Genomic DNA, 46,110 nt, shown 5'->3' on the forward strand with positions numbered 1-46,110 from the left:
ACGCAGCGCCAGGCCCATGGCCACGCGCATGAAGAAGGCCTGCGGCAGCTCGATGCGATGGCCGTGGATATGCAGGAAGTAGCGATCGAACAGGGTTTGCAGACCCAGGTAGTCGAACTGGTAGTCGCGATCGTGCTTCATGGCGGCGCCCAGGCGCGCTAGGTCGAACTGCGCCAGTTCCGGGTCGAGCAGCTCGGCTTCAATGCCCTGCTTGATGAACTTGGGAAAGTATTCGGCGTAACGGGTGGCCATTTCCTCGTGCATCACTTCCTCACCCAGCACTTCGCGGCGCAGGCTGTGCATCAGGAGGCGAGCGGTGACCTTGGAGTAGGACGGCTCTTTTTCGATCAGCTGGCGGGCGGACAGGATGGCGGACTTGCGCACTTCCTCGGCCGGCACGCCGTCGTACAGATTCTTCAGGGTTTCGCCGACGATGTGCTCGGCATCGGTCACCGCTTCAAAGCCCGAACAGGCCGATTGCACCAGGGCGCGCAGGCGGGCCACGTCCAGCGGCTTCACCACGCCTTCGTCGTTCACATTGATGGCGCTGGCCGGTGCGTGCTCGGCTTCGCCCTTGGCCAGACGTTCCTGATGGCGACGTTCGCGGTACAGCACATAGGAGCGCGCCACATCGTGCTCGCCCGAGCGCATCAGAGCCAGTTCAACCTGGTCCTGGATGTCTTCGATATGGATGGCGCCGCCTTCCGGCTTGCGACGCATCAGCGCATTGACCACCAGATCGGTGACGCGCTGCACGGTTTCACGTACCGAGGCCGACTGTGCCGCTGCACCACCATGCACGGCCAGGAAGGCCTTGGTGATGGCGACCGAGATCTTCATCGGCTCGAACGGGACAACGGCACCGTTACGGCGGATGGTCTTGTACTCGGCGCCCGACTGGGCAGCGGTGGAGCCCACGCTGTCGTTGGCTTGCGGGTAAGCCGCGCGCGTGGTACTGGCGGTATCGGTAGTGGCGTACATGTCAGGAATTCCCCTTTACGTTTATCTAATGGGCCGTGGCGCATCGTGCGCGCCAGGACCGGTTATGCAATGAACCGCCCGAAAGGGACCGGGGCGGCAGGTTCAGGTGGTGGGTGTGAACTGCCCGCGAGCGGCGGACCCCAAAACCCCTGAACGCACACACTCAAAAACACACTGCGGAATACCCACAGCGGGGTGTGCATAATCTGTGCAGAAAATGTGGAAAACACAATATGTAGTGTTTTATGACTGCTTCGACCACTAAGTCTAGTGACGAGACACGGGGCTGGCAATAGCTGATTTCGTCATCCCCGTGGTTGTTGGTTCTGACACAGCATGGCGCGCCAAAACTGCCCCGCGCACCGGTCGGCCACCCCCCTTTTGCCGCCAGCTGGCCCCACCCGCCCGGTGTGGATAAGTCGCGCCAGAACCAGCAGCAAACGCTGATATGACAGGGCTATAAGGGGAAAAGGCGCTGCGCGCGGTAGCGGATTGTCGCTGCGGCTTGCCCGTGGCCGGGCGCGGGTTGATCATGCGGGCAGAGCCGATCCACGCCTGCCCTGGAGTCATCACATGCTGTTTGCTGCCCGCCCCTTGTTTCTGCGCACCACCCTGCTGCTATGCAGCGCACTGGCCCTGCCCGCCTGCGCTGGCAAAACACCGCCTGCCGCGACCACCTATGCGCAGCTGGAAGCCGCAATTGGCGGCGCGCGCTGCCAGCAGGACAGCGACTGCCGCACGGTGGCGGTGGGCGCGCGGGCCTGCGGCGGGCCGGCCGCCTATCTGCCCTGGTCGCAGCGCGAAGGCGATGCGGCACGCATTACTGCACTATCCGAGCAGCACCAGCGCCAGGCGCGTGCCGCAGTCAGCGCCAGCGGCATGGCCTCCATCTGCAGCCTGGTCAGCGACCCGGGCGCGCGTTGCGAGGCGCAGCGCTGCGTATTGCGTAAGGCCGGTGGCGCACAGGAATCGGTGTACTGAACCCGGCGCAGCAGTCCGCCCAAGGCGGGTTACAGCCAGAAAAAAGCCATGCATCTTGCGATGCATGGCTTTTTATTTGCCAGGGGCAGGCCTTACGGCACCGCCCCGGTACGTACCGCTTAGATACCGCGGTCGTTCGGCTGGGTGCGTTCCACGCCAGCTGCGCTAGGCAGCGGGTCATTGGTCTGCACCATCAGCACGGTGCTGCCTTGGGTGGCGTTTTCAGCGCTGTAGCGCACAGCGGCCAGATAACGCTTGCCGGCAGCCAGGTTCTTCCAGCTCATACCCACCGAGGCGGTACCGCCGACATAGGCCTTGCTGGGCAGCAGGGCCTTGAACTCGCCACCGGTATCGCTGCTGCTCACCGCCCAAGCCGACAGCGTGTAGCTGGCGCTACCACCGACCGGGGCGTAGCCGACCACACAGGCCTTATAGGTACCGGCCGGCAGGTTCAGCGCCTGCACCGATTCGTCCGAGCTGGCCGAGCCGCTGTTACCGACCAGAGCACCGGCGGCATTGACCACGATCAGGTCAAGGTCATCGGCCGCACCGTGTTCGGTATCGGCGTTGTACAGATCGAAACGGGTGACCAGGTTGTTGGCGGCCACGACAAACGGATGCACCTTCACACCACCCGTTGGGTCGTTACCGGCAATGCACTCGGCCAAGCCATCGGTTTCTGCCTTCAGCACGGTGTCGCTCAGGCGGGTGGCTTCCTTCAGGCCGCCCTTCACGGCGGTCATGCTGCCGCTGAAGCCGGTGCCCACGCTGAAGATCTTGCTGCCGGTGGTGGCTTCGCTGCTGACGAAGGACGGTGCAGCCAGCATGCTGCTGCGGGCCGTGAGCGGGCTGCGCACGGTGTGTACGCCATCGTTCCAGACCAGCGAGCCGTACTGCCACACGCTCTGCGGTGCCGTGCTGCGCACCAGCTTCACGCTGAAGCTCTTGCTTTCGCCCGGGTTCAGGGTCAGCGAGGACGGGGTGACGGTGACGTCGAAGCCCGGCAGCGTGGCGGTGGCCGTGTAGGTCGACGGGGTGTCGGCCACATTGGTCACGGTACGGTTGAAGGTCAGCGAGCCCAGCACATTCGCGGCGGTCAGCGAAGGCAGGTTCAGGTTGTACGGCGCAATCGAACCAAAGGCGCTACAGGTGGAAGCCGGCAGACCAATATTGGCGCCGCACATATAACGGATGTAGTCGAGTGTGTTGGCGTCGTACACCAGACCCGGATTGGCCGCCGAGTTCGGGTTCACATGACCCGCACCCTGGGCCCAGGGCAGACGGCCATTGGCCATGCCGGGCTGACCATCGTTCAGCGTGCTGAAACCGGTGGTCATCAGCGCCGACTTGATCGCGGCCGGCGACCAGCTCGGGTACTTATTGCGCAGCAGCGCGGCCAGGCCAGCCACATGCGGGCTGGACATGGAGGTGCCTTGCAGGAATTCCCAAGCGGCGGGCGGCACCACGGTGCCGTCGTTGATCGCGTCGTGTTCGGCCTGGGTCTGGTCGGGCACATAGCCAGCCAGAATGTCCACGCCCGGTGCGGTCAGGTCCGGCTTCAGTGTGCTCAGGTCGCCCTTGTTCGGGCCACGCGAGGAGAAGTCGGCCATCAGCGGCGCAGCAATCACGCCCGGCTTCACTTCGCCCTTGGCAATCGCGGCCGTCGCGCCAGCACCAGCCGCATAGGCCTTGATAGCCGCGCCCTTCACATTGTCCACATGCAGGGTGGGCAGCGTGTGCAGGTCGGCGTTCAGGGACTGGTTGCCAGTATTGGCCAGGATCATGCCCACGCCACCGGCAGCCAGCACGGCAGCGCTCTTGTCCACGCGTGCCACGGTGCCGCGGTCACACACCACCACCTTGCCGGCCACCTTGGCCGGGTCCAGCACGCCGGTGTTCCAGCACTCGCGCACATGCTGGGCATTCGCACCAGCCATGCCTACTGCGGAGGCCAGGATCAGGTCTGCAGCCGGTACCGGGGTCTGGTTCAGCGAGGCACCGGTATAGCTGAGGCCATTGCCGAGCGTGGTCGAACCTTCGTAGAAGCGGTCGTGGGTGGAAGCGGCCACCGTGGTCAGCCATGGGCTGATATGGGCAACCTGGTTGGCCGGACCGCTATTGCCGGCCGAAGCCGCCACGAACACGCCAGCATCGGCTGCGCCGAGGAAGGCTTGTTCAACCGGGTCGAGCACGCTGGTCTGGCTGCCGCTGATCGAGTAGTTGAGCACGTGTACGCCATCGGCCACGGCCTTCTCGATCGCCTTCACGCTGTCGCCGGTGAAGCAGGAGTTCTTTGGCGCACCGGGGATGGCTGGGTCGTTATAGCTCCAGCACACCTTGTAGACGGCCACGCGCGCACGCGGTGCCATGCCCGAGGTCTTGCCCAGGTCCACACCACCCACCGAGGTCGGCACATTGTGGTTACCGGCGGCGGTGCTGGCGGTATGGGTACCGTGGCCACCATTGTCGCGCGGCGACACATAGTCGCTCCAGTGCGGGGTATAGAGGCCAGCAGCGATCAGCGAGTCGTACTGGTCGCGGAAGTACTGCGCGCCGATCAGCTTGTTATTACAGGCCGGGAAGCTGCTGCTGGTGATGCAGTCGCCAGTCCAGCCAGCCGGCGGCGGGCCATAGGCCAGCGTGGCGGCATTGTCGAAGGTCGGTACACCCTGGGCATCGACGCGGTCGGCAAAGGCGGGGTTTTCCGGCCAGACGCCGCTGTCGATCACGCCGACGATCACATCCTCGCCCGAGGCGGTCGGGCCGCCCAACAGGTTCCACAGGCCGGTGCCCGGCTTGTCGAGGCCGAGGAAGCTGGCGGTGTAATTGGTCAGCAGTTCGCGCGGCAGATCGGGGGTGATCGCCATGATGCCGGCGGTCTTCTTCAGCTTGCGCACCTGCTCATCGGTCAAGAGGGCCGAGAAGCCGTTGAACACCAGCTTGTAGTCATACACCTTCTGCGCACCGGCCACGGCGGCCAGCACGTCGTTCTGCTTGGTGTCGAGGTAGTTGATATAGGCCTGCACATCGGCAGCCTGCAGATTCAGGCGTTGGCCGGGTGCCGGTTGGGTGGCGGCCAGGCCGGCGATACCACCGGCGTAGGAGGCAACCGGCTTGTCCATCAGCTGGACAAGATAGGGGCGGCGTGCATCCTCGGCCGCTGCGGTGGCAGCAAGGCTGGATACGAGCGCGAGCACAGCCCATTTTGCGGGACGTTGTGTCATGGATAGGGTTCCAGTCAGAGTTGGCGACGACGATCAGGCAGCTTGCTTGCGGCGGTAGGCGATGCCCATGCCGGCAAGACCGAGGGCGATCAGCAAGGCGCTGGCCGGCTCGGGCACGGTGCTCACATTCAGATTGTCCAGACCGAACTGGGCCTGATTCTCACCGAGCGGCACGCAGGCGCCGTTCACATCGGTCAGGCAGGCGGTGAAGGCAATCTGCTTGAGGATCAGGCCAGGTGCATCGAAGGCGAAGCCGCTGAATTCCCAGAAGCCGTTGGCGTTCTGGCCGGGCAGTTCGACGCTGGTGTTGTAGGTATTACCCAGATAGTCCTGGGCCGAGATCAGCAGACGTGCCACCGAGAACGGAATATTGGCCACCACCGGCGCCACGAAGCTGGCTTCGAACTTGCCGAGCGTGAAACCCATGCCCACATCGCTGGCGATATTCAGGCTGCCATCGTTCAAGCCCAGGTAGTACTGGCTGTCATTCCCCACCGGGCAATCGATCAGAAAACAGGCATCGGCCACATTCGAACCAATGGCGCCGGCAAAGCCGGTGTCATTCGGGCCGGCGCCGACGGTGAATTTGTAATTGCCATCCGAGAAGAAATCACCGGCCGCATAAATATCGGGGCTCAGCGAGTCAAAATCGATGACCGCGGCGGAAGCCGCAGGAATGGCAAGGGTCGCGCCAATTGCTATTAGCGCATTCTTAAATAATTTATTCATAACGCTCCTTGGTTTCTGAGCATGCTCAGCGGTGGATTGCACTCCGAGGCCATGACATGGACAAAGGGATACCTTGTCTTTAATGGGCCTCCACAAGAAACACTCTGCTCCCTGTACGACATCTAACAGCCGCGAGAGCGTAACGTAATCGCCCTATTGGCCAGCAAGCGCAATCGACAAGCACAGCTTTATTGCGCCAATAAAACAACATTCGCCAATTGCGCGCCGCTGCCGATTTAGAAGTTAAATCCCGTCAATGCAAGACTTTGGATTTAAAGAATTGAATTAGATTATTCGTCTTCTCTTAAATTAAAAAAACAAGCTGCTAATCTTCCCGCTATGTGCTTACATTGCCGCCTGCCTGACCGGCATACCGGCGGGCTGGTTTGCGCTTTCATCACATGGATTGATCAGATTCTTATGAAACTTGCACGGCATACCGGCTTCACCCTGCTCGAACTTTTGGTGGTGGTCGCCATCATTGGCCTCTTGGCCGCCTATGTCGGTCCGCGTTACTTCTCGCAGATCGGCAAATCCGAACAGACCGTGGCGCGCGCCCAGGTCGAAGCCTTTGCCAAGGCGCTGGATGCCTACCGCGTGGATGTGGGCAGCTACCCGAGTTCGGAACAGGGTCTGGCCGCGCTGGTCACCCGCCCAGCCGAGCTCGCCAAGTGGAATGGCCCCTATATGCCGAAGAATCTGCCCGCCGACCCCTGGGGCCGCCCCTATCTCTACCGCGCGCTCAGCCCCACCGAGTACGACCTGCTGTCCTACGGCAAGGACGGCGCACCGGGTGGCGAAGGCGACGACGCCGATATCGCCAATCGCTGAGCCCGCGCCATGCAGTTCCATCTGCAAGCCCTGTCGGCCGACAATCTCTTGCACAGCCTGACGCTGGAAGCCAGCGACGAGGCCGACGCACGTCGCCAGGCCGAGGCGCGCAGCCTGACCATCCTGACCCTGGCTCCGGCGCGCGCACCGTTGCGCCTCGGTCAGCGCGGCGGCTTTTCCCTGCTGCTGTTCAGCCAGGAATTGCTGGCCCTCTTGGAAGCCGGGCTGAGCTTGGTGGAAAGCATCGAAGCGCTGCTGGACAAGGAGGCGCAGCCGCAGGCCGCCGCCGTGCTGAATGGGCTATGGCAGCGCCTGCGCGAGGGCGAGCGTTTTTCCCAGGCGCTGGCCCAACAGGCCGCCGTCTTCCCACCGCTGTATATCGGCATCGTGCAGGCAGCCGAGGGCACTAGCGAGCTGCCGCAGGCGCTCAAGCGCTATCTCGATTACCAGATCCGCCTTGATGAGGTGCGCAGCCGCCTGATCAGCGCCACCATCTATCCGGGCATCCTGGTCACCGTGGGGGGCGCGGTGGCGCTCTTTCTGCTCGGCTTCGTGGTGCCGCGTTTTGCCGCCGTCTACCAGGGCAGCGGCCGACCCATGCCCATGCTCTCGCAGCTGCTGCTCGACTGGGGCCAGCTGGTGGCCAATCACAGCGCGCTGTTTGGCCTGGGCCTCGTGGCCGTGCTGGGCCTGGGCGGCTGGCAGCTGCGCCGCCTGTGGCAGAGCGGTGCCTGGCGCAGCCTGCTGCTGCGCGTGCCCAGCGTGGGCGAGCGCCTGCATATTCTCGAGCTGTCGCGCCTCTACCTGACCCTGGGCATGTTGCTGGAAGGCGGCATCACCATCAGCAGCGCGCTGCAGATGGTGCACGGTATTGCCGCGCCGGCCACCCGCCTGCAGCTGCAGGCCGCGGCTGCCAGCATCCGCGCCGGCGATATGGTGTCGGATGCCTTCGAGCGCCATGGCCTGACCACGCCGATCTCGCTGCGCATGCTGCGGGTGGGCGAGCGCTCGGGCCAGCTGGGCGCCATGCTGACCCGCTCGGCCAATTTCTACGAAAGCGACAGCGCACGCTGGCTGGAACGGTTCAGCAAGACCTTCGAGCCGCTGCTGATGACGGCGATTGGCCTATTGATCGGCGTCATCGTGCTGCTGCTGTACATGCCCATCTTCGACCTGGCAGGCAGCCTGTGAACGCGCCCCTTTCCCCGCCCCCCAGCCTTAATGAGGCGCAGCTGCAGCAGGCGCGCGCGCAAGCCGCGCGGCTCGGTACGCCGCTCTTGGATGCGCTGAGCCAGCTGCTCGGCAGCGATGCGCGCGCCACCTTGGCCGCGCTGGCCGACTGGCTCAAGCTGGCCCAGATCGAAACCGCCGCCATGCTGGCCCTGCAGCCGGCCTTCGAGCTGCTGCCGCTGGCGCGCGCCCAGCAGCGTGGCTGCGCCTTGCTGCGCGATGCCGATGGCCTGCTGGCCGTGATCGGCGATCCCTTCGATGCCGATCTGCCCATCTGGCTGGAAAGCCAGGCCGGCCAGCCGCTGCGCTACCGCCTGGCCCTGCCGGCCGATATCCATGCCTGGCTAAGCCGCCAGGAGGAATCGCTACGCGCGCTCGACCAGCTTGGCCTCGCCGCAGGCAATGGCCAGGGGCCGGACAAGCAGACCGAGAAGCTGAGTTTCCAGTCCACCCACGATGGCAGCAGCCCGGCGGTCAAGCTGGTCAATTCCACGCTGTACGACGCGCTCAAGCTCGCGGCCAGCGATATCCACCTCGAATCGACCCCGGCCGGCCTCGCAGTCAAATACCGTATCGACGGCGTGCTGGACGCGATGACCCAGGTCAATGGCCGCCAGCTGGCCGAGCAGGTGGTGTCGCGCCTGAAGGTGCTGGCCGAGCTCGATATCGCCGAGCGGCGCGTGCCACAGGACGGCAGCTTCCGCGTGGAAGCGGCCGGGCGCGAGATCGATCTGCGCGTGTCCATCATGCCCAGCATCCATGGCGAGGACGCGGTGATCCGTATCCTCGACAAGCAGGCCATGCTGGCCGAACACGGCGCGCTGACCCTGGATGCGCTCGGCTTCGAGCCCGAGTCGCTCGGCATCCTGCGCCAGCTGGTGGGCGAGCCGTATGGCATGGTGCTGGTGACCGGCCCGACCGGCTCGGGCAAGACCACCACGCTGTACGGCGCGATTGCCGAGATCAACCATGGCCGCGACAAGATCATCACTATCGAAGACCCGGTCGAATATCAGCTGCCCGGTATCCTGCAGATTCCGGTCAATGAGAAGAAGGGCCTGAGCTTCGCCCGCGGCCTGCGTTCCATCCTGCGCCATGACCCGGACAAGATCATGGTCGGCGAGATCCGCGACACCGATACCGCCGAGATTGCCGTGCAGTCGGCACTGACCGGCCACCTGGTGCTGACCACCGTGCATGCGAACAATGTGTTCGATGTGTTCGGCCGCTTCAGCCATATGGGCATCGACCCCTATGCCTTTGTCTCGGCCCTGAACGGCATCTGGGCGCAGCGCCTGATACGCCTGAACTGCCCGCATTGCAGCGTGGATGTCGCGGCCACACCCGAACAATTGAAGCCGCTCGGCCTGACGGCAGCACAGATCAGCGGCTACCGGCTGCGCGCGGGCCAAGGCTGTGGCGACTGCCGCGGCACCGGCTACAAGGGCCGCCGCGCGATTGCCGAGTTCCTGACCCTGACCGACGAGCTGCGCGAGCTAATCGTGGACAAGGCGCCGATCCGCCAGATCAAGGAAGTGGCGCGCCGCAATGGCACCGAAACCCTGTTTGAAGCCGCACTGCGCCAGGCCGCGCGCGGTCAGACCACGCTGGAGGAGATACGCCGTGTCACGCTTAAAGGCTGAGCGCCTGACGCTGGGCTTGGGCGCGCAGCGCATCGCCCTCTTGGGCGAGTCGACGCGCATCGTGCTCGAGCAGCCCCCCGATGCGGCCGGCTTTGCCGCGCTGCAGGCGGCGCTCGCGCAACCCGCGCGCAAAACCTGGTTAGCGCCGCGCCTGCAGGTCTGCGTGGCCGATAGCCTGCTGCGCTACTGGCTGGTACAGCCACCAGCCAATGTGGCCAGCTTGGCCGTGCTGCAAGCGGTGGCCGAGGCACGCTTCAGCCAGCTGTTCGGCAGCGCGCCGGCAGGCTGGCGCCTGCGCGCCGACTGGCAGCTAGCCCAGCCCTTCATCGCCTGCGCGCTGCCCGAGGTGCTATGCCACAGCGTGCAAGCGCTGGCCCAGCAGCAGGGCTGGCGGCTTGATGGCATCGCGCCCGCCGCGCTCAGCGCGCTGAACCGGGTGGCGGGACAGATTCCGGACGATGGCTGGCTGGGTGTCGCACATGGCCTAGATCTGCTCTACGGCCTGCGCCTGGCCGGCCAATGGCACAGCCTGCGCCTGATCAGCTTTGACGCCGTGCCGAGCCCCGCTGCGCTGCTCGAACGCCTGCAAGGCGAAGCGCGCCGTCTGGCCGTGGCAGGCGACAGCCTGCCGTCCAGCTGGTTATGGCTGGGCGAAGCGGGCTGGCTGCCGCGTGGCGAACGCTTTGGCGACTGGCGCAGCCAGCGCCTGGGCCAGGGAGCCGCACCGGCCCAGGCGCTGCAACTGGCCTTGGGAGCCAGCGCATGAAGGCGATCCGCATCGACTTCGCCCCGCAGCCCACGCCCTGGCAGGCGCTGTACACCGTGCGCTTCTGGCTGCCGGCCGTGCTGGCCTTGCTGGCTATCGGTGTAGCCGGCCAGCGGCTGTGGGAAAGCCAGCAGCGCAGCGCCGTGCTCGAACACAGCCTGCAGGCCCAGGTTCAGCAGGCCTTCCTGGCTGGCGGCCAGCGCGTGCAAGCCGTGCAGCGCCTGCCAGCCAAGCAGGTACAGGCCGCCAACCAGGCGATACGCCAGCTCAACCTGCCCTGGGCCGCCTGGTTCGCTGCCTTCGAGCAGGCCGCACGGCCTGAGGTGGCACTGCTGACCATCCTGCCCAATGCGCAGACGCGCATGCTGGCGGTCAGCGCCGAGGCCAGCGACTTGCGCAGCATGCTCGCCTATCTGGATGCGCTGCGCGCCAGCGGCTTCTTCCGCGATGTGCAGCTGCGCCAGCATCGCAGCGATGAGCAGGCGCCGGGCGGGCGCGTGCAGTTCGAATTCCTGGCCATCCCGCGCGAGGTGCAGCCATGAGCGGCCAGCATCTGTCCTGGCGCATGCTGCTGCAACGCGCGCAGCTACGCACCCAGCTGGCCCTGCGCGGCGCGGCCTGGCCCTGGCTGGCGGCCCTGGCGCTGTGGCTGTTGGCCGCACTGGCCTGGCTGGCCCTGCCCTTGGCCCAGCAGCAGGAAGCGCGGCTCGCCGCCAGCTTGCAGCGCAGCACCCAGGCGCTGCAGGCCGCGCCTGTCGCTGCGCCGCCCAGCGATGATGCGAGCCGGCTGGCCGCGCTGCATGCGGTGCTCGACCAGGGCGGCGGGCGCGCGCAAAGCCTGGCGCGCCTGTTTGCGCTGGCGGCCGAGGAAGGCTGGGATATCGCCGAGGCCGATTACCGACTGAGCCCACAGCAGGACGGTGGACTCGAGCGCCTGCAGATCACCCTGCCGCTGACCGGCAGCTACCCAGACATTCGCGCGCTGGCCGAAGCGCTGCTGCGCGGCATGCCCAATCTCTCGCTCGACGATCTGAGCTTCGAGCGCGACAACGCCGAGGCCGCCCAGCTGGCGGCCACGCTCAAGCTCAGCCTGTGGTCGCGCCCTGGCCAGGAGGCACAGCCATGAGCCCACGCCATCTCGCCCTGGGCCTGGGTCTGCTGGCCGCCCTCTGGCTGGTGTTCGCGGGCGACGCCCCGGCCCAGCCCAGCCCAGCCGGCAGAGTCGCTGCTGATAAGCGCCTGCCGGCGCCCGCCACCATCAACGCGAGTCCACGCAGCCCAGCCGCGCCGGCCCAGGAGGCCGTACTGGCCCTGCAGCCGCGCGCCGCCCTGATGCAGGCCAGCGCCAAGCCGCGCAACCCATTTGCCGTGCCGACCCCGCCCACGCCGCCGGCTGCAGCAGTCAGCGCGCCGCTGCCACCGCCACCGCCCCAGGCGCCGCAGCTGCCCTTCCAGTTCGTCGGCAAGCAGTACGACGGCCAGGCCTGGAGCGTGTTTCTGGAAGCGAATGGCCAGACCGTGATCGCCCAGCTGGGCGACACCCTGCTCAATCAGTACCGCGTGGACGCCATCGGCGCCAGCGAGCTGCAATTCACCTATCTGCCGCTACAACAGCGGCAGCTTCTCGCCATCGGACAAGGCCAAGAATGAGCCGCTACACCCTGCCCCTCCCGCCGCGCCGCGGCCTGCTTGTGCTGTTGATTACCCTGGGTCTGGCCGGCTGTGCCGCGCAGAACGCGTTTCGCAGCGGCAATCAGCTCTTGGAGCAAGGCCAGCTGGCGGCGGGGCTAGACAAGCTCAAGGAAGCCAGCAATCTGGAACCCGGCTCGGCCGAGTACCGCATGGCCTATCTGAATGCGCGCGAGCGCAGCGTGGGCAATCAGCTGATCGCCGCCGAACAGGCTTTCACACGCGGCGACCTGGCGCTGGCCGAGCGTGGCTATCTGGAAGTCCTGAGTCTCGATAACCAGCATCCGCGCGCGCGCGCCGGTCTGCAGAACATCCAGAGCGAGCGGCGCCGCGCCAGCCTATTAGCGGAAGCCGAGGCGGCCTGGCAAAAGCAGGATGCAGACAGCGCGCAAAGCCGCCTGCGCAGCATCCTGGCCGAGCAGCCGGGTAATGCGCGTGCGGCTGAGCTGCTGGCGCAAATCGAAGCGAGCCAGGCCAAGCGCAGCCACGATAGTGGCCTGGCCAGCGTGTACCGCAAGCCGATCACCCTGCAGTACAAGGACGCCACGCTGAAGACGGTGTTCGACCTCATCGCGCGCACTTCGGGGCTGAATATCCTGTTCGATAAGGAGGTACGCACCGATCAGCGCACCTCGATCTTCCTAAAGAACGCCAGCATCGAATCGGCCATCAGCCTGCTCCTGCTGACCAATCAGCTCGAGCAGCGCGTGCTGGACGACAACACCGTGCTGATCTACCCGGACACGGTGGCCAAGCGGCGCGATTACCAGCCGGTGCTGGTGCGCACCTTCTACCTCGCCCATGCCGAAGCCAAGGCGGTGGCCAGCACCATGAAGACCATCATCCGCGCCAAGGACATCGTGGTGGATGAGAAGCTCAATATGATCATGCTGCGCGACAGCCCCGAGGTAATACGCCAGGCCGAAAAGCTAGTGGCACTGCATGACTTGCCCGAACCCGAGGTGATGCTGGAAGTGGAAGTGCTGGAAGTGAAACGCACCCGCTTGATGGAGCTGGGTGTGCAATGGCCGGATCAGCTAAGCCTCTCGCCCTTGCAGGCAGCCAATGGCGGCAAGCTGACCCTGAACCAGCTGCGCAATCTGAACAGCAATAGCATCAGCGCCGATATCGGCAGCGTGGTGATCAATGCCAAGAACCAGGACAGTGACGCCAATCTGCTCGCCAACCCGCGCATCCGCACCCATAACCGCGAAAAGGCCAAGATCCTGATCGGCAGCAAGGTGCCGGTGGTCAGCTCCACCATTACCACCGGCATCTCGGCCGCCTCGGTGTCCTATATCGATGTCGGCCTCAAGCTCGAGGTGGAGCCGACCATCTACCCGGACGATGAGGTGTCGATCAAGACCTCGCTCGAAGTGAGCAATATCCTCAAGACGGTGGAATCGGCCGGTACGCGCGCCTATGAGATCGGCACGCGCAATGCGTCCTCAGTGCTGCGCCTGCGCGATGGGGAAAACCAGGTGCTGGCCGGGCTGATCAATAGCGAAGACCGGCGCACCGCCAACCAGGTGCCGCTGCTCGGCGATATCCCGCTGCTGGGCCGCCTGTTCGGCAGCCAGGGCAATGACAATGCCAAGACCGAGATCGTGCTGTCCATCACCCCGCGGCTGATCCGCAATATCCGCCGCCCCACGGCCGAGATGCTGGAATTCGAGTCGGGCACTGATGCGAGCTTCCGCCGCACGCGGGTGGAGATCAGCGCACCGCGCACAGCGCTGCCTGCGCCCGCTGCCAGCGCCACTGCACCCAAGCCTGTCGAAGCCAAACCGGCCGACAGCGCGCCCGCCATCAGCGAAGGCCTGCTGCGCTGGCATGGTCCGGACAGTGCGCGTCAGGGACGCACCATCGAGCTGCAGCTCAGCTATCAGGCCGAGCAGGCGATCAACGGCCTGCCCGTGGTAGTCGGCTACGATCCGCGCGTGCTGGAGATTGTGCGCGTCGAGGAAGGTGACTTCCTGAAAGCGCAGGGCCAGACGGTGTTCAATGCCCAGGTCGAAAACGGCCAGATCGCCATCCACAACCTGCTGTCCAGCAGCACTGGCGCCAAGGGCCAGGGCATGCTAGCCACGATTACCGCCCGTGTACTCGATGTGCGCGCAGGCCAGACCCAGCTCAGCCTGCTCAGCGCCAGCCCGCAGGCGCTCGACGGGCGCAGCCTGGCCCCGGCCCTGCCCGGCTTCAGCTTCAAGCTGGAACCCTGAGATGCGGGCGGCAGCACGCGGCTTCACCCTGATCGAGCTGATGGTCACCCTGGCCATCCTGGCCGTGCTGGCCAGCGTGGTGGTGCCCTCGGCCCAGCTTGGTGTGCAGCGCATGCGCGAGACCGAACTCAAGCGCGCGCTGCGTGAAATCCGCGACGGCATCGATGCCTACAAGGCCGCTTACGAGGCAGGGCATATCGAGCGCCGCCAGGATGGCAACGGCTATCCGCCCGACCTCGCCACCCTGGTGGACGGCGTGAACGACCAGCTCGACCCGGAAGGCCGCCGGCGTTACTTCCTGCGCCGCATCCCCAGCGACCCCTTCTGCCAGCAAGCCGAGCCCGAACGCTGCTGGGGCCTGCGCAGCTATGCAAGCCCCGCCGATGCGCCGCGCAGCGGTGAGGATGTCTACGATGTGTATTCGCTGGCGACGGGGGTGGGCCTCAATGGCATCGCATACCGCAACTGGTAGGTCGGCGACGCGCGGCTTCACCCTGATCGAGCTGCTGGTCGTACTGGCCATCGTGTCACTGCTGCTGACGCTGGCTGTGCCGCGCTACTTCCACAGCCTGGAGCGCGCCAAGGAAAGCGTGCTGCGCGAAAACCTGCAGATCACCCGCAGCGCGATCGACAAGTTCTATGCCGATACCGGCCGCTACCCGGCCAGCCTGGATGAGCTGGTGGAAAAACGTTATCTGCGCAGCCTGCCGCTCGACCCGATACTGGAAAGCGCCAGCAGCTGGACCTTCAGCCAGGCCGACACCGAGCAGGGCAGCGGCATCTACGATCTGCACAGCACAGCGCCGGGCAGTACGAGCGAGGGACAGGCCTACACGGCCTTCTAGGGATGCGCCGGTTTATTCGATTTCTCGATGATCAGCTCACCACCCGGCGATCCCCGCAAGGGGGAGGCCGTGGCTGTAGGCCCTTGCGGGCGACAGCCACGCTCAGCCGGGTGCTAATCGACAGTGATCACTCAATGATTCCTCGCTGTTTCATTCCACACCCCCCGCCCTTACCCGGCCAAATCTCCCGGGTACAAGCGCCGCCGCGACGGAAGTCCAAGTTGCACGAGCTTGGGGGGAGCCTCGCTATCGCGAGATCATTGGCTGACTTAAGGCACCCCTCGATACGCAAGCACGCCGGTTTCAGCTATCTGGCCCTGCTGATCTTTATCGGCATACTCGGTCTGAGTGCCACCGCCACGCTGACCCTGGGCAGCATTGCCCAGCGACGCACGGCGGAAGAGGAGCTGCTCTGGGTGGGGAATGCCTATCGGCGCGCCATCCTCAGCTATTACGAGGCCATGCCCGAGGGCATGCGTCGCTACCCGCCCAGCCTGGATGAGCTGCTGCTGGATGCGCGCCAGCTCAAGCCGCGCCGCCATCTGCGCCAGCGCTATCTCGACCCGATCAACGCCAGCCCAGATTGGCTGCTGATCCGTCATAGCGATGGCGGCATCATGGCCATTGCCAGCCGCTCAAGCGCTACGCCGATCAAGCTTGATCTGTTCGCACCGGAAAACACCGACTTCAAAGGCCGGCAGCACTACCATGACTGGGTCTTCGTGGCCCGACCGGCGCGCAATACGGGGCCGGGCACCACGCCAGCACCCGCCGGCTAGGTTAATAGACCTAGGCGAGCTATTTGCGGAGATCGCAACGGGGCTCCAACGAGGACGTCCAGCTTTCATTGCGGCCGCGCCCCTTGATCACCAGCGCGTATGTCCCGCCCTGATCGAGGAATTTATACTTGCACTCCACCTCATACATCGCGCCAGACACGCTTAAGAGCGGGAGCGTTGCGCGGAATTTCTTGATGTTTGGCCTATCCAGACCAATCAGATCGTCGAATATCACTACCTGCCTATCGCGAAACCGATAAGTGCTTTTCTGTCCTAGCACTAGCTCCACCTGCAGCTCAACGTCTCGACGACCGTAGCGCTGCAGATCCTTCAGCATAAAAGCATCCAGCTGCTTGACCGGGAAGGCAGTACGCTCCTCCACCAAATACTCCTGATCACCGACGGCTTTCCAGGCGTAGCCTTCCAGATCTTTCCCCAGCCTCGACCACGGGATCTCTGACTCCTTGCTGTAATGAAATCCGTGTCGCTCGATGATGGACACCGTATCTTCCGCCATTGCACTTTGATACGCAGCCAGAGCGGCGATCAGCAGCGCAAATTTAAGGCTCTCGCGCACAAACGCTCCTATATGTAACTAAGAAAACTATCGTTAAAGGGTCGAGTATTCGCAGCAAACCTTGCTGCATTGCATGGCTGCGCCACACGCCCTTCCATGAAATTTCGCTAACAAAACGCTAGGCCGCGCCAAACACCCGTTCGCGTAGCTTGTGCAGCTGGTCACGCAGCTCGGCGGCCTTTTCGAACTCGAGGTTCTTGGCCGCTTCCATCATTGCCTTCTCGATGGTCTTCAGCTGCTTGGACAGCGCCTTCTCGTCCATTTCCTCCAGCAGCATCGCATCGCGACGCGCCTGGCGTTCCGCATTGGCGGTTTCGCTGTCGTACACGCCGTCGATGATGTCCTTGATGCGCTTGACCACCCCGCGCGGGGTGATGCCGTTCGCCTCGTTGAAGGCGATCTGCTTGGCGCGGCGGCGTTCGGTTTCGCCGATCGCCTTCTTCATCGATTCGGTGATCCGATCGCCATACAGGATGGCCTTGCCGTTCAGATTACGGGCGGCGCGGCCTATGGTCTGGATCAGGCTGCGCTCGCTGCGCAGGAAACCTTCCTTGTCCGCATCCAGAATCGCCACCAGCGATACCTCGGGAATATCCAGACCCTCGCGCAAGAGGTTGATGCCGACCAGTACATCGAATTCACCCAGGCGCAGATCGCGCAAAATCTCGACCCGCTCGACCGTGTCGATATCCGAATGCAGATAGCGCACCTTGATGCCGTGTTCGAGCAGGTAGTCGGTCAGCTGCTCGGCCATCTTCTTGGTCAGCGTGGTCACCAGCACGCGCTCACCAATTTCCACCCGCTTACGTGCCTCGCTCATCAGGTCATCCACCTGGGTCGCCACAGGGCGTACTTCGATGATGGGGTCAACGAGGCCGGTCGGACGCACCAGCTGCTCGACCACCTGGCCCTGGTGCTCGGCCTCGTAGGCGGCCGGCGTGGCCGAGACGAATACCGTCTGCGGCATCATGGCCTCGAACTCCTCAAACTTGAGCGGGCGGTTATCGAGCGCCGAGGGCAGGCGGAAACCATAATCGACCAGGTTCTCCTTGCGCGCACGGTCGCCCTTATACATGGCGCCGACCTGGCCGATCATCACATGGCTCTCGTCAAGGAACATCAGGCTGCCCTTGGGCATGTAGTCGATCAGCGTCGGCGGCGGTGAGCCGGCCGGCTTGCCGCTGAAGTGGCGTGAGTAGTTCTCGATGCCCTTGCAAAAGCCCATTTCCTGCAGCATCTCGAGGTCGAATTTGGTGCGCTGGTCGAGGCGCTGCGCTTCCACCAGCTTGTGCTCGGCATGGAAGAAGGCCAGCCGGTCGCGCAGCTCGTCCTTGATGGTTTCAATCGCGCGCAGCACGGTGGCGCGTGGCGTCACATAGTGGCTGGACGGGAAGACGGTGAAGCGCCCGACCCGCTGGCGCACATGGCCGGTCAGCGGGTCGAATAGCTGGATGGTTTCGATCTCGTCATCGAACATGCTGATGCGCACGGCGAGGTCGGCGTTTTCGGCCGGGAACACATCGATCACATCGCCGCGCACCCGGAAATGGCCGCGCGAGAAATCGATCTCATTGCGCTCGTACTGCATCTGCACCAGGCGCTTGACCAGATCGGCCTGCGGCATTTTCTCGCCTTCGCGCACATGCAGGATCATCTGGTGGTAGTCGGACGGGTCGCCGATACCGTAGATGGCCGACACGGTGGCCACGATCACCACATCGGGGCGCTCCATCAGCGCCTTGGTGGCCGACAGACGCATCTGCTCGATATGTTCATTGATCTGTGAATCCTTCTCGATGAACAGATCGCGGCTCGGCACATAGGCCTCGGGCTGGTAGTAGTCGTAGTAGGAAACAAAATACTCGACCGCGTTTTCCGGGAAAAACTCGCGGAACTCGGCATACAGCTGCGCGGCCAGGGTCTTGTTCGGCGCCAGCACGATGGCGGGCCGGCCGGTACGCGCGATCACATTCGCCATGGTGTAGGTCTTGCCCGATCCGGTCACACCCAATAGCGTCTGAAAGCGCAAACCATCGTCAATGCCCTCCACCAACTGAGCAATCGCCGTTGGCTGGTCGCCAGCGGGCGGAAACGGTTGATGCAGGCGGAACGGACTATCGGGGAAAGTGACGATCATGGCGGCCTCGGGGTAAGGCCCGCATTCTACGCCGCTGCTGCTGTCAGCTGCTGTCAGTAACATGACGTTCAGTGGCCGATTGGTTTAGAGTTCCTGCACGATCATCGCCAGTAGCCCCGCCATGTCCGAGGAATACAGTTCCCGCTCCCTGCTCGATGCCCTGTTTCGCCATGCCGGCGATCCCATCCTGGTCTTCGATCGCGAGCTGGTCTGCCGCTTCGTCAACGAGGCCGCCTGCCGCTACGCGGCCACCACGGTGGAGAACACGCTCGGCTATCACGCCAGCGCCATCTTCGACCCCAGCCGCTATGACGCCGGCGTGGGCAATGCCTTGTTCAAGGCCCTGGGCGGCGAGGAAACCCATTACCAGATCTGGCGTACCACACGCGGCATGGGCGAGTGCTGCTTCGATGTGCGTATCGAATCCGTCGCCGACGAGGGCGGCCAGATCATCGGCGCCATATTCAATGCCCGCGATATCACCGCCCAGAAGCAGGCGGAAGAGCGCGCGCGCCTGGCGATGATGATGTTCGAGCACACCACCGAGGGCCTGATGGTGCTCGGCGCGGATATGCGCATCAAGCTGGTCAACCCTGCCTTCAGCAGCCTGCTCGGCTTTGATGCGGCCGAGGCGCTGCATAACCAGCCCGAGCTATTCGTCTCCTCCGGCGCCAATCTGCACAATCCCTACCCCGATATCTGGCATGCGCTCGAGTACAACAACAGCTGGCAGGGGGAAGTGACCTACCGGCGCCGCGATGGCCGCCTGGTGCCAACCTGGCAGACCATGGTGCGCGTGCGCGATGCCCAGGGCGAGGTCGAGCACTATCTGGCCATCCTGACCGACTTGACCGAGCGCCAGCGCTTTGAGCAGCAGCTGGAAAGGCTGGTTTACTACGATGTGCTGACCGGCCTGCCCAACCGTGCGCTGCTGGCCGACCGCATCGCCCAGGCCATGTCGCGCGCCGAGCTGCGCGCCGGCCAGATGGCGCTACTCTTTCTCGATCTGGACCGTTTCAAGGCCATCAATGACACGCTCGGTCACAGCCAGGGCGACCAGCTCCTGCGGGCGGTAGCCGGTCGGCTCAAACAGGCAGCCGAGGGCGAGATGACCATCAGCCGCTACGGCTCGGACCAGTTCGTCATCCTGCTGCCCAAGATCGGCAACCCCGACCAGGCCGCGGCCCAGGCACGCCGCCTGCTCGACAGCCTGGAACCCACCCATAGCATGGGTGCGCACACGCTATCGGCCACCGCCAGCCTCGGCATCAGCGTCTATCCGGACGATGGCGAGGACCGCGAGGTGCTGATCCAGCATGCGGAAACCGCCATGCAGGCCGCCAAGAAAGCCGGCCGCAATACCTTCCGCTTCTACACCCAGGACATGAACCAGCGCAGTGCCGAATTCCTGCTGCTGGAAAACCATCTGCGCCTTGGCCTGCAGAAGCAGGAATTCGTGCTGCACTACCAGCCGCAGATCGATATCCGCACCCGCGCGGTCATCGGCATGGAGGCACTGGTGCGCTGGCAGCACCCGGAACTGGGCCTCGTGCCCCCCAACCGCTTTATTCCGGCCGCCGAGGAAACCGGCCTGATCGTGCCACTGGGCGCCTGGGCCATGCAGGAAGCCTGCCGGCAGAACAAGGCCTGGCAGGACGCCGGCCTGCTGTTCGCTCCGGTGGCGGTCAATGTCTCGGCACGCCAGTTCAGCGAAGACCTCGAGCAGGTCACCGCCGCCGCACTGCAAGGCGCCGATTTGGCTGCGCAGTGGCTGGAGCTGGAAGTGACCGAGAGCACGCTGATGGAGGATGTGAACGAGGCCATCGTCATGCTCGGTACGCTCAAGCGCATGGGCGTGAAGCTCGCGGTGGACGACTTTGGCACCGGCTACTCCTCGCTGTCCTATCTGAAGCGCTTCCCGATCGACAAGCTCAAGGTCGACCGCTCCTTCGTTATCGACATCCTCGATGACCCGGACGATGCCGCCATCGCCGGCGCCGTGATCAGCCTGGCCAAGAATCTGCGCCTGAAAGTGATCGCCGAAGGGGTGGAAACCTCGGCCCAGCTGGATTTCCTGAGTGGTCTGGGTTGCGACGAGATGCAGGGCTATCTGGTGGCCAAGCCGCTGCCGGCCGAGCAGGTGGCCGACTTCCTGGCACGCTGGAGCGCCAAGCAGCTCTAGGCCTGCTGAACACGAAAAAAAGCCCACGCAGTGCGTGGGCTTTTTTGTGGCGTACGCCTGTCGTACGGGACACTAAGGCGCTAGCCGGGCGTTCTCGCCGCTCAGGCTCTGTTTGGCCGGCTTGCCATACACGACGATATCGCCCGAACCCTTGGCCGTGGCGCTGACCGACTGCACCGCATACACCGCCACATCACCCGAACCGAGCAGCTCTACCGTGGCATCGTTGGCCTGCAAATCCCTCAGCTGCACATCGCCCGAACCGAGCACCGCGGCACGCAGCGTGCCGGCTGTGCCGCTGGCGCTGATCGAACCCGAGCCCTTCACGTCGGCATCCAGATGGCTGAGCAGCTGCTTGCCGAGCTGCGCATCACCGGAGCCCAGCACGGCCACCTTGACCGAGCTGGGCATCAGCTCGGTGGCGACCAGATCGCCCGAGCCGATCAGCTCGGCATCCAGCTGCGCCAGCTTGCCCGCCAGGCGCGTCTCGCCCGAGCCGGTCATGCGCACCGCCAGATCACCGGCCGCCAGCCCCGCCACGCTCACCTCGCCCGAACCGGTGTTCTCCAGTCGGGCCAGCTGCGGCAGCACAAGGTGCACGCGCAACTCGTTATCGCTGTCGTAACCGCGCACCTGACGGATGATCAGCTTGTCGCCGTTCAGCTCGGTCTCCACCAGCTTGAGCAGATTGCTGTCGCCCTCGACCTTCAGGCTGGCCGGGCTGCCGATGCGGATATCCACATCCAGTCCGCCGGTGGTGGACACGGCACGCACCGCGTCGAGCGCCAGCGGGCGCGCTTCGGACTGGTTCAGGCCATTGCCCTCGGTGCGCGAATGACCGATGGAGATATTGACCTTCTTGATGTCGCCACTCTGCTCATCATGATCGACATGGATGGAGCAGGCAGCCAGCGGCAGGCAGAGCGCCAGGAACAGGGCGGTTTTCATTGTGCACTCCAGTTCAAATAAACATTCTTATCGGAATGTTATATCCAGAAAGCGCGGATTGCACGCTTAATCTTCGCCGCGGTTGTTCAAGGCCCGCTCAACCACCGGCCGCTTCAGGTGTGGGGCAAAGCCCTCGATAAAGGCGAAGGTATAGCCGCGCAGATAGGCATCGCGGCGCACGCCGATATGGGTGGTGGATGGCTGGAACAGATGCGAGGCATCGATGGCGAACAGGCCCTGGTCGCGACGGGCATCGAAAGCCATGCTGGCGATGATGCCGATACCAAGCCCGAGGCCGACATAGGTCTTGATCACGTCGGTATCGATGGCGGTCAGCACCACATTCGGATTGAGTTTCTCGGCCTCGAAGGCCCGGTTGATCTTGGATCGGCCGGCAAAAGCGAAGTCGTAGGTAATGATCGGGTAGGCCGCCACATCGGCCAGGGTGACATTGCGGCGCAGCTCAAGCAGCGGGTGATTGTCCGGCACGATGATGCTGCGGTTCCACTGGTAGCAATCGAGGCTGACCAGCTCGGGGAACTGGTCGATACCTTCGGTGGCGATGGCGATATCGGCGCTGCCATCCAGCACGAACTCGCAGATCTGCGTGGGGCTGCCCTGCTTGATCGACAGCTTCACGCTCGGGTAGCGCTGCATGAAGTTCTGAATGGTGGCCGGCAGCGCATAACGCGCTTGGGTGTGCGTGGTGGCAATGACCAGGCTGCCCTCCTCCTCGTTGACGAATTCTTCCGCCACCCGCTTGAGATTCTTTGCCTCGCGCAGGATGCGCTCGGAGATGCGCAGGATCTCCTTGCCCGGCGCCGTCACATCGACGACGCGCTTGCCGTTGCGCACGAAGACCTGCACGCCCAGCTCATCTTCCAGCAGGCGGATCTGCTTGGAGATGCCTGGCTGCGAGGTATGCAGCGCCTCGGCGGCGTCCGATACATTGAGGCCTTGTTTGGCCACTTCCACGAGGTAACGCAGTTGTTGCAGCTTCATGTCCCACCCTGAGTACTGGAGGCCGCCCGCCGAACCCGCAAGTCCGAACCGGTAGCGCGTATTTGAAATAACCGAGCTTTATAAAATCTTAACACAACAGTCTTTATTGCTTATTTGGCTGCACCGCTAAGATGGCCAACCTTCCCCAAAGACCTTTGCATGGATTTCGCCTACATCGTGGCCGGCCTGGCCGTGGGTTTTATTGTCGGCCTCACTGGTATCGGTGGTGGCTCGCTGATGACGCCCATCCTGCTCTGGTTTGGCATCAACCCGGCCACGGCGGTCGGCACCGATCTGCTCTACGCCGCCATCACCAAGGGTGGTGGCGTGCTGGTGCACCAACGCGCAGGCAATGTGGACTCGCGCATCGTGCGCTGGCTCTCGGCCGGCAGCGTGCCCGCCGCCCTGCTCACCCTGGCCGGCCTGCATATCTGGCGCCCGGATACCGGCACTATGAACGAGCTGATCCGCCATGCACTCGGCATTGCGCTGATCCTGACTGCGCTGGCCATCCTGTTCAAAGCCCGTTTGCTGAAATGGACGCGCGGCGACCAGGCCGCGCTGAAGGCCCACCCGAGTGGTGGCCTGCGCGACTGGAACACCTTGGCTACCGGCGTGCTCCTCGGCGTGCTGGTGACGCTGACCTCGATTGGTGCCGGCGCCATCGGCACGGTGGCGCTGTTTCTGCTCTACCCCTTGATTCCCACCGCGCGCCTGGTCGGCACCGAGATCGCCCATGCCGTACCGCTGACCCTGGTGGCCGGCCTTGGCCACGCCGGCCTTGGCCATATCGACTGGCATCTGCTGCTCAATCTGCTGGCCGGCTCCTTGCCTGGCATTTGGCTAGGCAGCCATATGGCCGGCAAAGTACCGGATGGCGCGTTGCGCCCGGCCCTCGCCAGCATGTTGATGCTGGTCGGCGCCAAGCTGGTCTGGTAAGCCGCACATATACAGATAAAAGCACCGCAGCTGCCCGCAGAGGCGGCCCGATCGACCTTCATGGAGCCCGAACCATGACCACGCCCTACGCCGCACTCAGCCCTGCCCTGCAGGACAAGCTCACCCACACCATTACCTTGCTGCAGCGCATCGCCAGCGAATTCAGCCCGGCTGTGTTTGCCAATTCCCTGGGCGCCGAAGACATGGTGCTGACCGACCTGATCGCGCGCGAGCAGATCGGCATCGATATCTTCAGCCTCGACACCGGCCGCCTGCCGGCCGAAACCTATGCGCTGATGCAGCAGACGGCCGAGACCTACCCGAGCAAGCCGGTCACTGTGTTCTTCCCGCGGGCCGAATCGGTCGAGCAGTATGTGAACAGCCAGGGCATCAATGCCTTCTATGGCTCGATCGACGCGCGCAAAGCCTGCTGCCGCATCCGCAAGCTCGAACCGCTGGCCCGCGCCCTGGCCGGCAAAACCGCCTGGGTCACCGGCCTGCGCCGCGAGCAATCGACCACCCGCACCGACATGCAGGAACAGGAATGGGATGCCGGCAACGGCCTGCAGAAGTTCAACCCATTGCTGGCATGGAGTGAAAAGGAGGTCTGGGCCTATATCAAGGCACTGAACGTGCCCTACAACGCCCTGCACGACCAGCACTACCCGAGCATAGGCTGTGCGCCCTGCACGCGCGCCATCGCCGTCGGCGAAGACGTCCGTGCCGGTCGTTGGTGGTGGGAAAATCCGGAAAACAAGGAATGCGGCCTGCACGCCAAGGTCAGCGGCCTGACCCCACCAAAATAGTCCACACCAGCAATTGCGCCGCCCAATGCCTTTTGGCATAATGCGCGGCTTCGCGGAAAGGTGGATGAGTGGTTTAAGTCGCACGCCTGGAAAGCGTGTATAGGTTAATAGCCTATCGGGGGTTCGAATCCCCCCCTTTCCGCCACGAACTAGGGGCCTCAGTCTTCAGGACTGGGGCCTTTTTCATTGCTGCTGCCAGCACTGTTTTCCCGGTGGTCACCGCAGCCATCGACTGTGCCACCGTGCGGTACAAATTTATCCAGAACTCTTTTTTGAGTTCGTCGTGCTCTCTCTCGGCGTTTGCCGCAGAGATCACTTCAATAGCTTCAATCCCTAGCCCGGCCGCCACTTGGGCTGCCGTGTAGTCATCCATCCCCGCCCTGCCTTTTCGCCAGTTGCTAATCGCCGAGCGCGTTACGCCTAGCTTTGCCGCTGCTGCGTAGTCGCTGGTGATTCCCTGCGCCTCTTTCCATTCATCCAGGTATTCGAGTGTCGATTTCATGTGCTTTCCAAGCGTATGAGGGGTTTGACGTCGAACAGCATACACGTTCATATCCATTGACGTAGTTCAAGGGATTGCGCTAGTGTCCAGAGCGTGCAATCCCTTGGACGCTCAAGATGTTCTACGTCACCACATCGAAGCCTGTTTCTATCGGCATCTACCCCCCGCGCCGTGGCTTCTGGGTCACACGCATGGCCAGTCTGCCCTGGGTGATGGTCGACCCACAGTCCCGAGTCATTTCGGCTCAAGCGCGGGTCCTGCACTGATGCCCACGCTCTGCACTTACGGCCAGTCCGGCCGTGCGCCCTCCCTCTTTGCACTCGCCACGAAGCAACAGCGCGAGGCCGCCGCGACGGCGGGCGAGGCGCGCGCAGCGCGACTCGTCGCCGACGCGGCGCGCCCGTCTGAGTACGTGCGGCTGCTCCTGGAGGACGCAAAACCGGACGAGCGCAATAACCTTGGTATGAATGGGAAAACTGCTGACACAGCAGATGCCCAAAAGGGAGGTCTGCTGTCATCCCGAGGCCGTCGCTTCCGCATGCAACGCCATGCACAGCGCCTGATCCCCGGGGAGTCCGTGGCGCAGTGCCACCTGCAGCGCAGCTTCTCGGCCTCGAACGTGGGCGGCGAAGTGACCGTGGTGAAGCGTCAAAGCGGCTCGGTGGCTTACCGCGGCGTTACTACCTGCGGCAGCGTCTGGCACTGCCCGGTGTGCGCGAACAAGATCGCGGAGCGCCGCCGCGAAGAGCTGCAGAACGGTATCGACGCTCACCGCCTCAAGGGCGGCCGGGTTTACATGCTGACCCAAACCATCCCCCACACCGTGGACATGCCCCTGCGCGACACCCTGAGCGCGCTCAGCACCGCCCTGCGCACCTTCACGGCCTCGCGCCAGTGGCGCACGGTCCGCGAGGTCATCCAGTTCAAGGGTTCGGTCCGCGCCCTGGAAGTGACCCACGGTGAAAACGGCTGGCATCCCCACGCTCACGTCCTGGTGTTCGCCGATGGCGATCAGGAGGCGGTACTCGCCGCCCTGGAAACCTTGCGCGACTACTGGGCCAAGGCGGTACGCAAGGCCGGCCTCGGCCAGATCAATCAGCACGGCTTCAAGGTCGGCGGCGCAGACCACGCGGCCGAGTACGTGAGCAAGTTCGGCGACACGGAAAAGGCCGCAGACGGCGGCACGTGGGATGTGTCCCGCGAAATGACCCGGCAGCACGCTAAGCTGGCCCGCCGCAAAGGCCGCACCCCTTTCGCCCTCCTGCACGACTCCATGAACGGCGACGCCCAAGCGGGCGCTCTCTTCGTCGAATACGCCTACGAGTTCAAGGGCAAGCGCCAGCTCTACTACAGCCCCGGCCTCAAGGACTACCTCGGACTGGATGACCTCGATGACGCCGATATCGCCGCCGAGGATCAGCAGGACGCACCGGGCGAAGAGTCCCAAGTGATCTGGCACCTGGACAAAGAGGAATGGGGCCTGATCGTCAGCTTCAACAAGCGCGGCGAATTCCTCGATACCGCTGCCCGCTATGGCACCGATGGCTGTTACCTGTTCCTGAAGGCTCTGAAGCTGCGGCGCTCAGATAAAGCCGTGAAGCCGCGTTTCTACTATCCGGAGTATCTGCAATGACCATGACCGCCAAGTACACGGCCACCATCGTGGCTGTCACGTCCAGCAAGGGCGATTTCAAAGACGACGATGGCAAGACCATCGAATTCGACAGCACGAAGGTTTACGTCCAGTTGGACCTGACCGGCGAGAAATCGCGCGGCACCGTCACGCAGGTCTACAAGGTCGGCAAGTCTGACCTCTACGACATTCTGCGCCTCGGCTCGATCGAGCTGCCCTTTCAGGCTGAGCTGGAAATCCAAAAGGTCTCCAACGGCCGCGAGCAGCGCGAAAAGGTCGTGGGCTTCCAGGTGCTCAACCGCACCCGCCCGAGCGATCAGCTCACGGCCGGCCAAGCCGCTGCTAAGGCCGCCTAAGCATGCCGCGCTGCCTGATCGAAACCCCTGACGGTTTCGCCAAGTTCAGCGCGGAACAGCCTTGCACGGGCTCTCTCGTTTACGCCGCTGGTGAACAGCCCAGCGGCTTCTTACCCCCGCTATCAGCGGAGCAGGCGGGTTTATTCGTGGCTGGCTGTGTAGTCGTTTGGATAGCCGGCAACGCAATGAAGCAAGTGCTCCAGTATCTCTCTTCCTCTGAAAGGTCTACCGATGACTAACGCAATCAAGCTCGCCATTTTCGCCTTCTTCGCCATGATCGGCCTTGCTCAAGCCGCTGCTGGCGACCCTCCTACCGTTGACGTCGGCGCGGACGTTACCAAGTGGGTTACCTGGGCTATCGGCCTCATGGCTGCCGCGTTCGCCGCCAAGCTGGCCCTCCCGCTGGCTCGCGCTGCCTTCGTCAAGGTCATGGGCTTTATGGGTCGCTAATGGGTGCCGGCCTTGATGGCTACTTCCTGCTGCTGATGGTCCTGCCGGGCCTCTGGCAGGTCTGCGCCGCGTAACAAAAAGGGGGCGTTTGCCCCCTTCTTTATTTGGTGTCATATGCGCCTATTAATCATCTTCCTTATATTCATTTTCGGCCTTCCTGCGTTTTCAGCAGAAGACCCTAATTATCAATATATTTATCAGCCAAATTGGTTTGTCTATGGCAATTGCGGCGGCCCATCTCCTGATGATACAAAGCCTTGCCAAAAGCCCCCGGCATACCAAAACACTACACTTCAGCCCTGGATAGGCAGTCTCTTTAATAAACGTTCACAAGCCCTTGTTAATGAAAATAAGGTTATTGTTTTTTATTACAACGCCAGTCCTTCTTGCGATACATCTCAAGGCTGGGCGCTTGGAAATTTTAGTAGCCCGTATAAAGATTATTGTCGCCGCCTTAAAACTGCTGTCGATTGCCCTCCCGGCGAAATTAACCAGGGCGGCAAGTGTGTTTCCAAGTGCCTCGCGCTCTCTGGCGGCTCATTCGACCTCAAAGGCACTATTTTAAAAGGGAGCCCGGCATTAACCCTCTGTCGCAACAATGGCGACGCCACCTGTTCATATGATGTAACAGGCGGCCGGACTGAAACCATTATCAACGGTGGCACTGGCGACTACGTGTATACGGCTGGCCGTGGTTCCTGGACTGGTTCCGCCTGCTCTACGCCCAATACATCCCCGCCGACGGAAATCCCCCCGGAAACAACCGCGCCAAAAGGCCCTCAGGACTGCCCCGCTAATACCGAATTTGCCTACGTCGAGGGCAAGGGCACGTGTGTGTCTGGCAAAAAGCCTGAGGAAAACACGACCGACTTTTGCAAGCTGCAAGAAAACAAATACGAAAAAACCTGCGGTGAGGGTGGCGCTGAATTTTGCAAAGCCAATCCGCAAATGTATGCGTGCATTCCCGGCTCTGAACGCTTCTGCACTTTGAATCCAACTAGCGCCAGCTGCCGCCCTGGCAATGCCGATTTCTGCAAGGCGAATAGCGATCACGCCAGTTGCCAAAAGGGCAGCAAGGAATACTGCGCAACCCATCCAGGCGACCAGGAATGTGCAACCAAGCAAGCTGAGGAATGCGCCAATAATTCCGCCATCCAGAATACCGACGCTTGTAAGAAAGCCGAGCAGTGCGCCAAGCAGCCAAACGACCCGGCATGCAAGGCAAGCGACGGCAACACCAATCAGGCCCAATCTGACTACTGCAAGCAATTCCCTAATGACTCCAAGTGTGTAGCCGGCTCGTTTGCCGGTAACTGCCAATCTGGGTTTGTCTGCAATGGTGATGCCGTCCAGTGCGCCATAGCCAAAGAGCTGCACCGCCAGGGCTGCGCAGAAAACCCGACGGATGAAAACGAGATGCCCGGCAAGTGGGCTGAGATCGTCAGTAAAGATGGCGTCGAGGGTTCCGCCATCGCTGGCCGGGAGGAGGGCATAGACCTAGGTCAGATCACCATGCCGGACGTGTCCGGCGTGGGTTCCGGCTGCGCCGTCACGGATACCAGCTTTGCCATTGAATCAATCGCCGGCCTGAGTTTCGGGACAGTCACGATTCCCACAAGCCTCATCTGCACGCATGGCGGCGCGATTCGCGCGCTCATGCTCTTTCTCAGTTCGCTGTCCTGCCTCTGGCTGATCTTCAACTTCGGCGTGAAGGATTAACCCATGCTGCTTGCTCCCCTGGGCGCATTCGTCGCCACCTCTCTTACTGCTGCTGTTGGCTCAATGGTCGGCCGTGCTTTGATCGCCCTCGGCGTTGGCGTGATTTCTTACCAAGGCCTAGATGTCATGCTGACCAAGGGCGAGGCCTACGTGACCACGCAGCTGCAGCTGGTGCCGCCTGACGTCATGAACATACTCACCTTCCTGGGCGTCACGGCCATGATCAAAATGCACCTTGCGACCGTGGCCGGCATTGCTGGCGTCAAGGTTGCGCGCAAGTCCTTTGGAGTCCTCAGCAAATGAGCGACGCCATTACCTCAAGCGCGGTTATCCACCTGATTTCGGGCCTGCCACGTAATGGCAAGTCGCTGATGATGGTTCAGAAAATTCGGGAGATGGCGAAGAAGCTCAAGCCAGATCAGACCATCTATGTCCGTGGCTTCCCCGATCTGTGCATCGAAGGCACAGCCTGCCTTCTCGATCACAAGCAATGGCACCTCTTGCCGGTTGGCTCTATCGTCGTGTTCGATGAAGCGTGGGAACTGTTCCCCAGGCTGCCTAACGGCGCTGCTCGGCCTGAGTACTACAGCGCATTTGCCACCCTTGGTCACCGTGGCCACATCGCCTATTTCGTTACTCAGGACCCTGGCCAGCTTGATAGCAGCATTCGGTTCTTGATTGGCACGCATACCCACGTTGAGCGCCTAGCTGGCGCTCAAGCCGCTTCCGTCTTCTACTGGCCCAAGTGCGTGGACCCTAGCAGCAAGTCTGTACGCCGTACTGCCCAGGTGAGCACCTGGGCTTACCCTAAAGACTGTTACAAGCTCTACACCTCGTCCGCTGAACACACGGTCAAGCTCGAGGTGCCTAAGCTGGTCAAGTTTCAGGCCGGGGTTGTGCTGTTCGCCTTCATCCTCTGCGCGCTTGGTGTTGGCTATTTCCTCACGCACATGGACCCGGCCGGCGCTGTGGATGGCCTGGAAGCTGCTGAAACTGAAAAGCAGGCTCAGGCGCAGCAGATCGAGCCCGGCAGCCCTGAATCCACTCCCTACGCCCAGACTGTTTCAGCCAGGCAGGAACCCAAGCTCGACTACTTCGCCGAGCGCGCCCCCCGTATCGATGGGCTGCCCCATACAGCGCCCGTCTATGACGCTCTCACAACGCCGACACAGGCACCCAAGCCTGCGGCCTGTATCGTCGGTAGTGGCAAGAACGGCACCTGCACCTGCTACACCCAGCAAGCCACCCGCATCGTCGGCATGACCCAAGACCTATGCCGTGCCATCGTTCGTGATGGCTACTTCGATGACAGTGCCCAGCCTTCCGGCCCAGTCCAGGCAAACGGCCCGGTAGCCACCCGCAAGGGCTGAATTACGTAACGCGTTACGAAAAGGAAACGCCATGGCAAAGCAGAAAGAAGACAAGCGCACTTTAGATCTGTACGGCGAACCGGCCCAGCGAGGCCGCCCTCGCCACTACCAGGACAACGCCGCCAAGCAACGCGCCTACCGTGACCGCAAACGCGCTGCAGCCAGCCCCCTCGCTTCACTGCAGACCCCAGCGCCCTCAACCCACTAGCTGCCCTGTCCAAAACCGGGCCGGGGCGCCCCGGCCGCGCGGTCGCGCGGGAACCCGGTTCTTAACCTGGGGGTGCTAGTAAGTTAGCTTTATCTAATTAATAAAAACTATTATCTAGCTATTACGGCAATCTCTCCAGACGCACTGATACACCAACAAGGCATTACTACATGCAGTGCCGCCAGCGGCGTTTTTTACTAGATGTAGTGATTTGTCTACCAGTGGGATGACGAAATCAGCTGTTGCCTCCATCTCTGATTGTCATTAGGATTGTTTATGCCGATAGCTAAAAAGCAAAGGCCGCAACCTGCTCTAACAGGTTACGGCCTTCGGCAATCCCGGAGCCTAGCCGCGAAATTGCAATCAACACAGATCTGCTAGCGTATTGCAGCCTGAGCGCGAAATCAAGGCAAAGCTCCATCCATCGCAGTGCTTAAATTGGAGCAATAAATAATGTCAATCAAACCCGGTCCGAAACCAATTGCCAAGTCAACAGGCTTGCCTGATCAGCGTAGGCGCGACAACAAACTCACACAAGGAAATACGCCTCTTCTTAAGCCTCATCAACACAAAAAAGGGAAGTAAGGCGACCGCGTTGTCTTTAGCGGGCGGAACCTAACTTTCCATACCACCCGGATGGGCTAACGCCCTCCGGGTTATGGGTTCTCATGAATGACTAAGCTCTGCATTGAACAAGTCTGGCTGCTCCTCAGCTGATGCTCTGGCTAGCGCCCTTTTCACACTGCTGATGTGAACACCGTATTGCTTTGCCAGCGCTGTTTTCGTGTACTGGCCCGTCCTGAACTGCCTAACGCACTCCCTTTCGTCTTCCGTGGTCATTCCTCTGGGCCTGCCCAGGATCGCCCCTCGCTCTGCTGCAGCCTTCAGTCCGTTTATCGTCCTCTCGCGTATCAGCTCCCGTTCGAACTCAGCAAACGCACCAATGATCTGCAGGATCATTCGTCCGGCCGGACTGGTGGTATCGATGACTTCGGTCAGTGACCGGAACTCAACCCCTCGGCTTTCCATCCGCTCCAGGATCACCAGTAGGTCTTTCAGGCTTCTGGCGATTCGGTCGATCTTGTACACGACCACCGTATCTCCCCGCCGCATCGTTCGGAACACCTTAAAAAGCATCGGGCGACTCATTGAGCCGCCCGATCTCTTTTCTTCGATTATCACGTCGCACCCCGCTGCTTTCAGTGCGTCGATCTGTAGATGTGTTTCCTGCTCCTGAGTGCTTACTCTTGCGTATCCGATCAGCATCGCTTATCAGCCGGTCTATGCCGGTGTTTGTTTCTGGATCGTTTAGGGTAAATCTTTGTTGTGACCTCGCAACGGTCTAGGGGGCTCAAATCCCCCCCTTTCCGCCACGAATCAAAAGCCCCAGTCAGACGACTGGGGCTTTTTGTTTTGCATCTGGTCGAGCTTACTTCGGCAACGCCAGGCTGCGTTCAAGTCTTTGCTGGGCGCGTTCCAGCAGCACGCTCAGCAGCCAGTAGATAGCGGCGGCGGCGAGGTAGAGTGGTAGCGGTTGGAAGGTGGTAGAGATCAGTTCCTTGGTGGCCAGCATCAGCTCGGTGACGGCGATGACCGAGACCAGCGAAGTGTCCTTGATCAGGCTGATCAGGGTATTGCCCAGGCTTGGCACGGCCAGGCGCAGCGCCTGGGGGGCGACGATATGGCGCAGGGTTTGCACGCGGCTCATGCCCAGGCTGGCCGCCGCCGCCCATTGACCCTCGGGCACGCCGGCAATCGCGCCGCGCAGGCTTTCGGCCAAATAGGCGCCGGCATTCAGGCTAAGCGCCAGCACCCCGGCGGGCAGCGGTTCGAACTGCAGGCCCACGCTGGGCAGGCCGTAGTAGATGACGAAGACCTGCACCAGCAGCGGCGTACCGCGGAACGCGCTCACATATAGATCAAGCAGGCGGGCCAGCCAGCGCGGGCCGAGCAGGCGCAGGCTGGCGACCACGGTGGCCACAGACAGGCCGCCCAGCATGGATGCCAGCGCGAATACCAGGGTCCAGGCCGTGCCCTGCAGCAGCATGGGGGCGGCATCGCGCAGGAGTTGGAACAGATCGGACATAGCGCCTCATGACAAAGCAAAAAGGCGACCGGAGCAGTGCAGCACTGTGGGCGCACCGTGGCGGTCGCATGCCAGACGGCAAGGAGTGATGGCATTCTGGCACAGCGCGCTGGCGGCATGCCGCGCGCTGTGCCGGGCAGGGCTTAGCCGGCTTGCAGCGGCTTGCTCACATCGCGTTCAAAATACTTCTTCGACACCTTGGCAAAGCTGCCATCGGCCTTGATCTCGGCCAGCGCCTTGTCCAGCGCGGCACCGAAGGCCGGGTTGCCCTTCAGATAGGGAATCGCGCTGCCTTCCACGCTGCCCACCGGTGCGCCGCCCTTGAGTGGCAATTTGGTCTGCTTGATCAGATAGGGAATCAGCAGGCTGTCATTGAGCGCGGCGTCGACGCGACCCAGAGCCAGGTCCTGCAGGTATTCAGGCGCGCCAGGGTAGGTCTTCACCTCCACGCCATCCACCGCCTTGGCGATATCGGCGTAATTGCTGCCCTGCCCCACGCCGAGCTTCTTGCCTTTCAGATCAGTCAGGCCCTTGAAGTTGCGCGTCTCGTTCTTGCGCACGATCAGCTGAGCACTCGATAGCGTATAGGGCTGGCTAAAGTCGAAGATTTCGCGGCGCTTATCGGTGGCGGCCACCTGGTTGAGGATGATGTCGAACTTGCCTGCCTGCAGGCCGGCCAGGATGCCGCTCCATTCGCTGGTGACGAACTCGGGCTTGAGCTTGAGCTTCTGCGCCAGCAGTTTGCCGATCTCGACCTCGAAGCCATCGAGCTCGCCCTTGGCATTCTTGAAGTTGAACGGCGGATAAGTGCCTTCCACGGCAATCTTCAGCGTACCGCGTGCCTTCACGGTATCGAGCAGGTCGGCAGCGGAGACACTGGTACCGATGGCAAGGGCAAGGATGGCAGTCAGGAAAGTGCGTTTTTGCATGGTTGTTCTCTCTTGTTGGCAAGCATTGGGGGGAGTTCAGATTGCAGCGAAGCCGGCCTGCAGGTCGGCGATCAGATCATCGATATGTTCAACGCCAACCGAGAGGCGCAACAAGTTGGGACTTACCCCGCGCCGCAAGCGGTCGGCTTCCGGTATCGAGGCATGGGTCATCGCCCAGGGTAGATTGAGCAGGCTTTCCACCCCGCCCAGGCTTTCAGCCAGGGTGAACAGTTGCAGCGCGGCGATGAAGCGCCGCACGCCCGCCTCGTCCGCCTTCAGCCAGACGCTGACCACACCTCCGACCCCCCGCTTGAACTGGCGCTGGGCTAATGCGTATTGCGGGTGGCTGGGCAGCAGCGGGTAGGCCACTTTCTCGACGGCGGCCTGACCCTCCAGCCACTGGGCAATACCCAGCGCATTGCTGCTATGACGTTGCATGCGCAGCGCCAGGGTGCGCAGGCCACGCAGAGCCAGGAAGCTGGAGAACGGGTCGAGCACGCCACCCACCGCGTTCTGCAGATAGCCGAGCCGCTCGGCCAGTTCAGGGGTGCGCACGATGGCCGCACCACCGATCACATCGGAGTGACCGTTGAGGAATTTGGTCACCGAATGGATGACGATATCGGCGCCGTAATCCAGTGGGCGCAGCAGATAAGGCGTGGAGAAGGTCGCATCCACCACCACCAGTGCGCCCACCGCATGGGCGGCCTCGACCACGGCGGCTAGGTCGGCTACTTTCAGCAGCGGATTGGTGGGGATTTCCAACCACACCAATTGGGTGGCCGGAGTAATGGCCGCACGCAGCGCAGCAATATCATCGGGTGCCACATAGCGGGTCTTAAGGCCAGCACTGCGATTGCGTACTTTCTCGAACAGGCGCCAGGCACCGCCGTACAGATCGTCCAGCGCGACGATCTCGCTGCCGGCGTCGAGCAGTTCCAGCACCGTGGACATGGCGGCCAGGCCCGAGGCAAACGCGAAACCGGCTACGCCGCCTTCCAGTTCAGCCAGCGCCTTCTCAAATGCCGCACGCGTCGGGTTGCCGCTGCGCGCATATTCATAGCCGCGGTGCTGGCCCGGCGCATCCTGCGCATAGGTCGAGCTGGTATAGATGGGCGGCATGACCGCGCCGGTTGCATCGGGCTGATAGCCGGCATGGACGCCCAAGGTGTCGAGATGAAGTTGGCTCATCGGTGTTCCTAACGTAGGCGCTGGCGCCAGTGGTTAATCAGGTCGGATTGGGTGATCAGGCCAAGGAATCGGCCGTGCTCGACCACGATGGCCACCAAGCCCTCATTGAAGATGCGTAGCAGCTTTTCGGTGCTGTCGCCCGGAGAGAGGACTTCCAGCTCGGTGCTCATCGCCTTGCGCACCGGCAGGCGGAAGTTCTCCGGCTCGTCGTGCACGGCCAGCAAGAGATCCCACTCATCGATCAGGCCCACCACCTCGCTACCGTCCAGCAGCACCGGCAGCTGCGAGACATCATGGCGGCGCATGCGCGCATACACATCGGCCAGGGTCTCGTCCGGGCGGCAGAACACGGTGGCGCCCAGATCATGGCGGCGAGTGATCAGATCGCTGAGATCGCCCTGCTGCGGGTAATGCTTGAGGCCCTGGTCAATCAGCCAGCCTTCGTTGTACTGCTTGGACAGATATTTATTGCCGCTGTCGCAGACGAAAGTCACCACACGCTTCGGGCTGGTCTGGGCGCGACAGTAGCGCAGCGCGGCGGCCACCAGGGTGCCGCTGCTCGATCCGGCCAGGATGCCTTCCTTTTCCAGCAGCAGGCGCGCGGTGGCGATGCTTTCCTCATCATCGATGCGGTAGGCTCGTCCGACTGCGCTGAAATCGGCCTGCGGTGGCACGAAGTCCTCACCGATGCCTTCCACGCGCCAGCTGCCGGCCTCGCCATAGCTGCCGGTTTCCACATAGTCGGCCAGTACTGAACCGAGCGGGTCGGCCAGCACGAATTCCACCTGCGGCGCGGCGCGTTTGAAGAAGCGGGTCAGGCCGGTCAGCGTGCCGCTGGAACCGACGCCGACCACCACCGCATCGAGCGCATGCGCCATCTGCTGCCAGATTTCCGGCCCAGTGCCGTGCTCGTGCGCGGCCGGGTTGGCCGGGTTATTGAACTGGTCGATATAGAAGGCGCCCGGTGTTTCCTGGGCCAGGCGGCGTGCGTAATCCTGGTAGTAGAGCGGATGGCCCTTGAGCACATCCGAGCGGGTGATGATGACCTCGGCGCCGAGTGCCTTCAGATGGGCGATCTTCTCCAGGCTCATCTTGTCCGGCACCACCAGCTTGAGCTGATAGCCCTTGCGCACCGCTACCAGCGCGAGGCCAAGGCCGGTATTACCGGCGGTGGCCTCGATGATGGTGCCGCCGGGCGCCAGCCGGCCATCGCGCTCGGCCGCCTCGATCATGGTCAACGCGATGCGATCCTTGATCGAACCGGCCGGGTTCTGGCTTTCCAGCTTCAGGTAGAGCTCGCACGGCCCGGTATCGAGCTGGCTGAGCTTGACGAGCGGGGTTTGGCCGATCAGGCCAAGCAGGGGGTCCACAGACATGGTTTGCCTCGTTGGGGAGATGAGACGGCGTCGGATTGTGTCCAACAGCCTCGAATGGCCCGCATGGTAAGGCAGGGCATTTAATCTCGTTTAGTTATTTGAAATTATCTTTATATAACCAGAATAATCTATCACTAGTCCGCCGGACCTGGCCGCAACTATCCGCGCCAGCCTCAAGCCGCAGCGCGCTACTCACTATTGCAGACCCGCCAGCCCTGCGCTGCGTTCCATACGTCCAGCGCCCGAACTGCCGGTGTCGCGTTACTAATGCCATTTTTGGTCACATCAGCCGCACATCGCGCGTGCCGCGCATCAGCGCGGCGCCCAGCCAGCCGGCGCGGCGCCGCGCCCGATCAGCTCGGCATGCAAATTGCATATCGCTGCCGCCAAAACAATACGCGGTCGGCCAGTCTGCCTTCATGGCGGTTTCAGCCAGCCCCGCACCAGCAGCACCCAGGCACAGAAAAATACCGGCGACCTTCTCAAGGTCAGCCAGGCAGGCGGTACGCCGCAACTGCCCTTTCAGACGGGATACACAATGCACGCACTCTACCGACCACGCTTGCTGGTCTCTACCCTGCTCCTCGCCCTGCTGGCCGCCTGCGGCGGCGGTGGCGGCGAAGACGGCAGCAAACCCGACAACGGCGGCGGCACAGTTACGCCGCCAGTCAGCAATGCCATCGATCAGGCACTGCAAAGCGGCGATGCCAGCGCGCTGAGCGACGCCAATGCGATTGCCATCCGCGCACGCGACTTCACCCAGGGCCTGGTCAACCGCCAGGCCGGGCTGAGCGCGGCGCTCTACCAGGGCGTGAGCAGCGAATACCAGCCTACCCAGCACAGCCAGTTCGTGCTGCCGGCCAATAGCGAGCTGGCCCAGCCGCTGATCGTCGGCGATGCCGGACGGACGCTGGCCAGCCTGAGCATTGCCCAGGGTGGGCGTAGCGCCGGCTACGGCATCAATGTGCTCGACCAGTTCCGCCAGAAGGCCAATGAGGCGCATATGCCCGCCTTCCAGCGCCTGGTCAGCTGGCTGGTGGTCGGCCAGCCGGGCGCCACCCTGCCGGCCAGCATCAATGTGGCCTGGGCGGGTCTGAACGCCACGAATGGCCTGAACGGCCTGACTGCAGCGAAGATCACCGCCAAGAGCCTCGCCTGCGACCCGATTGCCGAGAACAGCTGCGGCCAACAGGCCGATCTGATTATTGTTGGTGGCGGCGTGAACGCCGACAGCGGCCTGGAAGCCAAGGTGCGCAACTATCTGAGCGCCGGTAAGCCGGTGCTTTATCTGCACACCAATGGCTGGGGCGATAGCGCCTCGGGCCAGCAGATGCTGAGCGGCATGGGCCTGGCGCTCGGCCCCTATGCAGGCAATTACTTCGCGGCCGACAAGGTGGCCGCCAACCGCAGCAGTACCAGCAACCAGGCCAGCCTGAACCAGTTCGGCGCGGTGACCCCGCTGCTGACCCGCCTGGCCAGCAGTAACTTCCGCAGCGATTACGACTGGAGCAAGTGCACGAACTCGGTGGGCAAGGTTAGCTGCGACAATGTCAGCGATCTGCAGGCCGAGGTGATCACGCCGGCCGAGCAGGTGCGCGAGCAGATCAATAGCTTCAACCGCGCCGGGCGCAATCTGTTCAGCACCCCGAACACCACCTTGCTGCGCCTGCTCACACTGTGGGCCGATACCACGCGCAAGGACATCACCTACCCGCTCGACAAGACCAAGCAGCCGGCCGCCTTCCAGCGCGCATTGATCGCCGATGCATGGGTTGCCTATGTACGCGCCAAGGGCACGGCCCAGGGCGACCTCGGCACCTATATGGGCAAGACCGTACAGGGCATCACGCCTTCGCAGACCGATGAAACGGTGACGGTGACCCTGCCGTCGGAAAGCGGCTTCACCGCGATTGGCCGCTTTGCCCTGCCCGGCCAGACCCTGCAGGTGGAAGTGCTGAATGCCGGCACTGCCACGCTGGCGCTGCGCCTGAATACCCAGCGCACTGGCTCGACCCGGCTGTGGGCGAATGACGGCTTCAACCGCCCGCGCTACCTGGCCAGCCCCAGCATCAGCCTAAGCCAGGGCAGCCCACTGCAGCTAAGCAGCCCGTATGGCGGCAATCTGCAGCTGAGCTTCAGCGGCGCCACCCTTGGCCAGCAGGTGCAGCTGCGCCTACGTGGCGTGGCTCGCCAGCCCTTCCTCGACCTGAGCCAGGGCGGTGACAAGGCCAGCTTCGTGGCCCAGATCAATGCCGGTCAGTTCGACTGGGCCGAGATCAAGATGCCCGGTGTGGAAGTGCATAGCCGCGTGGACAAGATCAAGACCGTGCTCAAGGACGACTACGGCAATGATATGGACCGCTATCTGGCCGAGATGCGCACGCTGTTCTTTGAAGATGCCTACCAGCTGGCCGGCTTCGCACTGAGCGGCAAGACCCTGCCCGCCGCGGTGCAGAGCCTATGCAATACGCGCGGCTGGGACTGCAGCAGCGAGACTGTGCACCGCGTACCGGGCACTCAGCATATCAATGTGGATGCCTATGCCGAATGCGGCGCCGGTTGCTCGGGCAACCCCTATGACCAGAGCTGGGGCCTGAACCCGCGCGGCTGGGGCGAGAGCCATGAGCTCGGCCACAATCTGCAGCAAGGCATGCTCAATGTGTATGGTGGACGCAGCGGTGAGGTGTCGAACAATCTGTTCCCGCTGCACAAGAACTGGCGCGTGCTGCGCGAGCTGGAAGACGACCGCGACCGCGGCCGCATCAACTATCGCTCGGCTTTCGACATGATCAAGGCAGCACGAGCCGAGGCCGACCCGATCGAAGGCGCCTACCAGCGCATCTGGGGCTCGGATGCCTATGCGGTGCAGAACGGCGAGCGCATGGCCTTCTATATGCAGTGGGTCCACTACTGGGCCGAGCGCAATGCCGATATTGCCAAGGGCTGGGACATCATCACCCTGCTCTATCTGCATCAGCGCCAGTTCGCCAAGCTCGATTGGGCCGCCAACAAGGACAAGCTCGGCTACAGCCAGTACGCAAGCCGCCCCTCGGTGGATGGGAATGACAATCTGCTGATCACCCTGTCCTTCCTGACCCAGCGCGATCAGCGCGCCACCTTCGACCTGTGGGGCGTGCGCTACTCGGCGACCGCTGCCGCCCAGGTCACCAGCTACGGCTACCCGGCCGAGGCCGCGCTGTTCTACGCCAATAGCAGCAGCAACGACCACGCCACGGTGAAGAAGGTCGATATGCTGGCCGCCAACCCGGTCTGGCCGTACTAAGCCAGGCGGGAACCCCTCAGGGCGGCGCCGGTCTGTAGATCGGCGCCGCCCTGAATGTTTTCATGGCGCGGCCCGCGCCGCATCTTTCCAGCACAGCTGCAATACAAAACGTGTACAAGGGATAAGCGCCCCGCTTCGAAAGCCAGCACCATGCCGTATACGCCAGCCCCCGCCCCACTGCCCTGCCCGCGCTGCCAGGGCGATACCTTCCGCATCCCGCGCAATCTGCTCGACCGACTGATCAGCCGCTTCGTGCTGGTGCACCGCTATCGCTGTCACTCATTGCGCTGTGGCTGGGAAGGCCGCGTGCGTGTGAGCGCCCCGGCTTTACGCAAGGCTAGCAAATCGGCCTGAGCGGCCAGACCCTAGACCTGCGGCAGCAGGTAGCGGCGCTCCCAGGCGCTGATCTCGCGCAGATAGCTGTCGTACTCCAAACCCTTGACCGATAGATAGGCGCGCACGAAATCCGCGCCCATGAGACGTGCGGCCGAGCTGCTCTGCGCCATCTGCGCATGGGCCTCGACAAAGGTGCGTGCCAGGCCATGTGCATGGTCGTAGCCATTGCCGGTAATCGGCGCGCTAGGGCTCAGTTTTTCCTGCATGCCAGCCAGGCCCGCCGCCAGCGTGGCGGCAATCGCCAGATAGGGGTTGGCATCGGCACCGGCAATGCGGTTTTCCACCCGCCGCGCGGCCGGGCTGCTGTTCGGCACGCGCAGGCCGGCGGTGCGGTTGTCGTAACCCCATTCCAGATTGATCGGCGCCTGACTACCGCTCACATAACGGCGATAGGCATTCACGGTCGGTGCGTAGATCAGCATCAGCTCGCGCGTATAAGCCTGCAGGCCGCCGATATAGTGGAGAAAGCGCTCGCTGGCGCTGCCATCGGCCAGGGTGAAGATGTTCTGCCCATCGGCATCCACCACGCTCTGGTGCAGATGCATGGAGCTGCCCGCCTCGCCCGCCATCGGCTTGGCCATGAACACCGCGTTCAGGCCATGCTTGAGCGCAATCTCCTTGGCCGCATACTTGAACAGGAAGGCCTGGTCGGCCACCGCCAGCGGGTCGCCATGCATGAGGTTGATCTCGTACTGGGTGGTGCCCACCTCATGTATCCAGGTATCACCGCCTATGCCCAGCGCATCGAGGGCGGCATGGAACTCGTCCCAGAACGGCGCCAACTCATTGAGCATATTCAGGCTGAAGGCCGACTGACCGACCTCGGCACGCCCGCCGCGCCCCTTGGGTGGCTGCAAGGGCTGAGCCGGGTCGAGATTGGCGGCGGTCAGGTAGAACTCGATCTCGGGCGCCACCACCGCGCTCAAGCCCAGCTCGGCATAGCGGGCCAGCACCAGCTTGAGCACCGAACGCGGCGCGAATGCGCACAGCTCGCCGCTTAGCTCCACGCAGTCGTGCACGGCCAGATAGCGCGGCACGCTGCTCCAGGGCACGCGCTTGAGCGTGCGCAGATCGGGCAGCAGGCGCACATCCGGGTCTTCGTCGGGGAAGATCGGGTCGTAGGAATACTCGCCCGTCACGCACTGCATGGGAATCGCCTGGGCGATGCGCAGTTCATTGCCCTTGGCAAAGCTGGCCGCCGGCATCAGCTTGCCGCGCGGATAGCCCGACACATCGGGGAACAGGCACTCCACATCGCGCACCCCTTCGCGCAGAAAACGTTCGGCAAGCTCGGCATTCATGGTCGCATCCTCCTGCATTTGGCCAGCCCGCATGATACGTGCGGGCAAGCGCCCTGCGCGTGCCGTATCGCCATCCTTAGCGCGCGGCTAAGGCCTGGCGCAAAGCACGCAAGGGATGCAGCGCCGCGCTACGGCTCGCTTCGCGAGCGGGCAGCAGATGATCGGCCAACGCGCCCAGGCCACCGGGCTGCGCATCCAGGCGTGCCATCAGGCCGTCCAGATCATTCAACTGTCCGAGCGCGCCTTGTGTGGCCCCGGCCAAGCGCGCCAGACGTAGCGCATCGGGTAGCTGCGGATAGCTTTCCAGCAGATAGCGCAGGCGCTTGCAATCGAGGCGCAGCGCATGCCAATCGCGGGCCTCGGCCAGCGTGCGGCGTGGATGTTGCAAGCGCGCCAGGATGCGCGCAGCCAGACGCGCCTGCTGACGGCGCAGGCGAGGCTCGAAATCCGCGCCTTGCCCGTGCAGCAAGGCTCGCGCGCCATTACGCACCAGCCACAATGCCGCCTCAGCCCTGGGCTGCCCGAGTTGGGCGAGCCAGGCCTGGCGTTGCCGGGCCAGCTCGATCGCGTTCAGCCACTGCAGCGCCGGTGCCAGACCCGCGTGATCGGGCGGCAGCAGGCTGCGCAGTAGTTCGGCCTGCACATCGGCCTCGCGCAGCGGGTTGCTCGCCCGTATCAACTGCTGCCAGCAGGCCAGCGCCAGCCCCAGGCGCTCGGGCGAATCACTGCGCAGCCAGGGTCGCAACATGCTGCGCAGCGCACGCATGGCCACGCGCAAGGCATGCAGGGCCTGCGCATCTTGCGGCTGGGCTAGGCAGGCGTGCCGCGCCGCCAGCAGCTGGCTCAGTAGCTGCATCAGCTGCTGCTCGGCCTGGGTGGCGGCGTGGTGCATCTTCATGACAGGGATACCTCGGCGGCCATGCTGCGCTGTACACAGTTGCGCCCGGCCGCCTTGGCCGCGTACAGCGCCTGGTCGGCACAGCGGTAGGCCTGCGCAAAGGACATGGGCGGCGTGATCAGGCACAGGCCGATGCTCAGACTCAGGCGGCTGGCATCGGGCAGCTGCAGGCCCGTGGTGATCTGGCGCAGGCGCTCGGCCACCTGTTCGGCGCGCAGCAGATCGCAGTCATACAGCAGCACGGCAAACTCATCCCCACCCAGCCGACCAGGCAGATCGCCCTCGCGCACCACCTGTCGCAGGGCCGCGCCGAATTCGCGCAACACGGCATCGCCCGCCTGGTGGCCAAAGCGGTCGTTCACCTGTTTGAAGTGATCGAGGTCACAGAGCAAGAGACTGAGCGGCAGCCCCTGGCGCGCCGCATTGGCCAGCAGCTGCGGCGCGGCGATATCGAAGTGGGCGCGCGAGGCCAACCCGCTCTGCGCATCCACATTGGCGCGCCGCTCCAGCTCGGCCTGTGCCTGGCGCAGGCCCTGCTCGACCCGGCCATGCACAAGCACCAGCATCGCGCACAGACGCAGAAAGGCGGCAAACAGGCCAGACAGGGTCAGCAGCGGCAATGCGCTGGCCAGATTGGCCTTGGCGCTGCCCCACTCGTTCAGCAGCTGGATGATGCGCACGCCATCGGCCAGGGCCACGATCAGCACGCTGGCCAGCAAGAGGCGCACCGGCAGGCGCCAGGCCGCGGCACGTACACCGAGCAGAAAGCTGGCAAACAAGCCCAGCTGCACCAACAGGCCGAGCGAGAAGATCAAGGCCCGGCTGGTATAGCCGGCCCCCATCAGCCAGCTGGCCAGCCACAGGCCAAACACCAGCGCCGCCACCAGCCAGCGACAGACCAGCGCCGACCGATGCGCGCGGCCAAGCGCAATCCGCAAGCCGGTTTCCATGGCCGGCGCACTGGCCAGCAACAGGGCATTCGACACGCACATAATCAAGCCAGCCGGCAGCCAAGCCACCAGCAGCAGGAGCAAGGTGGCCAGCGCCAGCTGCAGCTCATTCGCCACCCACCAGCCAAAACCCTTGTCGCTGCGGCTACGCCACCAGAACACCGCCAGCAGCGCCGCCATCATCGCGTGGCTCAAGCCCCCAAACAGCAAGGCCGTGCCCACATCAGGCACCCATCTCATCACAACACTCCACGCTCTACCGCAAAGCGCTCCGCCACGCCGTCCCAGGCTTGCAGTCAGCCCCTGGGCTCAGCAATCATGCGGAGCAGATTCATACCATCAATATTAGGAGGAACGAATGATCGATCACACCGGCCTGGTTGTCAGTGACTTTGCCCACAGCAAGACGTTTTATATTCATGCGCTGGCCCCGATAGGCTACAGCCTATTGGCGGAAATCCCCGCCGCGGTGACCGGCCACAGCGATGTGGCCGGCTTTGGCGTGGCGCCCAAGCCCGATTTCTGGATCAGCAGCGGCACGCCGAATCGCCCGCCCATCCATATCGCCTTCCGGGTGGACAGCCGCGCCGAGGTCGATGCCTTCTACCAGGCTGCGTTAGCCGCCGGCGGACGCGACAACGGCGCGCCCGGTCCGCGCCCGCATTACCACGCCCACTATTACGGGGCCTTCGTGCTCGACCCGGACGGCCACAATATCGAAGCCGTGTGTCACCACGCCGACACGCCAAGCTGAAGCCCGGCTGCCCCACATGCCCTACTTCTGACCAATCACAAGGAGGCGCAGCATGGCGCTGAGCTGGCAATACGATCTGGATGGCGTGGACTGGGAAGCACTGTCGGCGCTGTACCAGGCCGCCCCGCTAGGGGACAAGAGCGCCGCCCATCTGCAGAAGGTCTTCTCCAACAGCATGTTCCGCTGCTTTGCCTATGAGGCCGGGCAGCTGCTGGCTGCCGGCCGGGCGCTGGCCGATGGTGGCGATTGCGCCTATCTGTGCGATATCGCCGTCCTGCCCAGCCACCAGGGCCGCGGCCTGGGCAAGCAGGTCGTCCGCCAGCTGCTGGCTGCCACGCAAGGACACAGAAAAGTCATCCTCTATGCCGTGCCAGGCCGCGAAGACTTCTACCGCCAACTGGGCTTTCTGCGCATGCAGACCGCAATGGCCATCTTCGACAACCCGCAGCTACAGCTGGAACGCGGCTATCTGAGCGAAGATTGAATCCTAGGCAGGCTGGCATACACCATGCCCGAAGCTGAAGCATGAATGCGGTAATCATTCTTCCCCGCGTTTGATCTCATACATGGCGCTGTCCGTGTATTCGAGCAGGCGGAGCAGCGCATCGCCAAGCAGCAGAAAACCGAGTCGCAAAGGAAATAGGTACTTGATGGATGTTGCACACCCTCTACGCAGCTTGGCACTGACTCGCCGCGCACTGATCACAATAGTCTGTTGCCTCGCCTGGCCGGCCTGGTCCGCCTGCCTGCCCACGCCAGATGCAGACTTGCCCGATGCGCCGTACAACGGCTACACGCCCACAGGCTACAAAGGCGAGCTGGAGCGCGACACTATCTGGTATCGCTCGGTGCGCGTCCTGCCGCAGCCGGATGGCACCCTGCGCTTTGCGCTCAAGCAGCGGCCTGCGGCGCACTATGCGTCGATCGAACCGCTGCATCTGGGCGGACGCGCAATCGGCTTTGTCGCGACAGCGGAAGGCTGCCAGCAATTGCTCCAGCGCAATGGGCAACCCTATGCGCTGCCACGCTTCGAGACTGTCCACCCCGAATGGATGGAGGCCAAGGTCCTGGGCGGCACCGGCCGCACCCTGCTGCGTCTGAAGAGCGGTGATCATTACCGCCTGGCGCTCTTCCAGCGCGGAAGCTTGCTGGCGGTATCACCGCGCGACTACCTGTCCTCCTATAGCAGCTCGACGCTGGAAGCCAATCGGCACTATCTGCCTGCACAGCTCATGCCTGTCGTCAGTGCCAACGGCCATGGGCTGATCGATCTGCGCAAGCTGAAGGAAGTAGTGCAACCCGAATGGTTGGGGGTGGGCGGCCTGAGCGTGCTCGACGACCCGCAAGCCGCGTCTTATCTGCTGAGCGATAGCGGCGAGCAGCGCCGCCTGTATGCGCTACCCGGCGGCAAGCTGCTGATGGACCGGATAGTCTCACTGACCCCCATCCCCAACTGGTTTCCGTATCGACCGGGCCACCCGGCTGGGCAACGCGCGGTGCTATTGCTGCACAAGCAGGGCGAAGCAGGCTGCCAGCTGCTGAACTGGCAGCTGCAGCCACTGATGCCGCATCTGCTGCCGCTGCGCCATGGTCAATGCCAACTGGCGCAGTTCGGCGAACGGCGCTATGTGTTCAGCGACGCTGATATGCAGTCCGTGCATGCCTATGCGATCCTGGCGGAAGGTGCCTTGCGCTGGATCAGCACCACCCCGGGGCAGCTGGAAGCAGCGGAAGCGAATACCGGACTGATGGTGCTGCGCGTGTCGAGCGAGCAGGAGACCCGCTACCGCCTCTACTTCGCCGACGGCAGGCCAGCATCCGCCGAGTACTACACCGGCTTCACGGACCTGGGCTGCGGCTTCTGGCGCGTCAAGCAGGGCGCGACCTGGCTATCGCTATCGCGCGATGGACAGACCAGCCCGCAGCTGCGCTACCCATTCAGCTGCTAAGCCCTGCCCCTCGCCCGCCCTAGTGGTTGGTGCAGAGCCGGCCGGCATCTGCTTGGATGCGGGCAAAAACAAAAAAGCCGCATCGTGTTTAGCGATGCGGCTTTTTTGAACGTCTTAGGATACTCTAAGACTAATATGTGGCGGGGTCTCTATTGGACTGTCCCGGAAACGGTAGACAACCTCCAGCCTCACGCCGCGGCTAGTTCAAAGGCCTCGGGACTGACGCCGCCAAGATGGCTATGACGGCG

The 46,110-nt window shown here is 63.2% G+C and carries 43 protein-coding genes and 1 tRNA gene (1 of these 44 only partly in view); 27 read left to right on the forward strand and 17 right to left on the reverse strand.

Annotated features, from left to right (window positions below; translation table 11 throughout):
* A protein-coding gene (locus BT173_RS15975) for a ribonucleoside-diphosphate reductase subunit alpha (RefSeq protein WP_072429672.1) crosses the window boundary here: on the reverse strand, nt 1-981 show its beginning. Its footprint begins 1,929 nt before the window's first position; 981 of the gene's 2,910 nt are visible here — the first part of the coding sequence; it begins with the start codon at nt 979-981; its stop codon lies off the left edge, out of view.
* Between the two features lie 573 nt (nt 982-1,554).
* Here BT173_RS15975 and BT173_RS15980 point away from each other — a divergent pair.
* A complete protein-coding gene (locus tag BT173_RS15980; protein WP_072429673.1) occupies nt 1,555-1,962 on the forward strand; it encodes a hypothetical protein in 408 nt (135 codons plus the stop codon).
* Between the two features lie 119 nt (nt 1,963-2,081).
* Here BT173_RS15980 and BT173_RS15985 read toward each other — a convergent pair whose 3' ends face one another.
* Nucleotides 2,082-5,186: a S8 family peptidase gene (locus BT173_RS15985; protein ID WP_072429674.1), complete on the reverse strand. Its 3,105-nt coding sequence runs from the start codon at nt 5,184-5,186 to the stop codon at nt 2,082-2,084.
* A gap of 33 nt (nt 5,187-5,219) precedes the next feature.
* A complete protein-coding gene (locus tag BT173_RS15990) occupies nt 5,220-5,915 on the reverse strand; it encodes an NF038120 family PEP-CTERM protein (protein WP_072429675.1) in 696 nt (231 codons plus the stop codon).
* Nucleotides 5,916-6,335: 420 nt separating this feature from the next.
* On the opposite strand from BT173_RS15990, the gene gspG reads away from it, so the two are divergent.
* The 11 genes from gspG (at nt 6,336) to BT173_RS16045 (ending at nt 15,920) form a co-directional block, all read left to right on the forward strand.
* Nucleotides 6,336-6,746, forward strand: coding sequence for a type II secretion system major pseudopilin GspG (gene gspG, locus BT173_RS15995; protein ID WP_072429676.1), 411 nt, complete (start codon nt 6,336-6,338; stop codon nt 6,744-6,746).
* Nucleotides 6,747-6,755: 9 nt separating this feature from the next.
* Nucleotides 6,756-7,937, forward strand: a complete 1,182-nt coding sequence (locus BT173_RS16000) for a type II secretion system F family protein (protein WP_072429677.1) — start codon at nt 6,756-6,758, stop codon at nt 7,935-7,937.
* Nucleotides 7,934-9,619, forward strand: coding sequence for a GspE/PulE family protein (locus BT173_RS16005; protein WP_072429678.1), 1,686 nt, complete (start codon nt 7,934-7,936; stop codon nt 9,617-9,619). Before BT173_RS16000 ends, BT173_RS16005 begins: the two co-directional genes overlap by 4 nt.
* Complete coding sequence (locus BT173_RS16010; protein WP_072429679.1) at nt 9,600-10,385, forward strand: hypothetical protein; 786 nt, start codon at nt 9,600-9,602, stop codon at nt 10,383-10,385. Before BT173_RS16005 ends, BT173_RS16010 begins: the two co-directional genes overlap by 20 nt.
* Nucleotides 10,382-10,927, forward strand: coding sequence for a hypothetical protein (locus BT173_RS16015; RefSeq protein ID WP_072429680.1), 546 nt, complete (start codon nt 10,382-10,384; stop codon nt 10,925-10,927). Before BT173_RS16010 ends, BT173_RS16015 begins: the two co-directional genes overlap by 4 nt.
* Complete coding sequence (locus BT173_RS16020; protein ID WP_072429681.1) at nt 10,924-11,511, forward strand: GspMb/PilO family protein; 588 nt, start codon at nt 10,924-10,926, stop codon at nt 11,509-11,511. Before BT173_RS16015 ends, BT173_RS16020 begins: the two co-directional genes overlap by 4 nt.
* Complete coding sequence (locus tag BT173_RS16025; protein ID WP_072429682.1) at nt 11,508-12,035, forward strand: hypothetical protein; 528 nt, start codon at nt 11,508-11,510, stop codon at nt 12,033-12,035. Before BT173_RS16020 ends, BT173_RS16025 begins: the two co-directional genes overlap by 4 nt.
* The gene (locus tag BT173_RS16030) at nt 12,032-14,296 is read left to right on the forward strand and encodes a secretin GspD/PilQ domain-containing protein (protein WP_072429683.1); all 2,265 of its coding nucleotides are present in this window, start codon (nt 12,032-12,034) and stop codon (nt 14,294-14,296) included. The genes BT173_RS16025 and BT173_RS16030 overlap by 4 nt, the downstream gene beginning before the upstream one ends.
* Before the next feature lies 1 nt (nt 14,297).
* A complete protein-coding gene (locus BT173_RS16035; protein ID WP_072429684.1) occupies nt 14,298-14,768 on the forward strand; it encodes a type II secretion system protein in 471 nt (156 codons plus the stop codon).
* The gene (locus tag BT173_RS16040; protein ID WP_072429685.1) at nt 14,743-15,141 is read left to right on the forward strand and encodes a type II secretion system protein; all 399 of its coding nucleotides are present in this window, start codon (nt 14,743-14,745) and stop codon (nt 15,139-15,141) included. Before BT173_RS16035 ends, BT173_RS16040 begins: the two co-directional genes overlap by 26 nt.
* A gap of 260 nt (nt 15,142-15,401) precedes the next feature.
* Nucleotides 15,402-15,920 carry a type II secretion system protein gene (locus BT173_RS16045; protein WP_072429686.1) on the forward strand — a complete coding sequence of 173 codons (519 nt, stop codon included), beginning with the start codon at nt 15,402-15,404 and terminating at the stop codon, nt 15,918-15,920.
* 19 nt (nt 15,921-15,939) lie between these two features.
* On the opposite strand, the gene BT173_RS16050 is transcribed toward BT173_RS16045, so the two are convergent.
* Together BT173_RS16050 and uvrB are read right to left on the reverse strand one after the other, a co-directional pair.
* The gene (locus tag BT173_RS16050) at nt 15,940-16,497 is read right to left on the reverse strand and encodes a hypothetical protein (RefSeq protein WP_072429687.1); all 558 of its coding nucleotides are present in this window, start codon (nt 16,495-16,497) and stop codon (nt 15,940-15,942) included.
* Between the two features lie 118 nt (nt 16,498-16,615).
* Nucleotides 16,616-18,634 (reverse strand): excinuclease ABC subunit UvrB, encoded by a 2,019-nt coding sequence (gene uvrB, locus BT173_RS16055; RefSeq protein WP_072429688.1) that lies wholly within the window; start codon nt 18,632-18,634, stop codon nt 16,616-16,618.
* A gap of 121 nt (nt 18,635-18,755) precedes the next feature.
* Here uvrB and BT173_RS16060 point away from each other — a divergent pair, with 121 nt between their 5' ends.
* Nucleotides 18,756-20,816, forward strand: coding sequence for a sensor domain-containing protein (locus BT173_RS16060; protein WP_072429689.1), 2,061 nt, complete (start codon nt 18,756-18,758; stop codon nt 20,814-20,816).
* Nucleotides 20,817-20,888: 72 nt separating this feature from the next.
* Here the strand turns inward: BT173_RS16060 and BT173_RS16065 are convergent, their stop codons facing one another.
* Both BT173_RS16065 and cysB read right to left on the reverse strand, forming a co-directional pair.
* Entirely contained in the window at nt 20,889-21,764 is an 876-nt protein-coding gene (locus BT173_RS16065) for a head GIN domain-containing protein (protein ID WP_072429690.1), read from the reverse strand.
* Nucleotides 21,765-21,830: 66 nt separating this feature from the next.
* Nucleotides 21,831-22,766: an HTH-type transcriptional regulator CysB gene (cysB, locus tag BT173_RS16070; RefSeq protein WP_072429691.1), complete on the reverse strand. Its 936-nt coding sequence runs from the start codon at nt 22,764-22,766 to the stop codon at nt 21,831-21,833.
* Between the two features lie 159 nt (nt 22,767-22,925).
* Between cysB and BT173_RS16075 the strand changes: the two genes are divergently transcribed.
* The 3 genes from BT173_RS16075 (at nt 22,926) to BT173_RS16085 (ending at nt 24,656) form a co-directional block, all read left to right on the forward strand.
* Nucleotides 22,926-23,705, forward strand: coding sequence for a sulfite exporter TauE/SafE family protein (locus tag BT173_RS16075; RefSeq protein WP_072429692.1), 780 nt, complete (start codon nt 22,926-22,928; stop codon nt 23,703-23,705).
* A 74-nt stretch (nt 23,706-23,779) separates the two neighbouring features.
* Complete coding sequence (locus BT173_RS16080; protein WP_072429693.1) at nt 23,780-24,511, forward strand: phosphoadenylyl-sulfate reductase; 732 nt, start codon at nt 23,780-23,782, stop codon at nt 24,509-24,511.
* Between the two features lie 54 nt (nt 24,512-24,565).
* Nucleotides 24,566-24,656 (forward strand) — tRNA-Ser (locus BT173_RS16085).
* Here the strand turns inward: BT173_RS16085 and BT173_RS16090 are convergent.
* Nucleotides 24,624-25,013 carry a helix-turn-helix domain-containing protein gene (locus BT173_RS16090; protein WP_072429694.1) on the reverse strand — a complete coding sequence of 130 codons (390 nt, stop codon included), beginning with the start codon at nt 25,011-25,013 and terminating at the stop codon, nt 24,624-24,626. The genes BT173_RS16085 and BT173_RS16090 overlap by 33 nt on opposite strands.
* Before the next feature lie 265 nt (nt 25,014-25,278).
* Between BT173_RS16090 and BT173_RS16095 the strand changes: the two genes are divergently transcribed.
* The 6 genes from BT173_RS16095 (at nt 25,279) to BT173_RS16120 (ending at nt 30,541) form a co-directional block, all read left to right on the forward strand.
* The gene (locus BT173_RS16095; protein ID WP_139256193.1) at nt 25,279-26,646 is read left to right on the forward strand and encodes a protein rep; all 1,368 of its coding nucleotides are present in this window, start codon (nt 25,279-25,281) and stop codon (nt 26,644-26,646) included.
* Nucleotides 26,643-27,002 carry a hypothetical protein gene (locus BT173_RS16100; protein WP_139256194.1) on the forward strand — a complete coding sequence of 120 codons (360 nt, stop codon included), beginning with the start codon at nt 26,643-26,645 and terminating at the stop codon, nt 27,000-27,002. Before BT173_RS16095 ends, BT173_RS16100 begins: the two co-directional genes overlap by 4 nt.
* Before the next feature lie 231 nt (nt 27,003-27,233).
* Entirely contained in the window at nt 27,234-27,452 is a 219-nt protein-coding gene (locus BT173_RS16105; RefSeq protein WP_072429697.1) for a hypothetical protein, read from the forward strand.
* Between the two features lie 114 nt (nt 27,453-27,566).
* Nucleotides 27,567-29,171 (forward strand): hypothetical protein, encoded by a 1,605-nt coding sequence (locus BT173_RS19445; protein WP_139256195.1) that lies wholly within the window; start codon nt 27,567-27,569, stop codon nt 29,169-29,171.
* Between the two features lie 3 nt (nt 29,172-29,174).
* Complete coding sequence (locus tag BT173_RS16115; protein WP_072429699.1) at nt 29,175-29,474, forward strand: DUF2523 family protein; 300 nt, start codon at nt 29,175-29,177, stop codon at nt 29,472-29,474.
* Nucleotides 29,471-30,541 carry a zonular occludens toxin domain-containing protein gene (locus tag BT173_RS16120; protein WP_072429700.1) on the forward strand — a complete coding sequence of 357 codons (1,071 nt, stop codon included), beginning with the start codon at nt 29,471-29,473 and terminating at the stop codon, nt 30,539-30,541. Before BT173_RS16115 ends, BT173_RS16120 begins: the two co-directional genes overlap by 4 nt.
* Nucleotides 30,542-31,415: 874 nt before the next feature.
* Here BT173_RS16120 and BT173_RS16125 read toward each other — a convergent pair.
* From BT173_RS16125 to BT173_RS16150, 6 genes are all read right to left on the reverse strand, one after another.
* Nucleotides 31,416-32,015 carry a recombinase family protein gene (locus tag BT173_RS16125; RefSeq protein WP_072429701.1) on the reverse strand — a complete coding sequence of 200 codons (600 nt, stop codon included), beginning with the start codon at nt 32,013-32,015 and terminating at the stop codon, nt 31,416-31,418.
* Between the two features lie 163 nt (nt 32,016-32,178).
* Nucleotides 32,179-32,835, reverse strand: a complete 657-nt coding sequence (locus BT173_RS16130) for an amino acid ABC transporter permease (protein ID WP_072429702.1) — start codon at nt 32,833-32,835, stop codon at nt 32,179-32,181.
* Between the two features lie 143 nt (nt 32,836-32,978).
* The gene (locus BT173_RS16135; protein ID WP_072429703.1) at nt 32,979-33,764 is read right to left on the reverse strand and encodes a transporter substrate-binding domain-containing protein; all 786 of its coding nucleotides are present in this window, start codon (nt 33,762-33,764) and stop codon (nt 32,979-32,981) included.
* 36 nt (nt 33,765-33,800) lie between these two features.
* The gene (locus tag BT173_RS16140; protein ID WP_072429704.1) at nt 33,801-34,955 is read right to left on the reverse strand and encodes a trans-sulfuration enzyme family protein; all 1,155 of its coding nucleotides are present in this window, start codon (nt 34,953-34,955) and stop codon (nt 33,801-33,803) included.
* Nucleotides 34,956-34,963: 8 nt separating this feature from the next.
* A complete protein-coding gene (locus tag BT173_RS16145; protein ID WP_072429705.1) occupies nt 34,964-36,331 on the reverse strand; it encodes a pyridoxal-phosphate dependent enzyme in 1,368 nt (455 codons plus the stop codon).
* Nucleotides 36,332-36,611: 280 nt separating this feature from the next.
* On the reverse strand, nt 36,612-36,845 hold the full coding sequence (locus tag BT173_RS16150; protein ID WP_072429706.1) for a hypothetical protein: 234 nt from the start codon (nt 36,843-36,845) through the stop codon (nt 36,612-36,614).
* 24 nt (nt 36,846-36,869) lie between these two features.
* Here BT173_RS16150 and BT173_RS16155 point away from each other — a divergent pair, with 24 nt between their 5' ends.
* Nucleotides 36,870-39,614, forward strand: a complete 2,745-nt coding sequence (locus BT173_RS16155) for an ImpA family metalloprotease (RefSeq protein WP_139256196.1) — start codon at nt 36,870-36,872, stop codon at nt 39,612-39,614.
* Between the two features lie 150 nt (nt 39,615-39,764).
* Nucleotides 39,765-39,968 carry a hypothetical protein gene (locus tag BT173_RS16160; protein ID WP_072429707.1) on the forward strand — a complete coding sequence of 68 codons (204 nt, stop codon included), beginning with the start codon at nt 39,765-39,767 and terminating at the stop codon, nt 39,966-39,968.
* Between the two features lie 11 nt (nt 39,969-39,979).
* Here the strand turns inward: BT173_RS16160 and BT173_RS16165 are convergent, their stop codons facing one another.
* The 3 genes from BT173_RS16165 to BT173_RS16175 form a co-directional block, all read right to left on the reverse strand.
* On the reverse strand, nt 39,980-41,311 hold the full coding sequence (locus BT173_RS16165; protein ID WP_072429721.1) for a glutamine synthetase family protein: 1,332 nt from the start codon (nt 41,309-41,311) through the stop codon (nt 39,980-39,982).
* Between the two features lie 76 nt (nt 41,312-41,387).
* Nucleotides 41,388-42,209: a CHAD domain-containing protein gene (locus BT173_RS16170; protein WP_072429708.1), complete on the reverse strand. Its 822-nt coding sequence runs from the start codon at nt 42,207-42,209 to the stop codon at nt 41,388-41,390.
* On the reverse strand, nt 42,206-43,399 hold the full coding sequence (locus BT173_RS16175) for a GGDEF domain-containing protein (protein ID WP_072429709.1): 1,194 nt from the start codon (nt 43,397-43,399) through the stop codon (nt 42,206-42,208). The genes BT173_RS16170 and BT173_RS16175 overlap by 4 nt, the downstream gene beginning before the upstream one ends.
* A 118-nt stretch (nt 43,400-43,517) precedes the next feature.
* Between BT173_RS16175 and BT173_RS16180 the strand changes: the two genes are divergently transcribed.
* The 3 genes from BT173_RS16180 (at nt 43,518) to BT173_RS16195 (ending at nt 45,862) form a co-directional block, all read left to right on the forward strand.
* Nucleotides 43,518-43,913, forward strand: coding sequence for a VOC family protein (locus BT173_RS16180; protein WP_072429710.1), 396 nt, complete (start codon nt 43,518-43,520; stop codon nt 43,911-43,913).
* A 52-nt stretch (nt 43,914-43,965) separates the two neighbouring features.
* The gene (locus BT173_RS16185; protein ID WP_072429711.1) at nt 43,966-44,397 is read left to right on the forward strand and encodes a GNAT family N-acetyltransferase; all 432 of its coding nucleotides are present in this window, start codon (nt 43,966-43,968) and stop codon (nt 44,395-44,397) included.
* A 166-nt stretch (nt 44,398-44,563) separates the two neighbouring features.
* Entirely contained in the window at nt 44,564-45,862 is a 1,299-nt protein-coding gene (locus BT173_RS16195; RefSeq protein ID WP_139256197.1) for a hypothetical protein, read from the forward strand.
* The last annotated feature ends 248 nt before the right edge of the window (nt 45,863-46,110 follow it).

It is taken from the genome of Chitinimonas taiwanensis DSM 18899, from assembly GCF_900119825.1.
GTDB classification, from domain to species: Bacteria; Pseudomonadota; Gammaproteobacteria; order Burkholderiales; family Chitinimonadaceae; genus Chitinimonas; species Chitinimonas taiwanensis.

Bases quoted from the DNA above. Each gene is read 5' to 3' on its own strand.
- BT173_RS15980 (WP_072429673.1), top strand. From the start codon at position 1,555: ATGCTGTTTGCTGCCCGCCCCTTGTTTCTGCGCACCACCCTGCTGCTA.
- BT173_RS15985 (WP_072429674.1), bottom strand. From the start codon at position 5,186: ATGACACAACGTCCCGCAAAATGGGCTGTGCTCGCGCTCGTATCCAGC.
- BT173_RS15990 (WP_072429675.1), bottom strand. From the start codon at position 5,915: ATGAATAAATTATTTAAGAATGCGCTAATAGCAATTGGCGCGACCCTT.
- gspG (WP_072429676.1), top strand. From the start codon at position 6,336: ATGAAACTTGCACGGCATACCGGCTTCACCCTGCTCGAACTTTTGGTG.
- BT173_RS16000 (WP_072429677.1), top strand. From the start codon at position 6,756: ATGCAGTTCCATCTGCAAGCCCTGTCGGCCGACAATCTCTTGCACAGC.
- BT173_RS16015 (WP_072429680.1), top strand. From the start codon at position 10,382: ATGAAGGCGATCCGCATCGACTTCGCCCCGCAGCCCACGCCCTGGCAG.
- BT173_RS16020 (WP_072429681.1), top strand. From the start codon at position 10,924: ATGAGCGGCCAGCATCTGTCCTGGCGCATGCTGCTGCAACGCGCGCAG.
- BT173_RS16025 (WP_072429682.1), top strand. From the start codon at position 11,508: ATGAGCCCACGCCATCTCGCCCTGGGCCTGGGTCTGCTGGCCGCCCTC.
- BT173_RS16030 (WP_072429683.1), top strand. From the start codon at position 12,032: ATGAGCCGCTACACCCTGCCCCTCCCGCCGCGCCGCGGCCTGCTTGTG.
- BT173_RS16035 (WP_072429684.1), top strand. From the start codon at position 14,298: ATGCGGGCGGCAGCACGCGGCTTCACCCTGATCGAGCTGATGGTCACC.
- BT173_RS16040 (WP_072429685.1), top strand. From the start codon at position 14,743: ATGGCATCGCATACCGCAACTGGTAGGTCGGCGACGCGCGGCTTCACC.
- uvrB (WP_072429688.1), bottom strand. From the start codon at position 18,634: ATGATCGTCACTTTCCCCGATAGTCCGTTCCGCCTGCATCAACCGTTT.
- BT173_RS16060 (WP_072429689.1), top strand. From the start codon at position 18,756: ATGTCCGAGGAATACAGTTCCCGCTCCCTGCTCGATGCCCTGTTTCGC.
- BT173_RS16065 (WP_072429690.1), bottom strand. From the start codon at position 21,764: ATGAAAACCGCCCTGTTCCTGGCGCTCTGCCTGCCGCTGGCTGCCTGC.
- cysB (WP_072429691.1), bottom strand. From the start codon at position 22,766: ATGAAGCTGCAACAACTGCGTTACCTCGTGGAAGTGGCCAAACAAGGC.
- BT173_RS16075 (WP_072429692.1), top strand. From the start codon at position 22,926: ATGGATTTCGCCTACATCGTGGCCGGCCTGGCCGTGGGTTTTATTGTC.
- BT173_RS16080 (WP_072429693.1), top strand. From the start codon at position 23,780: ATGACCACGCCCTACGCCGCACTCAGCCCTGCCCTGCAGGACAAGCTC.
- BT173_RS16090 (WP_072429694.1), bottom strand. From the start codon at position 25,013: ATGAAATCGACACTCGAATACCTGGATGAATGGAAAGAGGCGCAGGGA.
- BT173_RS16095 (WP_139256193.1), top strand. From the start codon at position 25,279: ATGCCCACGCTCTGCACTTACGGCCAGTCCGGCCGTGCGCCCTCCCTC.
- BT173_RS16100 (WP_139256194.1), top strand. From the start codon at position 26,643: ATGACCATGACCGCCAAGTACACGGCCACCATCGTGGCTGTCACGTCC.
- BT173_RS16105 (WP_072429697.1), top strand. From the start codon at position 27,234: ATGACTAACGCAATCAAGCTCGCCATTTTCGCCTTCTTCGCCATGATC.
- BT173_RS19445 (WP_139256195.1), top strand. From the start codon at position 27,567: ATGCGCCTATTAATCATCTTCCTTATATTCATTTTCGGCCTTCCTGCG.
- BT173_RS16115 (WP_072429699.1), top strand. From the start codon at position 29,175: ATGCTGCTTGCTCCCCTGGGCGCATTCGTCGCCACCTCTCTTACTGCT.
- BT173_RS16120 (WP_072429700.1), top strand. From the start codon at position 29,471: ATGAGCGACGCCATTACCTCAAGCGCGGTTATCCACCTGATTTCGGGC.
- BT173_RS16125 (WP_072429701.1), bottom strand. From the start codon at position 32,015: ATGCTGATCGGATACGCAAGAGTAAGCACTCAGGAGCAGGAAACACAT.
- BT173_RS16130 (WP_072429702.1), bottom strand. From the start codon at position 32,835: ATGTCCGATCTGTTCCAACTCCTGCGCGATGCCGCCCCCATGCTGCTG.
- BT173_RS16135 (WP_072429703.1), bottom strand. From the start codon at position 33,764: ATGCAAAAACGCACTTTCCTGACTGCCATCCTTGCCCTTGCCATCGGT.
- BT173_RS16140 (WP_072429704.1), bottom strand. From the start codon at position 34,955: ATGAGCCAACTTCATCTCGACACCTTGGGCGTCCATGCCGGCTATCAG.
- BT173_RS16145 (WP_072429705.1), bottom strand. From the start codon at position 36,331: ATGTCTGTGGACCCCCTGCTTGGCCTGATCGGCCAAACCCCGCTCGTC.
- BT173_RS16155 (WP_139256196.1), top strand. From the start codon at position 36,870: ATGCACGCACTCTACCGACCACGCTTGCTGGTCTCTACCCTGCTCCTC.
- BT173_RS16160 (WP_072429707.1), top strand. From the start codon at position 39,765: ATGCCGTATACGCCAGCCCCCGCCCCACTGCCCTGCCCGCGCTGCCAG.
- BT173_RS16165 (WP_072429721.1), bottom strand. From the start codon at position 41,311: ATGAATGCCGAGCTTGCCGAACGTTTTCTGCGCGAAGGGGTGCGCGAT.
- BT173_RS16170 (WP_072429708.1), bottom strand. From the start codon at position 42,209: ATGAAGATGCACCACGCCGCCACCCAGGCCGAGCAGCAGCTGATGCAG.
- BT173_RS16175 (WP_072429709.1), bottom strand. From the start codon at position 43,399: ATGAGATGGGTGCCTGATGTGGGCACGGCCTTGCTGTTTGGGGGCTTG.
- BT173_RS16180 (WP_072429710.1), top strand. From the start codon at position 43,518: ATGATCGATCACACCGGCCTGGTTGTCAGTGACTTTGCCCACAGCAAG.
- BT173_RS16185 (WP_072429711.1), top strand. From the start codon at position 43,966: ATGGCGCTGAGCTGGCAATACGATCTGGATGGCGTGGACTGGGAAGCA.
- BT173_RS16195 (WP_139256197.1), top strand. From the start codon at position 44,564: ATGGATGTTGCACACCCTCTACGCAGCTTGGCACTGACTCGCCGCGCA.